Below are 57,671 nucleotides of genomic sequence, written 5' to 3' on the forward strand. Positions count from 1 at the left end.
TCATCATCTGATGGTGCCGCGGTCAGCAGCATGGGGGTCTACCTTGAAAATCCATCCATTTTCATCATCTGATGGTGTCGCGGTCAGCGGCATGGGGATCTAAATGGAAAATCCGTCTATTTATATTTTCTGCTGGTGCTGTACAAGCAGTCTCTCGCTGAATGGCGCGTCTAACTGGATTTCATACAGGCCTGTTGATTTAACAAAATGGATAGAAAAGGCCACCAACTGGTTAATCGATTGTATACGACTACTCTCGATCCAGGAGGCGACCTCATGAACAAGTTTACCATGTTCCTGAACCTGTTTCAAAGTGCAGTAACTGAAGAAGAAGTAAAAAAGATTGTCGCGCAAGTCGGTTACGAGGATACTGCCCGAAAATGTACTGTTTATCAGTTGGTTATCGTTCTTTGCCCAAGCTGCATTCGGCCAGTGGAGAAGTTATCGACATGGTGCACTTCAAACTTCACTATGTGGTTTGCCAAAGATGGATTATTCGTCCTTATCTAAAAAGGCCAAAGATGTTCCCTTTGAGATCTTTAAACGGCTTTTTCATCTTTTTGTTCAAAAATGTAATCGCCGAACCCAAAGAAAGCTTAAATTTCCTAAAGAGCTCCTCGTTACAGATTCGACCAAAATTACGGTGGGAGTAGGAAGACTACCTTGGGCTCCATTAAAAGGCAGTCGAGCCGGTGTTAAACTCAATGTGGCCTTTCGCCCATCGATTGGGCAACCGCATCAAGTGGTAGAGTCGACAGGGAATTACCATGATATTTGTAGCAGTGATGCGCTTTTCGATTCTGCTTTTATTAATGTTGCCGACCGGGCCTATGCGAAGTGCACGCGATTCGACAATTATGCGGAACAGAAACGTGATTTTGTGATTCGGTTGAAGGATGAGGTAGTTCTTCATGAACCACGCCCTTCTCGTCGCCAAAGATCAGTGGACTCGTTTATTGAACTGGACGCCGCAAGGGCAGGGAAAAAACTGTCTGCTCTGATTCAGAGTCAACTTCAGCAGTGGATTGCGGCTTTACCCAATTACATCAAGGCTTATTTACCAATTTCATGCTGCGAAAGTTGAGTTACTAATATTCAAACAAATTTTTTAAGAAAAAGCGTGATATATACATTTCTTTATTCGTCTATATCGTATAAGGGAGGTAATAAGGTATGAACAAGAAAATCAGTACAGCTTTGTCTGCTTTAATGCTAATTTTAGCTTTCACTGCCATTCTGGGATGTACAAATAAAGATGAAATTATGAAGGAATTACTTTCTGATGAACAAGGAAAGTATAATATCCATATCTTCGTAGGTGCTAGGGGGGAAGACGTATATGAGTTAGGAAATGAGTTTACCAAAGTTATCGATTCTGACCCTGAGATTATTAATAAAATAGACCAATACTCTATATTCTATAAAAATTCTCCCAATAAGAAAGAAAAAAATTATTTCAAATTGTTGCCTACGGATAAACTACCATGTTTTGTTGTGTTTGATACCAAGGGTATCATTTATTACACCAATGAGGTTGAAGATTTGTATAAATTTAATGACATTATAAAGGAATCTAAGTGAAAAAGCAGCCAAAAGGCTGCTTTTTTATTTTTATTTTACCGAACGTTTGCAGTAAAGTTAGACAACGGAACATCTTCTGCAAAATTGATTGCTTGGGCTGGAATATCGCCAAAGTAATAGACACATCCAAACCTGGCATGTGAGCCGGAACTGAACGTAACGGTTCCCGGTGCGACATTTCCTTTTATTCTGCCGTAAATATAGAAGGAGTCTATCGTCTCTCCACTATTCTCAAATGGAACCCAAATATTATTTAAGTCCCAACGAGCGGTATTACCATCCCCTGTTGTGTTAGAACCGCTTAATGCAATAGGAATGGATGCCCCCAAAGAAATGCCCCCGAAGAGCCGAATCGAAACGGATATATTAACTGTGGTTGGTTTGTCATTCGGGAATACTGGATAAATTAGCATTGAAGCACCTGATGTTCTCTCAAATCTGAAATTAAATCTCGACATACCTGATTGATTTTCAATGATGGTACCTCTTCTTCCATAAGGGTCAGTGTAGTTCCACAGCGAGCCGGAGGGTTTAACTTTAATCTGCATGTTGTTATCTCCGCCGTTCCCAACCAAGTAATTTTGGTCCCAGAGCTCACCAATATAATAATTGCTTCCGTATTTATAATTGACTACCGTATTATAGTCGATGCCATTACTAATCGTGGCATCCGACTGAACTTCAGCTCGAGACTTCTTAAGACTCATAGCGATATCTTGCTGCAGATCGATACTTTTTGCAAACCGGATCGTGGTATCTTCATAAGTAATTTCGGGGGTATCATTAACACCCAACGTCTCATTGTTTGATACTACTTTTTTTGTGATTACAATGTTACCGTTTGCATTTTCAGGTTTATCATAGACAAGCATAAACGATAAGAACTCATCCTCGTTGATTTCACTATGCCCTCGTAATGTAGTAGTCCCATAAGTAGAATTGTACTGCTTGATATACGGGACTTGTGATAAGGAGATCGTTTCTTTATCCGTTTTTAGGTTCAAATCCACTGCCTGATCATCCGTGATAGACAGTGACAAATTTTCAAACGCAATTTCTTTGTCATAAGTTTCTTCGTTATATTGATATACATTGGTGAAATTTAGTTCTTTTACAGCATCTGGTTCAATAAGATTTTCAGGTTTGTTAGTCACTGGTTCTGCAAATACGCTGCTTGATACCAAACCAATGGCTAAGAGCATGGTTAGGGATAAACTTCCAAATCGACGCAGTGTGCTGCGACGGATGACCACGGTTATTGATGTCGACCTGTCTCGTTACTTTGACACCATACGGCACTCGATATTGTTGGAAAAGATCGCAAAACGTGTCCAGGACCCGCAGGTGATGCACCTTGTGAAACAGGTCATAAAGGCAGCGGGCAAGATCGGCGTACCGCAAGGGGGCCCGTTTTCACCGTTAGCTTCCAACATCTACCTGAACGAGGTCGACTGGAAGTTCGATGCCATCCGACGGAAAACAGCGGAAGGAGACTTCGAAGCGGTCAACTACCATCGGTTTGCCGATGATATGCTGATCACCGTGAGCGGTCACTCCAGCAAACGCGGATGGGCGGAACTAGCCTTGCAGCGACTGCGGGAACAATTGGAGCCCCTGGGTGTGGAACTTAATCTGGAGAAAACACGTATGGTCAACGCCCTGAAAGGCGACGCTTTCCCTTTTCTGGGATTTGATCTGTGCAGAGTGAAGAACCGAAGCAAAACCGGCCAGAGACATCGTAAAGGAGATCAACGCGATACTGGCTGGGTGGGTGAACTATTTCCGCGTGGGGAACTCCAGTGGCGCATTCAGCGAAGTGCGCGACTACACGGAGATGAAAATCCGGACACTGCTGACCAGAAGGAAACGGAGGCGAAAAAGTAGCATCGGATGGCGGAGATGGAGTAACGAATACCTGTATGGCGTACTGGGGCTGTATTGGGGCTGGAAAGTCCGACCGCTCAAAAACGCAACAGGATACCGATGAAAGTGTTCGCCATACCGATAGGTCCCATAACCCTTTCGGCGAAGTTTGCTGGGTGAGCTGCTTGAGGGGAAACCTCACGAGCAGTTCTTATGGGGAGGGGCTGGAAACGGGTCTGACGACACCGCGCCAGTCCTTTACCCGACAAGTATTCTTCCGCTGGATTAAACAGCATTTAAATGTCCCTGCGTTATTCGGTACGACGCCCAATGCGGTATACAGCCAACTATATATCGCTTTATTGGTCTATGTGTTGTTAAAGAGTGTTTATGATGAGATTCATCCGAGAGTGCCTATCTTTAGCGATCTCTCTTTTGTCAACTTTACTCGCCGACTTAGTCTGCAACTTTTGCCCGCTGATTGAGTTGTTTTGCTCTATCAATATAGGGTTCCAAATTATGGATAATCAACAGGCCTGTATTTCATACAGTTAGTTTGTGCCCTCCGAAGCGAATGATGGAAACTAAATGGAAAAACTACAGCTAGTTTGTGCAAAAAAGGCGGTTTCAGCAAAAAGCCTTGATTCTAAATGTAGTTTTTCCATTTACTTTAATCATTTTCCGCCATTCGCTTAAATTTACCTGCATAAAATACAGTTAGACCGTGGAGGATCCACCACAAGTAATGGTTTTCTACTTGTGCAACCGCGCTGGGAGTCGCGCGCGGTTTTTAGTTAATTAGTCCTTTTCTTTTTTCCTGTTTTCTTTTCCTTTGTCGCTATTTTTGTTTTTCGACGGGTTCGGCTTGTTCTTTTCCTCTTTTTTCTCCTTTTCCTTATCCTTATCCTTGTTCCAGTTGGGGAACAGTTCCTGGCCTGTCCACAAGTTCCAATGATCACGGTAAGAAGCGGGGACCTCGAAAGGCCGGACCGGAACTCCCTGCAATGCCCGGGACATGATCTCCCGGAACAAGGAAGCGGCGGCTTCCGAGCCGGATGACTCCAGATAATGGTTGCGATCGGTTTTGTCATAACCCAGCCAGACGGCCGCTGTCAGCTCCGGTGTATACCCGACGAACCAGGCGTCTTTCGAAACCGGTCCGGTAATACCGGCGAATTCCTCGGTATCCGGGAGCTGGGTGGTTCCCGTTTTGCCGGCGGTCGGACGATCCAACCGGGCCTTGGTTCCGGTGCCGTAGCGGACGACATTTTCCAACAGGCGGGTCATCGTGTAGGCGTGCTCCGGCGACGTTATTCGCTTGGGCTCAGCATGGGCCTCTACCAGGACATACCCATCCTGGGTCGTAATTTTAGTGATCGCATGGGCCTCGTACATCATCCCCTGATTGGCGAAGGCACCGAAAGCTTGAGCCATCTGCAGCGGGGACACCCCTTCGGACAATCCGCCGAGCGCTATGCTGAGATGGCGGTCGTCATCGGACAGAGGGATGCCCAACGAACGGGCATAATCCATTCCGGCATCGATGCCGATTTCATTCAGCAGCCAGACCGCCGGAATATTCCATGAATTAGTCACCGCTTCGGCCAGGGTTACCTGTCCCCGATATCGGTGGTCCCAATTTCGCGGTTGGTACCCGTTGATATTCAGCTCACCGTCGTACAGCCGGGAGTAGGGAGTATATCCCCGCTCCAGAGCCGGACCGTAAACGACAATCGGCTTGAAGGCGGAGCCCGGCTGTCTCTTTAACTGGGTGGCCCGATTGAAGCCTCTGAATACTCCTTCGCCACGGTTGCCCACTAATGCCCGTACTCCTCCGCTGGAATGGTCCAGGAGGACGACACCGCTCTGAATCTGCTGGTCTTCCTTGCCGGCGGGGAAGAAGCGGTCGTCCATATAGACCTCCTCCGCCGCATTCTGTGCAGCCGGGTCCAGCTCGGTATAGATTTGCAAGCCGCCCGTCAAAATCTGCTCTTCCGTAAATCCATATAATGAAACAGCTTCCTGGATAACATAGTCACGGTAAGAGGGGTATTTCCCCTGCAGCCCTTCTTCCTGTGCGACGGATAGCACGATTGGCGCGGAGACGGCCATCTGATATTCTTCTTCAGAGATATATTGCTGTTCTCTCATCAAAGCAAGTACGGTATTTCTTCGCTCCAGCGCCTTCTCCCGGTCTTTCAAGGGGGAGTAGTGGGTTGGGGCTTTGGGCAGCCCGGCCAACAGTGCCGCTTCTTCCAGTGACAGCTCTCCGACCTCCTTGCCGAAGTAGCGCTTGGATGCCGATTGTACGCCCCAAGAGCCTTCCCCGAAATAAACATTATTCAAATAAAGCTCCAAAATATCGTTTTTATCATAGATCATATCTATTTTTAATGCATAGGCGGCTTCTCTCAGCTTCCTGGAAAGGGACTTGTCCGAGGAGAGAAACATGTTCTTGGCCAATTGTTGGGTTATGGTGCTGCCGCCTTCTGCCCAGCTTTGGGATTGCAGGTCCCGGATAAGCGCACGGCCAATCGACAGCACATCGATTCCCGGGTGTTCATAGAACCTCTTGTCCTCCACCGCTACTATGGCATTTTGCAGATGAACGGGAATTTGATCCAAAGAGACAGGGATGATTCTGGAAGAGGACAATTGCGAGGCCTTCTCCCCATAGCGGTCATAGATGAATGACGGGCGGGGTAGCGGGTTTTCCAAAGAAGAAACATCTACTTGGGCAATTCCTACGGCAGCCGTAACCGATAACGCGATGAACAGCATCAACGCGGCCAGGAACAGGCGCAGACCCCACCGGGGCCGGGAGGACTTCCGCTTGCGCTTCTTGCCTTGAGCCGATTTCTTGCCTTGGGTCGGCGCCGGCTGCTTGGCGGATCGAATATGTATTTTTACCATGGTGTTATGCTCCTTGCCGAAATACTGCAGTAAGTTCCCTATAACATACGTAAGGAAAGGCAGATTTCGGTCCGGGAGACTGGTGGCGGGCCCGGGAATAGGCTTATGGGGATCGCCTTGAGGCGGATTGTTCCACAAGCTTTCTATGTGCATCTATCGTTCCGAGCCAGTGCGGATCCGGGCGAATGCGGCCGGGGAATCCGTTAGTTCAAACGAATGGGTGGATCATTTGGTTTATCCTTCTTTTTCCTTTTCCAGGGGAAGGGCAGGAAGAAGAGCTTGTCGGGAGGATCGATTTTGCCTTCCCGCAGGAAAGTGAGAGCCGCATTAATTTCGCCGCCAATCACGATAATCGTACTGCTTATATAGAGCCAAATCAGAAAAACAATCATTCCTCCTATGCTTCCGTATGTTTTCGAATAAGAGGAAAAATGATTGACGTAGAAAGAGAACAGGAGCGAAACGGCCACCCAACTGGCGGTAGTAAACAAAGCTCCCGGCACCGTTTCTCTCCAAGTCGTCGTCCGATTCGGGCTTAACCGGTATAGGATCATAAAAATCGTGGTCATGATTCCAAGCGGAATGGCATACTTCGCCCCATTCCATACGGCGTTGGCGACTTCAGGCAGCGGCAGCAGAGCAAGCAGGTGTTCGCTGACCACTTTCCCGAAGATAAGGACGATGAGACAGAAGAGGATGATGAACGTGATCAATAAGGTGAAGAGGATGGAAATTCCCCGGACCTTCCAATAAGGGCGGGTCTCCTTCTCGCCATAAGCTTTGTTCAGTCCCTTCATGATAGCCATCGTTCCTTTGGAAGCGGACCAGACAGCGGCGATCATTCCGATGGACATCAGGGCTCCGCTGCTTTCCAGCTTAAGCTGGTGCATGTATGTAAGGATGGTTTGGGTAGATAACTGCGGAAGAAGGATGGCGGCCGACTCGATCATCTCTTCCGGGGTGACCGGCAGGAAGCCGATCAAGGAGGCAAGGAAGATCAGGAACGGGAAGAATGACAGGATTAAATAATAGGTCATCTGGGCTCCCAAAGCAGGCACTTCATCCTCTTGGAAACGGGTATACAGGTGGTATAGAAAAGAGACGGAACGTTTGATGGGTGCCCCTCCTTTCTTCGAATATGGCAAGCCAAGTCAGAGCTTATTACCCGGCCAAGGAATAATGAATCAGGCGGAGAAGTATGTGTCTTATATATAACTATAGAAAAATAGACGCAGCGAAACAACCGTCTTCCGAGAAGGATGGTTCAAGCGAAAAAAAAGACCCGCCGCAGAAAAATCTACGGATGGGTCACTTTCTTGGATTCAATGAGAATCGAGAGGCTGATTAAGGTGACGAGGATGGTTGCTCCCATATCGGATAATATGGCTATCCATAAGGTCAGCAAACCGGGCACGGCGAGAATCAGCGCGATCAGCTTAAGCCCGAGGGACAGGCCGATATTCCAGCGGATGATGCGGTTAACGCGGCGGGCCAGCGAGATGGCCTCGGGCAGCTTGCCCAGGTGGTTCTGCATCAGCACCACGTCGGCCGTTTCGATCGCGCTGGCGGTCCCTTTGCCCATGGCGATGCCAAGCCGGGCGGTCGCCAGGGCCGGCGCGTCATTAATTCCATCGCCCACCATGGCGACAGCACCTTCGGCAGACAGCTTGCGCACAAGGTCGACCTTCTCGCCGGGCATCAGGCCGCTGTAAGTGTCGGAGATTCCCGTCACTCTTGCCACTTTGGCGGCCGACTTCGGATGGTCTCCGGTCAGCATAACGGTCCGGCGGATACCCAGTCGATGCAGGGCGGAGATGACGGCAGAGCTCTCGGGCCGGATCTCGTCAGAAATCCCGAACATGCCGAGCACCCGGGCCTCATCGGAAACGATGACGATTGTGTGGCCATCGGCCTTCAGCTTCTCAATGTCTTCCTGCACCGATGCTTGCAGGCTTAAGTGAGCAAGGCTCTTCTCATTGCCGATCCAGTAGCGCTCTCCCTCCACTATGGCGGTGATGCCTTGTCCCGGAATGGTCTCCGATTGTTCGGCATCCGCCGGCAAAATTCCGTTCCGTTCCGCTTCCCTAAGAATGGCCAGGGCCAGCGGATGCGAAGACGATTTCTCCATAGCGGCGGCGGCTTTCAGAAAGCGTTCCTGATCATAGGCAATCATCTGTTCCACATAAGGCCTGCCCGTCGTGAGCGTCCCGGTCTTATCGAAGGCGATCGTGTCGATCTTGCCCAATTGCTCAAGATGCGCCCCGCCCTTGATCAGAATCCCATGCCGGGCATTTCTCGTAATTCCGGACAATATGGCGACCGGGGAGGACAGAATCAGGGCACAAGGGCAGCCGACGATGAGAACGGCCAAGCCTTGGTATAGCCAATCGACCCAATTCCCACCGAAGAAGAGCGGCGGAATCAGAATGACGAGAGCGGAGACGACCAGGATGAGCGGCGTATAGTATTTGGCAAAGCGATTAATAAACAGCTCCGTGGGCGTTTTCGTTTCCTGGGCTTCCCGGACCAGATGCAGAATTTGGGCCAGGGAGGAATCCTCGTAACGCTTCTCGATCCGTATCTTCAGGACACCTTCATTATTAAGGCTTCCTCCGAAGACTGCCTGATCCGGTCCCTTGTCGACGGGAAGAGATTCTCCGGTAATCGCCGCTTCGTTAACGGAACTGACTCCCTCAACAATTACGCCGTCGGAAGGAATCTGATCCCCCGGCCGCACCAGAACCAGATCGCCTGCTTGAAGGGAGGTTACGGGCACGACCTGCTCTGCTGTACCTTTAATCAAGATCGCCTCACGGGGAGCCGTCTTGAGAAGGGCATCCATAGACCGTCTGGCCTTCTCCATGCCCAATCCTTCCAGATGTTCATTCAGACCGAAGAGAATGGCGACAAGGGCGGCTTCCTTCCATTCGCCGATAGCGGCTGCTCCGACCAAAGCGATCGTCATTAGCGTATCGATCGTAAATTCAAGCCGGAACAGGCGTTTAGCCCCTTTAATAAAGGTAGTCCGACCGCTGAGCAGCGCGGAGACAATGAATAAGGCAATGATAAGGTATAAGGGCAGATAGCTTTCCAGAACAAGCGCCAATACATAAAGAACCGCCGATAAACCAAGCTCGGTCTTGCTGTTCCACCAAGATACCCGGGCGGATGAGGAATCGGTATGCTCATGAGCCGAATGGGCGCCGGTAGAATCGCCGGAGCGGTGCAAGGATTTCTCCTCGCCATCCTCGTGTTCGATATAAGCTCCTTCTTCCTTCAATATTTTCTGGATTTGCCCGTAAGGTATCTGCTCATCGACCAGAAGCCGGCCGCTGCTGTAGGAGAGGGCGGCCGTTTCTCCATGCTCCAATTTCTGAATCCGGGCCTCTAATTTGCTGGTGCAATGCGCACAGGAAAGTCCGCCGACTTTATAGGTTTTCATAGGACATCCCTCCAGACGGTATAGGAATCAATGCAGGAACGTTGTCGGTTTTCTATTGGCACAGCTAATCATGGCATGCGTGATCGATGGCCTCATTCAGCAAATCGATAACGTGCTGATCGTCTATTGAGTAGAACAAAGTGGTTCCTGCTCTGCGGAACTTGACCAGCCGCAAATTTTTAAGAAAACGAAGCTGATGGGATACAGTGGACTGCAGGAGGGACAGCTCTTCCGCAATTTCATTCACTGAACATTCCTTTTGCGAGATTAAATATAAAATGCGGATCCGGGTGGAATCGGATAACGCTTTGAAGGTCTGGGAAACGATAAACAGCGTTTCGTCGTCTAATTCCTTACAATGGATAGTGTTGTCGGTTTTCGAGGTTTCATCCATTTCGGCAGCCTCCTTGTTATCTATACTATATATGATAATATGAATATGTGTTCATATAATAAACCAAAATGGGCATTCTGTCAAATCCTGCCGATGAGGATACATCATAATACGAGAACAAACAAAGTAATGAAAGTACCAGAAAAAGTAATCGCTTTCAAATAGTCATTTGCTATTTCTAGAAGTATACTTTTGGTAAAGATGGGAGAGGAGGAATTTTTTGCAAGTGAAAGGAGGGAAATGGGGAAGGAAGAATACGATAAAGGCCCACCATTCATCGGTCTAACCCTTAAGGAGGGAAAAGCAATGAGGACAAAGGTATATTGGTTGCTATTGCTATCGTTAGTCTTTGGTCTGGCGGGAGCCGGACAGGCAGGGGCGTGGGACGCCATGGACGAGAACGGGAACAACGAGCCCGCATCACAATTGCTTAAGATTGAAATTGAGACCGCTTCCGGAATATCTAGAGAAATCCAGGTGGTGGACGCACCGGGTTCCGGCGATTACTTGGCGGTGCTGACGGACCGTTATGGAGAAAGAACAAACAACACGAGTAAATATAATGTAGCCGTGCAAGTAGACAGCAGCTTCACGGTCACCCAAGTAGCCAACAAGGCCCCTGCTCCGGGAGCAACCCCGATCTGGCAGGATTCGCCCAACCTGGAGATCCCCGCGGGAGGCTTCGTTCTTCTGGCTGTAGACGATTCTTATCAGCAGAAGGGCTTCAAAAAATTCGCCGCCGAAAATTTCGACGTCGGTGATAAGGTCAAGCTTAAACTGGATGGACAAGCCGTAACGATCGAGGAGTTTAAGAGCAGGACCGAAGAGCTGGCCCAGCCCTCTACGCTGATCTTGGATCAGGATAACATGTTTACGGTTCCCCAAGACCAAAACCGGGCGATATTGTCGGGAAAGCTCACCAACTATGATAAAGAAGGCTCTTATCAAATCTTCATTGCGAATCAGCCTGTATCGATCCGGGATGACGGCACCTTTACCCATGAAGTCGACTTGGAGCCGCAAACGAATTATATCGAGGTGAGGATGAAGCGGGGAGAGGTGATTCAGAACCGGTTCTCGGTCGTTGTCTATCGTTATATGCGGCTGCATGATGAACGGGAGGTGTACTTGTGGATTGAGCAATCGACCAATCTTAACAAGTACCCTTCCTCCGAGGCGGTGCGCAGAATGCTGGTCAAGGCCAAGGAGGCCGGGGTGACGGCGGTCGCTTTTCCGGTGAAAGGACACGAAGGATTCGCTTCCTATCTGCATAACGAAATTTCGGGAATTCCCCACATCAGCCGGATAACGGAACCTTCCAAGAGAGGAGTTCCGGCGGACATGGACGTTCTGCAGGTTTTTATCGATCATTCCCGGGAGCTTGGACTAAGAATTGATGCGGTCTTCAATCTGTATGGCTCCGGCACTGCAGTCGATACCGGTCTTACCCCGGAGCAATTCGCCGATTTCGAGGAATGGGTCTACCGTCCGGAGGACGGAGGAAGAATCGTTCCGATCCGGCAGAGCCGATATAAGCCTTCGGTATACTTTCTGAATCCGGCGAATGAACGCGCACAGCAATATCAGATGAAGGTTATAGAAGAAGTGATGCGCTATTATGATGTCGACGGGATTGTGCTGGACAGGGCCAGATATGATAACCTCTATGCCGATTTCAGCGACCTATCAAGGCTGCAGTTCGAAAGCTATTTGGCCGGCAAAGGAAAATCATTGCAGCGATGGCCTCAAGACGTTATGGAGCACCAGTATGATGAACAGGGAATTTATATGAAGACCGTTAACGGACCGTTGTTTTATGATTGGCTGACTTACCGTTCCACTGTTTCCAAGCAATTTTTCATTAATTTGCGGGAGAGGATCGATCAGATCAATGCGGAAACCGGGAAGCAAATTCCGTTCGCCATCTCCATGGGCTCCTGGTACTCATCTTATTACGAGGTAGGGCAGAACTGGGCCAATCCCAATATTCCGTATGATTCCAGGTTGGGTCTGCCGCTGGCGGAGCTATATACGGAGGAGTATACCCAAACCGGCTTCGGCACCAAGGACATCTTTGATTATATGATTCTCGGCACTTATTATAATACGCCTTCGGCCGTCAAGCGGGGCATTACCATGATCCATACGCTTCTGGAAGAAGAATTTCCGGTTTATGCCGGTTTTCAGCTTCAACAGCTTCCGGACCCCGAGGATCAACGCGAATCATTCCAGGCCGCGCTCAAATTTACCAACGGCATTAAGCTGTTTGATCTGTCCGTCATTAATTGGGATGTGCAAAAAGCGGCGCTGGAAGACCGGCCTTATGTCAAGCCGTACCAGCTTGGCCTCAGCATCCCGGACCAGTATGAGCTTCCCGAGCATTTGCGGCAGTATGTCGCTGACGGGTATATAGAAGCGGATTTCTATAACCAAAATCGGGGAATTGGCACGATCGCCGTCTATTCGGATGAATTCGGACCGACTACGGGAACGTCGGGAAGCTACGGGGTTGAAGTAGTTGTCGGCGCCGACGGCAAGGTGCTGGATGTCGTCAACAAACAGCAGGCGATCCGTTGGAATTGGAGCGGCAACCGGCCGAATAACAGCGTGATTCCGAATGGAGGCTTCGTCATCTCCGCCCTTGACAATGACGGTGTTCGGACCTTGCGCCAGCTTCTGGCTTACGTATACAGCGAAGGGGATCTCGCCAGGGCGGCCGCGCTGCGCGGACATCTGGACTATGACGGAATCACCACCTCTGATTCCGTGCTTGAAATGAAAGGGAATGTTCAGGTGCTGGGGCCGGGAAGGGCACAGGTGACACTGAACGGCATGCAGGCGGAAATGGACGAATACGGCGATTTCGTTGGCCGGGTGGATCTGCGGCCGGGATTGAATACCATCCGGATAGACGTGTGGGTCGATGGAAGAAAAACGAACAGCCAAACGGTTAGAGTAACGCGGAATGAGGCGGAGCTGACAGGCCTCGAATTCGAACGAGACGAATATGTGCTTCGTACCGGGGAATCCGTACACCCCCGCCTGACGGCGATCTATTCGGACGGCAGCCGCAGCGTTCCCGGCTCAGGTGTTGAATACCGCTCCAACCGGCCGGAGGTTGTCTCCGTAGCTGCGGACGGCACATTAACCGGCCTTAGACAGGGAGAATCGGTCATTACAGCCGTATACGGGAATCGGGCGGCGGAGACCTTGGTCCGGGTCTCTCCGGCGGCACAATTAGTAAGCATCGAAGTGGACGATAACGATTACAGCCTGATTGTCGGACAAACCCATCAAACGGAAGTGACAGCCGTCTATTCGGATGGAACCCGCGAACGGGTCACCGCAGATTCCTTCCTCTCCTCCCATGTACGGGTAGCCGATGTGTCCGAAACGGGGCTGGTGACCGCGCTCAAGCCGGGCCGCGCCGACATTACGGTCGAATACGGAGGGAAGAAGGCGGTCATCCGGGTCAAAGTCTTTAACAACGACAACGGCAAAGGGAAAAATAAATAAGCCTGCCGATGCAGGTGTCGACAAATCCCGAGCGAAGCTGTGCGGATGCCCGGGCGGAGAGCGTCCGGGATGGCGAAGAGCGGCACAAAGACTGCCGGGGTTTGTCGGAAAAACAAAACTTTTATTTAAATAAGCGGCAGGAACATGATATAATGATTCTGGCTCTGCAATATATTTCCTTTAGCAATTTAGGAAGGAGGAGCAGTCATTCATTATCTTGCCGCTTTTCTATTAGCACTTTTTATCGTTTATTTGTCTATTCCTCTTCTGAGACGTTTTGCAATTAAAATCGACTTCGTGGACAAGCCTAAAGAAAATAATGCCAGGAAGTTACATAAAGAGCCGGTTCCGTTAACGGCCGGCATCGCCATTTTTGTCGGATTTGTCGTTTCCTATCTGCTTTTTAACGAGGCGCCGTGGGAAGAGACCGTGGCTGTGCTGGCGGGCTCCCTGCTGATCCTCGCCATCGGTACGATCGATGATTGGTACAAGACCCAGGGCAAGGAATTTCCGGCTTGGCCCAAGTTTTTGGTGCAGATCTTTGCCGCCTATCTCATTTATCAGGCCGGTATCGTGTTTGTCGGATTCTACAACCCGTTTACCGAGCAAATGGTCGTTCTGCCGACCGTTCTCCAATTTCTGCTGACGGTTACGTGGATTTTCGGAGTGACGACCGTTATCAATTTCTCCGACGGGATGGATGGGTTGGCCGGCGGGCTGTCCGTAATTTCGGCAATGACCTTGTTTATTGTGGCCGTCACTATGGGCCAGAGCGATTCCGCAATTATGGCCATTACCCTCGTGGGAGTCGGCCTCGGGTATTTGAAATACAACAAGCCCCCGGCGAAGATCTATATGGGGGATGCAGGAGCCACTTTCCTCGGCTTCATCCTGAGCGTCATTGCTTTGGACGGAGCCTTCAAGCAAGCGACCGTGCTGTCGTTATTCATACCGATCCTGGCACTGGGTGTGCCGATATTCGACAATATTTTTGTCGTTCTCAAGAGGTTTAAGGACGGCAAGCCGATCTACAAAGCGGACGCCACCCAGATTCATTACCGGCTGCTGTCCGCCGGGCTGAACCCGAAGCAAATCGTTACCTTCTTATGTCTGGTCAGTGTATGCTTTAGTCTGACCTCGATTATTCTTCTGCTGCTTCAGGTATAAGTATAGAGGTCTTCTACGGCCGACCCAATAAGAATACATGGCAAAGGAACCCGCGCACCGGCGGGTTCTTTTTATTACCACATTAGAAAGTTTAAGTTCATTAAAGCATTAAAATGGAACAACTTTCTAATTGGCATAAAAAGCTACCTTTAAAACCGGGTTATTCATCTTCGAAGAGGCTCCGTTAGGAGCTTTTTTTACCATATAGAAATTGTTAAGTTCTTTAAAGAAAAGAATTCCTATTGGCATAAAAATCCACCTCTAATACCGGGTTAACCTGCATGGTTTGGTTTTTAACGGACCTCAGAGACCTTAATCGCTCCGGAAGGGCCTTTCGCTAACTTTTACGGACTCAGATGACGTTATTTCCAAGAACTGCCCGCGAAAGTAGGGGAATTCTATGCAATAAGCGCAATTGTGTCCGTTAGTCTAAAAAAACCGCCTAATTTGGCGAAATAGGGTCTCTCAGGTCCGTTCATTTTCCCAAGCACCTGCACACTTGCATGTCATTTCCCGATTATAATAAACCCTCTCAAGGCTATACGATAAAGCTCCCGTTCACCTGTTCAGCCGGCCTTTTTGACTCCACTTTCACGGGATCCTTCGCTGTAAACGCGCTGTCGTACCCAAGTAAACTTAAAAAGGCCGCACCCCGAAGCATATCATGGGGAGCAGCCTTTTTTGTTATGCCGTTTAGTCGGAACAACGTTCCGGCAGCGCCTAATCATACTTCAATCCAGTCATGTCTCAAGCGGAAAAGATCTTCCAGCTCCTCCGTGGAGAGCTCGGTAATCCAATTCTCGCCGCTGCCGACGATTTGCTGGCTGAGACTTTGCTTCCGCTCGATCATTTCATCGATCCTTTCCTCCAGCGTGCCCAAGGTGACGAACTTGTGCACTTGAACATCTCTCGTTTGTCCGATGCGGAAGGCCCGGTCCGTGGCCTGATTCTCAACGGCCGGATTCCACCAGCGGTCGAAGTGAAAGACATGGTTCGCCGCTGTCAGATTAAGCCCGGTCCCGCCTGCCTTCAGCGAGAGCAGGAAAATCCCGCATGGCTCGGGGTTCCCGGTGTCCGCCGGTTCATGCTCGGAGGCCGGATATCCTTGGAATCGCGCAATCATCTGCTCGCGAACCATTCTCGGGGTGCCGCCGTGCAGAAACATGACCGGTTCCTGCAGAGTGCTGCTTAGGATGGATTGAAGCATTTTCCCCGTCTCAATATATTGCGTAAAGATCAGGCAGCGGTCCCCTTCCTGCCGCAGCTCGCCGACCATCTCCAGCAGACGGTTGACTTTGTTGGAACGGTTCTCCCATTGGATGGGCGCGGGCTCCTTCAAGAGCAGGGCCGGATGGTTGCAGAGCTGCTTCAGCTTGGTTAGCGAAGAGAGAATCAGCCCTCTTCGTTCCATGGCGCTTAGCCGGTTAAGCCGCTCGAACATTTCCTGGATATGATTTTCGTATAAGGAAGCCTGCTCGGCTGTTAACGAGACGTATGTTTTGGACTCGTATTTATCGGGAAGATCAAGCTGAATAGCCGGATCTTTCTTGACTCTACGCAGCAGAAAGGGCCGGATCAAGCTTTGCACAGCCTGCAGGGCGGCCGGATCGCTGGAGCGCTCGATCGTATGGGCGAACTTGCCCGTGAACTCCCGCAGAGAGCCGAGGTACCCCGGATTCAAGAAGTCGAAGATGGACCATAGCTCCGTCAACCGGTTCTCGATGGGTGTTCCGGTCAGGGCCATCCGATGTCCGCCTTCAAGCCTGCGAATCGAGGACGACTGCTTCGTATGGGCGTTCTTGATATTCTGGGCTTCATCGAGACAGATGGAGTCCCAGGTGACAGAGCGGAGCTCTTCCTCGTCCAGATGAGCCAGGTTGTAAGAAGTCAGCACAAGATCCGTGTTCCCGGCCCAGGAGGCAAAGCGCTCTCCCTTATGGCGATTCGGTCCGTAATGCAGCCGAACGTTAAGGGAAGGCGCGAACCTTCTAAGCTCCTTCTGCCAATTGCCAAGGACGGAGGTAGGACAGATCAGCAGTGAAGGAGCGGTGCAGTGCAGCTGGTCTTTCACCGTCAGAAGGTAAGAGATCCACTGGATCGTCTTGCCCAGGCCCATGTCATCGGCGAGACAGCCGCCAAGTCCGAAGCGACGGAGAAAGAGCATCCATGAGACTCCTTCGCGCTGGTAGGGGCGAAGCGAGCCTTGGAAGCTGTCCGGCACCTCCGCAAGCGGGATAGCCTCCAACTGCTTGAACTGGGCCATTAAATGCTGCAGGTGCTCCGTCAGCTCCAGTTCCAGACGAATGTCACCGTCGCTCGCCCCGTCTTCTTCGGTCTTCTGCGCATAGGTTTCCTTGAGATGAAGCTCGAGGATGTCGCGGAAGGTCAAGCCTTCGCTTGGCTTCATTCGCTTCATGACCTCGCGGATTTGGGCGATCTGGGCCGGATCGAGCAGCACCCACTGGCCGCGAAAGCGGACCAGCCGCTGGTTGTGCCGGAGAAGCTCCTGAAACTCGTCCTCCGTCATTTCCAGGTCTCCAACGGCAAAGCGCCAGTCGAAGCGCATGAGCTGATTGAGGCCGAGCAGCGAATCGCCCTGCGGCCCGGCGCCGGAACGGAGCCGGGCCTTCATCCGCGGCTTCAGCTTCCTGACGCGCTGCCACCAGGCAGGCAGGAAGACCGCGAAGCCGGCCTCTGCGAGCCGCAGGCTGCCCTGGCTGAGGAACTCCCACGCTTCGTCGTGGGTCAGTTCCTCCCGCCGCAGCCGGTCGGGCTCGCGCTTGTCGCGCAGAGACGGGAGCATGCGCAGCCACTGCTGCACATCTCCCGCTGCGCGGTCCAGCTCCGCCTGCCAGCTCTCGGGCAGGGCGGAAGCTTCGTCGACCGGCACGGCACGGTCGTCGACGGGGAACAGGACCGCCGCGTCTTCGCGGTCCTGCAGCAGCACCTGCAAGCGCCAGCCGAGCCCGTTCTCGGGCTCGAGAAGCTGCAGGCAGGTGCGGAACGGGCGAGGATCGCTCTTCCAGCCGATCGCGATCAGCCAGTCTTCCTCGTCCCTCCAGACTGGGGCTTCGTGAGGCTCCTGCCCGAGCCGTCCATAGGTTCGCTCCAGCCGGCTGAGTGCTTCCCTCAGCTCCGGCTGGTCTTGGACCCGGCTCGCGATGAGCCGATCGGCCCACTCCTTGGCGGACGGCGACAGGAGCGGGAGCGCCTCAGGAGGAAGCTCCAGCTTCCATCCGGGCTCCCCCTTGCTCCACTTGGCGAAATCGGGCATGAAGCGCCCGTGCTTCAGAGCTTCCTGAATGTGAGGGGCCAGCCTCATTAATTCTTTGAGCTCAGGCTCCCACTCCATTAGCCCATGGACCGGGCAAGGAGGATCGGACAGGAAATCCAGCGCCAGCTCGGCCGGCAGCAGAATCCCTTCCTTGCCGTCAAATTCATCGGTATCTATAGTCATTCCGTAGAAGGAGGGGGAATGCCAGGCGAACAGACCCTGCTTCAATTCGAAGGCATCGACCATTCCCCCGATCTTGCGGCTTCCCCACAGGAAGAAAGAACCGGAAGGTATCCATCTGGAATGAACGGTATAGGAAGTGTTAGCGATCATGACAGCCACTGTCCTTTCTGCAGTTCTTGCTGGAAAGCGCGCAGACGGGAATATTTATCCGACAGCAATTCGATATACAGCTGCCAGCGGTCCAGCCGGTCCAGCTTCTCGTACAGAAGATGCAGAGTTCGGAGCAGACGGACGGCCGTTTTATAAGAAAGCCGGGTTTTCTCCTGGATCATCCGTTCCACGGATTGATGATAGATAGGCAGCAGCAGCTCCGGATCGGATGCCTCCACCGCTTTGATTTCATCAGGATAGAGGTTGGCCGGATCGACGGAATTTGCCAATTGAAGGTCTGCCCATTGCCGGAAGCGGCCGTGTTTCATCAAGTAATCGGTGTAATAAGTATAGCTTCTGGGCAGCATGGCGATCATGACGCGTATCCATTCCTCGTCTGAAGGCTGATGCTTCATCGCTTCTACCCAGTAACCGCACAGCGTATGGAATTCATCCTGCTTAAGCCTCGGCATCAACGGGAGCAGCCAGCGCAGCCAACGCAGCAGCCGATCCGGGGCTTCCGCCTGATGAAGCTGCTGCAGCACGAACAGAAAATCCCCGATTTGCCGGTTATGCAGCCGGTTCAGAGAATGAATGGCCGTCTCATCGTCTCCGCCGGAGATGTCGAAATGGGCCAGAGCCAGGCGCAAAATATCCTCTTGGCGGGACGGGAGGCCGGACGGGCCGAGCATGTGCTTCAGCCGGTGGCGTTCCTTGGTCGGCTCCTCCACTTGTTCAAACCATTGACCCCACAGTGTCCGATAGACGTCCAGCCAAGGCACCGGTCCCGGTTTACCGCGCAGTGACCATTCCCTCACAAGCCGGATGGTGTCCTGCCAATGCCCCTCATGCTGCCGTGAAATCGGATGAGGATCGGCCTGCTTCGCCCACTGGGTTATTTCTTGAAGGGCTCTCATGGCGGCGTTCCGGCTTCCGGCTACGTGATAGGTAGACAAATAAGTCGTTTGGTGAGTTTGGTGAAAATCGTCTATCTTTCTCAGAATGAACAGATAGATATGCAATCGGTACAGCGAACGGATCCCCTCGTTCCACGTTTGGGCAAACGGGAGCAGAGAATCGACAGCCGCCGAATAAAATGTATCTACAGAATGCTGATGGCTCAAAGTAAAACCGTAAAAACGCTGGTCAAAAACTTTATGCCACTGTGCAGGAAGGTCTCCCGGTCCTGGAATCATCGGACGTTCTTCCGATTTGGCCCTGCCGGCCGCACGTACGGCCTTGGTTCGTGTGAGCAGAGTGTGCTTCAGTTGAATCAGGAGCAGCTCGGGTCTGCCGTGTGCCGTATAAGCCATGAAGATAGCGGCGGCCATGTGGGCGCATTCGCCGGTACTCGGGCAGGTGCATTCGCTTCGTTCGAACTGCTCGAGATCGATCTTGACATCATAAGGCTCCACTCCATGAACGATGGCATGCAGAATGTAACCATGCTGCAGCGTCAGCTTGGCTACGAATCCCTTATGATAATGCTCCCATCCTTGTTCCAGCGTTTCCGGATCAAACCGGTTCTGCAATTTGTCAATCAACAGGTTCATCCGGTTTTTGGCAAGTTTGAACCTTGGCATCTGTTTTAAACCCTCCGTAAGCAAAAAAAGGCTTACCTTCTATAGTATCAGATTTTGCATTAATATGCTTAGGGTGAGTTGAATTTATAACCATATCTTCCTAAGGTTTTTGTTTCTATAGAAGTAATTAATAACCTGCCGGTTTTTTTGCTAAAATGCCTGATAACTCTTTTATAGGCTCTTCGCTATACTACATGGGAAAAACTACGTTTGAGAGGCATAATAGAGCGATTTGACATGGAGCCTCTGCGGGCATGAGTACTCGCGAAAGCCGCGAAGGGTAAGGAATTCGCGTTGCTAACCAGCTTATCATGCCCGCCTCTCCATATAAAATCGCTGTCTATTTACCCCACCCAGAGTAGCGAGGAAGCCTTTTATAATACTTAAGGTTATAACTTATTACTCAACCTTAACAGAGCAAAATCGGTTGATTTGATTGGCGTTGCACAAATAGAAAACCATTGCTTTTGCTTTCGAATGCCTTCGATTCCACGTCGGATCCTCGGAAATCAGCAGCGGCTATAAATCGGTGAGAGGCATTTGATTTAGCTGTATTTTATGTAGGTAGATTCAAGCCAATGGCAGAAAATGAATGAAGTAAATGGAAAAAGTAAGAAAAAGTACATTTAGAATCGCGGTTTTTTGTTGATACCGCCTTTTTCGCGCAAACTAGCTGCAGTTTCTCCATTTAGATCCCCATGCCGCTGACCGCGGCATCATCAGATGATGAAAATGGATGGATTTTCAAGGTAGAATAGAGTTGAATTGCTTCAATAGTGTGAAATTTGAAAACTAAATGGATTTCATACAGTTAGATTTCTATATTCGGAAGAAATATGGAAACTAACTGGAAAACCTACAGCTAGTTTGCGCCAAAACAGCCGTTTCGCCCAAAGTTGCCCATTTTAACTGTAGTTTATCCAGTTAGTTTGATCATTTTCGCCCATTCGCTTGAATCTACCTGTACAAAATACAGTTAGACGTGCCGCTCCGCTTGCAACGATGCTTGCAGACGGTAAAATAGACGGATTTTAAGGTGGTTTCCGTTTTTCGCTCCAGAGGAGCAAACTAGCTGCATGAAATCCAGTTAGACGTGCCGCTCCGCTTGCAACGATGCCTGCAGACGGTAAAATAGACGGATTTTCAAGGTAATTTGGACGGTTATCCCTTTGACTCAGTAAAAGCAGGATGCCCCGTCTCCATCGCCAGCTCCCATCATCTATAAAAATCTATTCAAGGTCGGAGTCCATCTCGGATGTTACTGAGTGAATGGGGTATCAGCCGGAAGAACGGAGAAATGGTGTCACTGGCGTGGAAAACAGGGTAACTGAGCAAACGGGATATCAGCCAAAGGGCGGGGAAAGGATCTACAGGCCTGGTAAATAGAGAAACTGAGTGAGCTGGATAACAGTCCAAAGAACGGAGAAATGGTGTCACTGGCCCGGTAAACAGAGTAACTGAGCGAACGGGATAACATCCACAGGGCGGAGAAAGGAGCTACTGGCCCGGTAAACAGAGTAACTGAGCGAACGGGATATCAGCCAAAGGGCGGAGAAAGGAGCTATTGGCCAGGTAAACAGGGGAACTGAGCAAACGGGATAACAATCAAAAGGCGAAAGGAGCTATTGGCCAGGTAAACAGGGTAACTGAGCAAACGGGATAACAGTCCAAAGGACGGAGAAAGGAGCTATTGGCCAGGTAAACAGGGTAACTGAGCGAACGGAATAACAGCCAAAGGGCGGGGAAAGGAGCTACTGGCCCGGTAAACAGAGTAACTGAGTGAACGGGATAACAGCCAAAAGGCGGAGAAAGGATCAACTGGCCCGGAAAACAGGCTAACTGAGTGAACGGGATAACAGTCCAAAGGACGGATAACAAGGGTAAGGCGCTGCGTAGTGGGTGGTCAGCACCCGGCAGTGGCCAAAACGGTTTTCTTCACGAGTTTAAGCAATATAGTAAGGGTCGCCCTAGCCTTCTGATGTTTGAGAAAGGAGTCAGTATCCCGCAACTAGGGTTAAGCCTGATCGTCTTCTGAGTAGACCATACAGTAAAACTCCGCCGGTCCGGTAGGGGTGTTTCGAGTATATCTATCTGTAATAACAAAGCCGGCTTTAGAATATACCTTAATCGCGCGCTCGTTCCATACGAGCACTTCCAGATCGATTTCCTGCGAGGGCCCCCTGGAGACTGCTTCCCGAACTATTGCTTTAACAAAAGGGACCCCGAGTCCTTGGCCGCGCAGGTCGGGCCTCATTCCCAATCCGAGGCGAATGACGCCGGTCAGGGGAAAGAACTGTGCGAATCCGCACAAAACGCCGGCTTCGTCCATGACAGCCGCATACTGCTCCTTACGAATAGAGGGGTCGGCAAATTCGTTCTGTTCCTCCAGCATTTCCGTCCACGGCTTCCAGTTATATAAATCGTAAGGCGGTTCGTAGATCCAACTGCAGATTTCCTCGCACTGCCGCAAGCTTAGCGGGGCGATATGGAATGTTGGTATTGTCTTCATAGGGATATCCTCCAGACCGATTTGAACCCTCCCCCATAAAAAATTACTTGTGCTGCCAGGGGGTCTTCTTTCCATTTTATCATCGACAAACTATGCCAGGAAGGTAAAAACCAAGCTTCCGAGTATCTTTTTGTTCTGGAAATAGGGATGGAAAAAGATGGGGTTGTATTCTACAATAACAGCATATAGCAGTTAAGTCCTATCGTCGTTGATCGATTGAACCGAAGCAGCAGCTTATCTTATAAATAAACTTCACTGTTACATTTATACTGAAGCGGATGCAAAGCGGTGGAACGTTTTGGCATTTCGTTCTTCTATCGGAGAGCGGAGGCAGGGAATAGGCTCCTTTATTTGTCATGCCCAGCTAACAAGGAGCCTTTCATGATTAATAGATATATTTTTTCATTGTTATGGATAATGCATTTCCTTGCAATCCGAGCCAAGTGCGTTCGGTTTGCCTAAACAGGCTGCCGGCCTGGAACCTCTGCGCGAGAATGACTCCCGGGAGTCTTCCAACATTTTAACCAAATGAATGGGTGAACTTATGCGTGTATTTATCGATTTGATGTGGTTTTTTCGCATGGAAAAAGCGAGGTACTTGGGCGGTATCTTCACGTTGATTGTGGTCAGCCTGCTGATTCTGCTTCCGCCCTATATTATCGGAGTGATGGTGGACGGAATCTCGGCCGGAACGTTGACAGGAAGCGAGATGCTCGGATGGCTCGCGCTTCTGGCCGTTATTGCCGGGTTGATGTATGTGCTGCGGTATGTCTGGAGGGTTATGATCTACGGTTCTGCTGCGAGACTCAGCCAAGTGCTGCGCAATCGGCTGTATCAGCATTTTACCGGCTTGTCTCCGCGGTTTTATCAGCAGAAAAGAACCGGTGATCTGATGGCGCATGCGACCAACGATATTCTGGCGATTGAACTGACGGCCGGGGAAGGGGTGCTGACCCTGGTCGATTCGCTTGTGATGGGCTTGATGGTCGTTGCAACGATGGCCGTGTTTATCGATTGGAAGCTGACGATAGTAGCTTTGCTCCCTATGCCGTTCATTGCCTGGTCCACCAGTTATTACGGCAATTTGCTCCATGAACGGTTTCATGCGGCACAGGCCGCCTTCTCGACCTTGAATGACAAGGTGCAGGAGAATATCTCCGGAATTCGCGTCGTCAAGGCTTTCGGTCAGGAGGAAGAGGAGAAGAAAGGGTTTAACCGCCTCTCGGAGCAAGCGGTGGAGAAAAATGTAGCGGTCGCCAAAGTGGACGCTCTCTTCGACCCGACGATTTCGCTCATTGTCGGCCTGTCGTTCTTTCTGTCCGTCGCTTATGGCGCCAAGCTGGTCGTTGGCGGCCAACTGACGCTCGGCGAGCTGACACAGTTCACCATTTATTTGGGTCACTTGATCTGGCCGATGCTGGCGATCGGATATTTATTCAATATTATGGAACGCGGGAGAGCCTCCTATGAACGGGTTCAGTCGCTGCTGAATACTAAATCCGAAGTGCAGGAGCGGGAAGGGGCATCTTCCGAATCTCCCTGCGGAGATTTGACGGTGGAGATCGACTCGTTCCGCTATCCCGGGTACTCGGAGCCGGCCCTCACCGGGATAAGCTTCCGGCTCGGGCGCGGCAAGACGCTCGGGATCGTCGGGCGCCTCGGCAGCGGCAAGTCGACGCTGCTGCGGTTGCTCCTGCGGGAATTCGACCTCTCCGATGGCGACATCGCCATAGGCGGGAAGTCGATCTACGACTTCCGGCTGGAGGCGCTTCGCCGTGCGATCGGTTATGTGCCGCAGGAGCACGTATTGTTCTCGGCCACGATTGCCGAGAACATCGCCTTCGGCCGGCCGGAAGCAACGGCCGAAGAGATCGAAGCGGCGGCCCGGATCGCCGCCGTGCACGATGACATCGTCCGCTTCCCCGACGGCTACGACACGGTGGTCGGGGAACGCGGCGTGACGCTGTCGGGCGGCCAGAAGCAGCGGCTGTCCATCGCCCGGGCGCTTCTGCTGCGGCCGGAGCTACTGCTGCTGGATGATGCGCTGTCCGCTGTGGATGCGCGCACCGAGAAGGCGATCATCGATTCGCTCCGCGAGGATCGCCATAACGGCACGACCCTGATCGCTGCGCATCGGCTGAGCGCCGTAGAGCGCGCGGATCTCATTCTCGTGCTGGAAGAAGGACGACTCATCGAGCAAGGAACGCATGATGAGCTGATGGCGGCTGACGGATGGTATGCACAGATGTACCGCCGCCAGCAGTTGGAATCGCTAGTGCTGCAAGGAGGTGCCGAGCATGGTCGTCCGCCGCTTGATTAAATATGCCAAGCCCCACCGCAAATCGCTTGCGGTCGCTTTTATCCTGCTGCTGTTCGGAACTCTCGCCGATCTCGCCGGCCCATATCTGGTGAAGATTTTCATAGATGACTATTTAGAGCCCAGATGGTTTCCGCTCGGGGCTTTGATCGGGCTGGCTGCCGGATACCTGCTCCTGCACTTGAGTTCCGTTATTTTGCAATATTTTCAGCTATTTTCCTTCCAAAAGATAGCGCTCAAGATCGTTCATCAATTGCGGTCGGATGTGTTTGGCAAAACCCAGCACCTGGGCTTGTCATTCTTCGACCGGACGGCGGCCGGAGGTTTGGTGTCCCGGATTACGAACGATACGGAAGCGGTCAAGGATTTGTATGTCAGCGTTCTGTCTACCTTCGTGCAGAATATTGTGTTTTTGCTCGGGATCTTTGCCGCCATGTTTGTGCTGGATGTCCGCCTGGCCACGATTTGTCTGCTTCTGCTTCCGGTGTTGCTGGTGCTGATGAATGTTTTCCGCCGGCTCAGCTCCAAGGTGTTTCGCGTCTCCAGGGAAAAGCTGGGACAATTGAATGCAATCCTTAACGAGTCCTTGCAGGGGATGAACATTATCCAGGCCTTGAGGCAGGAGAAAAGACTGCAGAACCGCTTCGCCAAAATTAACGGAGAATATTATTCGGCCTCTCTTAAAAATATTCGCCTGAACGGGCTGCTGCTGCGTCCGGCGGTCGATTTGCTCCGCATCTTTGCCCTGATGCTGGTCGTTTACTTTTTCGGCAGGGAATCGTTCGACGGAGTGATTGAAATCGGGGTTTTGTACGCTTTTATTAACTATTTGGACCGTTTTTTCGAGCCGGTCAACATGATGATGATGCGGCTTGCCCAATTGCAGCAGGCTTTGATTGCCGGTGAGCGGGTGTTCGAGCTGCTGGACTCCGAGGAGTGGTCTCCGGGAGATCGGCCGGATCATGAAAAAAGCAAGGGTACCGAAAGCGACCGGCCGGTCATTCGGGAGGGGCGGATTGAATTCGATTCCGTCACTTTCTCTTACGACGGCAAGACGGATGTACTCAAGAACATCTCGTTTACGGCGATGCCCGGTCAGACGGTCGCTTTGGTCGGCCATACGGGAAGCGGCAAAAGCTCGATTATCAATTTGCTGCTCAACTTTTATGCGATAAAGGGAGGAGAAATCCGCATTGACTCCGTCCCCTTGTCCCGGTATTCGAACGAAGAGCTGCGCCGGAAGATGGGGCTTGTGCTGCAGGATCCGTTCCTGTTCACCGGGACGGTCCGGGAGAATATCAGTCTGCTGGATGGCACCGTCAGTGATGAGGCCATCTATGAGGCGGCCGAGCTCGTGCAGCTCGATTCGTTCATCCGCAGGCTTCCCAATGGCTATGAGGAGCAGGTCGTCGAGCGGGGGGCTACTTTGTCCAGCGGCCAGCGGCAGCTGCTTTCCTTCGCCCGGACGATGGCAAGGCAGCCGGCGATTCTGCTTCTGGACGAAGCGACTGCCCATGTCGATACGGAAACAGAGGAAGCGATCCAGGCAGCCCTGGCAAGAATGAGGGAAGGCCGCACGACGATCGCGGTAGCCCACCGGTTATCGACGATCCAGGATGCCGATTTGATCCTTGTTCTGCATCAAGGAGAGATTGTCGAGAGGGGTACGCATCAGGAGCTCATTCAGAAGAAAGGGCTATACTATACAATGTATCGGCTTCAGCAGGGAGCGACCGAGTCAGTGGAGGAACCTACGCTGTCCGGAAGCGGCCTGAACGACTGAAGCCGGGATGGATTGTGGCGAGGCAGGAAAGACCGTTATAATAAAAAGAAAAGGGATGTGAGCCGATGTCCAATCTGGTTTCTAAAGAATGGTTGCGCGAACACTTGCAGGATGACCATGTCGTTGTGGTAGATTGCCGGTTCGTGCTGGGCAATCCGGAGGCAGGAAGACGGGCTTATGAGGAAGGTCATATTCCAGGGGCTGTTTATTTCGATCTGGAGGAGGATTTGTCCGGTCCGATCAAGGAGCATGGGGGAAGGCATCCTCTGCCTGATCTGGGAACACTCGCCCTTAAGCTCGGCGCAGCGGGGATAGACGATACGGTCCAGGTCGTCGCTTATGATGACCAGGGCGGGGCGATGGCCTCCCGATTCTGGTGGCTGCTGAAATTTATGGGACATTCGCAGGTCCGTATTCTGGATGAAAGCTTCTCTCAATGGAAAGAAGCGGGATATCCGGTCAGCCAGGAAGCAACTGCACGGTCTGCCCGTTCTTTCGTCCCCCAAGTGCAGACTCCTATGCTTGTCAGCATGGAGGATGTGCGGGATCGTCTGGGACGGAAGGATACGGTGCTGATCGATTCCCGTGACGCACGGCGCTATCTGGGCCTGGAGGAACCATTGGACCGGGTAGCCGGACACATTCCTGGAGCACGGAATTATTTCTGGAAGGATGCTTTGGACGAAACGGGGCGTTGGAAAGCGGGAGAAGACCAGCGTGAAAGGTTCGCGGCCCTGTCTTCGGCGGAGGAAATTATCGTTTACTGCGGATCGGGAGTGACCGCTTGTCCTAATATATTGGCGTTGACGGAAGCGGGATTTAATCAGGTGAAGCTGTATTCCGGAAGCTGGAGCGATTGGGTCAGCTATGAAGATAACCCGGTTGCTACGGGGGAAGAGGCTTAAAAAAGAGGAAACTTGAGATAAGTCTCGGGGCTGTGACAGAATACCGATAGGCGAACTGTTGCGGCTCTCTTTGGGTTCTTCTGTAAACAGCTTGCAAACAAGAGGCGTGCGACAGTGATTTATGATCATCTTTAACGGTAGATGGTCACTTGTTCAAACCGCATTGCATATGCTAAAAATATCGTTAGAAAGACCGAGTGCTGGTAACACTAGGCCTATACAACTGGCTTGGATGGGGTATCCCTTCAAGTTGCAAAGGATCAAAAACCCACCTTCGGCGGAACAACCTTGGGGTGGGTTTTTTGCATCCTTAAACTAAATCTTTCATAAGGTCCTCTAAATCGTTCAGCAAATCAGCTATCCAGGCATCCGAATCCGGTATGGTCACTGTGCCTCCGTAAACCAGCCATCTTAGAGTTTTAATCATCCAGCACAAACCGCCGATTTTGACTTGCCAGTTCAGCTGTTCCATGGATAACTCCGTGCCAGCTTCTTGCAAAAAGGCGGAAAGAACATCATCCTGCGAAACGCAGCACCAAGCTTTTGCCTCATTTACCAAACAATGCAGATCACCCAGATGGGGGCTTAAATAAGCAAGGGACCAGTCAATCGGCAGTATGCCATTGCCTTGGATCATGAGATTTTTAGCATGAAAATCATGATGGACGAGTGTAAGAGGAAGGGTTCGGTACAGCTTCTCCAGATGGGAGGGCAACGTTTTCCGCAGTCTTGATAGAACGCAGGATTTGGAAAGCCGGGGCGACTCCAGCAGATCGTCCAGTAGGGTTATAAAATTTGCAGCGGATACTGTATACGAGCTAATCGTTTCACTTGGGATTTGCGCCTCCAAATTAGCCGATGCCACTTTTCGCAGTCTGGCCAATTCCCTTGCCGCTTCGAGAAAATAATAGGGGAGGGGCTGCTGCTCCAAATTTTGCCGGCCAACGTCCTCCATAATCATAACGGCATCGGTTTCCAATTCGAGAAGGTTGAAAATGCAAGGCGCTTTTATTTGCATTGGAATGACCAATTGTCGATAGACAGCGGATTCTCTCGCCATTTCTTGCGCGGCCCATTTAATAATACTGGTTTGGCCCGATTTCCATGTCGCCATATACACTTCGGAAAGCGCCCATTTCCTTAATAAAGTCCATTCCGCTACTTCTTCCAAGCATGGCATTATCCGGCGATAAGCTGCAAAGCATTCTGGAACCATCTATTTCTTCCTCCCGCTGCATAGTCATATTTATAGAGAAAATTTTTACATAATTAACCAAGAAATTATAGACTGATATTTTTCCTTTTGCTATGATGTTGTATAGGGTCTTGAAAAAAATCGGGACTCCTATTTATGTCATGAGATAGAATCAATGCTGCAAAACCCACCTTCGGTTCCAAGCCTTAGGGTGGGTTTCTAGTTTCTTCTATAAGGTTACAACTTAACGCTGAAGATTAATGTTTGGGAGAGGAGGAGAGGGCCGTGGTCGTACAGAGTGCAGTAGAAGAAGATATAACTCCTTGGTTGAATCTGGCTTCGGAGGTGGAATATCTCTTCGGTCCAATGGTGGATGATCCGAAGTTCTTGCTGGCACTGCAGAAAAATATTAGCAGGGGGAGCGCCTTCTGCATTCGTGAAAATGACGGCCTGCCGGGGTCCCGCCTTATGGGAGGACTTCTTTTCTCTTCGTCATCTGCTCCTGTCTATAAGATCGGTTGGCTGGCCGTTGCGTCCAGATTGAGGCAACAAGGTGTTGCTACGGCATTAATCAAGCATGTTCTGTCCCTTGTGCAGCGTCCGGCGGAAGTGACGGTTACCACCTTTGGCAATGATATAGCAGACGGGCTTCCAGCCAGAAATCTTTATATCCAGCATGGATTTATTCCGGAGGAGATGGTTTCCAACGGGCCGGAAGGCGGATCGCGTCAAAGGTTCAGGTTAGTCCTAAGATAATGCGGGACTTGCAGAGTGATCCGTTAACGACTATAATAATTAAGGTATCTAAATTATGAAGGGTGCGAATATATTCGAATGAAGAAAGCAAGTCCGGATCTTATCCGCGTAGTCAAAGATATGAACGAAGCGGATTACGCGATTAACATAATGCTGGTTCAGGCCTATGAGTCGCTGTTCAATAGCGATATTACGGCCAAGCAAACCATCCTGCTGGAGTTCGTTCACAAGCACGGGCAATTGACGGTCAGCGAACTGGCGGAACGGATGAAGGTAACCTCCAGTGCGGTCAGTCAAATCATCAGCAAGCTGGAGAGGGCGAAGTATGTGCGCCGGGAGATCAATCCGCTTAATCGCAGAGAGATTCTGGTCCGGCTGGATGAAATGGGGATCGAGCATTTTGCCAAGGAGGAACAGATGGAGCTTTCCATCATTGAGCGCTTTTATTCTCAATTGGACTATGAAGAAGTCGTCACGATGAAAAATATCGTTCTCAAGCTCAAAGCGATCGTGGAGAAGGAGCTTAACGAAGCCGGGACCCTGAGGGACAAATAATGGCCGGCTACGGAGAAAAGGTTATGCAGGGAGAAGCAAGATTCCCTGTGCCAAATTATTAAGGATTCTTAATAATTAAGCATATATAATATAAGAAAGGGAGAGAAGCTATGAGTATGAAACGACAAAGATTGGAGCAATTATTCGGAGGTTTGGCGGAAAAAGGTGAGGTGAACGGAGTTATTCTGGCTGCCGAGCATGGAGAAATCATTTATCAAGCTGCTTTCGGACAGGCTGATCTATCCACGAGCCGCCGGTTGCAGACAAACACCGTATTCGAGCTGGCTTCACTGTCGAAGCCTTTCACAGCTTTGGGTATCGTTGTGCTTGAGGAGAAGGGCATGCTCGCCTATGACGAGCCGATTGAGCGGTGGCTGCCGGAGCTTCCTTACCAAGGGATCACCGTTCGCCATCTGCTCTGCCATACGTCCGGACTGCCGGATTATATGGACTTGTTTTTCGAGCATTGGGACCGTTCGAACATCGCGACCAATGCGGATGTCCTGAATCTGCTGGTGCGGCATCGCCCACCGGTTTATTTCGAGCCGAATGAAAACTGGCTATACAGTAATACGGGCTATGTGCTGCTTGCTATTCTTATCGAGCGGATAACAGGGCAGCGGTTTGCCGATTTTATGAGCGAGCATGTATTCAGTCCGTTAGGCATGAAGAATACGAGTATTTATAATCGAAGATATAGCGGCGAGGTCATTCCCGATTACGCTTTCGGCTACATTTATGATCTGCATTCCGACCGCTATGAGCTGCCGGACCTTGTGCCGAAAACGAATTACGTAGTGTTTCTGGATGGCATCCAGGGGGACGGAACCGTGAATTCAAATTTGCATGATTTGTATAAATTCGATCAGGCACTTCATGCCGGACAATTTGTGAGCCGGAAATCGCTGGAACAGATATTTGCGCCGGCGAGTTTGAATAACGGCGAGACATGCGGCTACGGGTTCGGCTGGATATTGGAAGAGAAAGAGGGGAAGGGCAGGGCGGTGAGCCATAGCGGAGGGTGGCCGGGATATGCCACCAACCTGATTCGATATATCGATGCCGATATGACGCTGATTTATTTAAGCAATATGGAGCAGGATGTGGAATTCGACCAGGCTCTTCTTATCGCTGCCGAGCAAATTTTGTTCGATCTGTCTTACGATGCTCCACAGCGTCCGGCCCAAAGGAAGCTTGCCGTCATAGACCCTGGTCTATATGAAAGCTATATCGGCACGTACCGGCTGGACGAAGGTGAAGGAGTCCATGAGGAAACCGTCGCAGTCGTTCTGACCGAAGGGGACAGACTGTACCTGCAGATCACCGGCAAAGTGCGGCTCGAGCTTTACCCGGCTACCGAAACAAGGTTCTTCGTACGCTCAGTTCCGGTAGAAGTAAAATTTAGCATACAGAACGGGATGGGTAAGGCGGAGAAGCTGGTTATTCTGCAGGAGGGAACGGAGACGTCAGCGGTTCGGGTGGATTAGTAAGCGATAAGCATTTCGTCTGTCGGATTGAGGAGGTAGGTGAAATGGGTAGAATATTGGGTGTCCTAATGGCGGGAAATTTACAAAAGCCGAACTATTCTTACCGACATAGGCGGCATATAGTTCGGCTTTATCTATTCATGTGACTTCGTTCACGGATCAAATAAACGTAAAATCGTCAAATAGGCTTGCTGACGCGTGTAGGAGCCCTTGGGATCAAATTCGTTATTACCGACACCGTTCATAATGCCCCGGGAGACCACATAAGCAACGGAATCGTAAGCCCAACCGGCGATGAGTTCGTTATCCGCGAAGCTTGCAGGAGGGGCTGCCGTATCCAAATCCAAAACGTTGGCGGTATTTCTTAGCATAACGGCTGCTTCCTCCCGAGTCAGGCTGCCTTCGGGATCGAAGCGGCCCGCTCCTTTGCCGGACACAATTCCAAGAGTATAGGCGGCGAGAACATCCTTATCCACGGTGTCGGTAAAGGGAGGTTCGGGCATTGAAACGTTTTTTTCTAATAGGAAGTGATCTATGCCGGTACCGGTCTGAGCCTCAATGAAATGGATGACTAGCGTGCTAAATTCCTGTCGCGTGATCTTGTTCCTATAGTCCTCCTGCAGCGCAGGGGGAATAAGCCCGGCCTCAATAGCTACCGATATCCCGTCCGCCGCCCAGTCATCGGGAGAGTCCGAGCCGGAAGGCAAACGGGATTCTGGGGCCGGATGGGCGATATAGCCCCATTTGTACCTTTTTTGAACAGGTGCCAACCCATCGTTGAAATCCCCAGCAAATTCATATTGAAGCGGGATCACTTCATTCCCCGTTTTATCAATAAAGCCGTACTTCATATTTTTGCTGACTCGCGCCAACCCTTCGCTAAAATCACTTGCATTATGATACTGGGGCTTGACGATTTCCTTGCCGGTTTTATCAATAAAGCCCCAGACTCCGTTCTGTTGAACTCTGGCTATTCCTTCTTTAAAGCCAAGTACCCGTTCATATTGCGGCTCTACGACTACATTGCCGGATTTATCAATGAATCCGTATTTCAAGTCGAAATTTTCTTCCTTGATGACGACTCCCATTCCTTCGTCGAAACCGATGACATAGTCGAACGACTTGCCCAAATGGACCTCCGTTCCAGTAAGATCAATGAGAAAGCTCTGCCCATTTTTCGTTACGGATGCAAGGCCATCGCTAAAGTGGCTCACCGACTCATATTGGATGGGAATGACTTCTTTGCCTGTCGTGTCAATGAACCCCATTTTTCCATTCTTCCGAACCCAGGCCCGACCTTCATAAAAAGATCCTGCCTCGTCATACTGCAGCTTGACGACTTCTTGTCCGTTCTTATCAATAAAGCCCCATTTGCCGCCTTTGCTGACCGCAGCCAGTCCTTCTTTAAAGAAATCCGCACTGTCGTCGTATTGAGGAGGAATCCTATCTTCGCCTGTATTATCGATAAATCCATACTTTCCCGCCCTTAAAATTTTTGCCATGCCCTCACTGAAATTCCATGTATAGTCATTGTAGTTTTCGGTGTACTCGTGGGGCAGAGGGAAGGCCAATTGACCGGTCGTGTCAATATACCCATGCTGACCATCCTGTTCAATCTGCGCCAGCCCCTCACTGAAGGGCCAAGCCGCATCGTATTGGGGAGGGATGACAAATACGGGGGATTGGGCGAACCCAGTATTTGCGATGCCCAGCAGGATAACCGCACAACCCATGATGCTGCACATAAGCTTAAAACAAACATGTCTGCGCATAGCGGCAAAAAACTCCTTCCAATTGGATTTGTTCAGGCAGTTCATTGCTGTTAATAGCTGGATTATTATGTTCGATACTTATCATGAAATCCCTGCCGTTATGTACGATGGGTGGGGTCACCTCGTTATTGATTATTATTTCATAATTGGATAGTATTTGTGTCAGTATAGACTTTGGTAATAGGGAAAACTTCTTTTTTTTATTTTCGCAGTATGACAATCATAAGGGTCCATGAAAGGCGGAGATCGATATGTCCGTTCAACGAAAGAGATGGCCGATCACTTGCGGGGTCGTCTGGTCTTTGCTGTTCGCCTTGATGAGCTTTTATTGGGCGAGTGGCGGCATGCTGGGGGTTAATACGCTAGGGCCGGAAATTTCGCGGCAAGCCGTCTTGCGCGACGATAGCTTCATTTTCGTCGTATGGTTGACGGGGGTGGCCAAGGTTGCCGGGGCACTTTTATTACTCGCATTGAAGATTAACTGGAGCAACGGGCTTGTCCAAGCAGCGTTTCGAATTACAGCCATGGTTGGCGGAATACTTCTTTTCCTTTATGGGCTATTTAACTTAGTAGCAGTGCTGCTCATGATGGCTCAAGTTCTGAATTTGCCGACAATCGACTCTTACTCGGCGTGGTGGCGCCTCTTCTTCTGGGAGCCGTTCTGGATGATAGGCGGGCTGTTTTATTTCGTTGCCGGCCGGACGGCAAGAGCGGGGTGAAGCATCCGGCCGAAACTGCTTATTAAGTAAGCTTCAATCGCCGGATGATTTCAGTTCCGCTCCGGTCTATCTCCACAAAACCTAGCGATTCGTACAGGCCCGAAGCGCGATCATTCCCCGGCCTGTGACCTAGAATAATATATTCGCATGCATGCTTCTCCTTCATATAGCGAATCAGCTCCGTTAAGCCTGCCCTTCCCAAACCTTTGCCCTGGAATTGGCGGTCGATTACAAAGGCCATTATCCAGTATTGCCCGTCCTCCGGATCGATAGCGTAAATCGCAAGACCGACCAGATCGGTTCCTGAATAAATGGCGAGAGGACTATATCCGCAGTAGGCGGACTCGGCCAGCCAATAGACGGCGGGGACGGGGAATAACGTCTGCTGCTCGTCCGTAACTTGAATTTGTGTGCAGTCGTACCAGTTGTCGTGATCTACAGGGCGGAGCTCCACCCCGGAATAAAATCGTTCATCATTTTTCGGTTTCATTAACCGTTGTCCTCCTTCGCTATGGCTATCCTCTGCTTTTCTTCAGAGATTCTCTTTCGTTCCCCTCCATTTATTTATATTGCCAGGGAGCCAAGATTCACAAGAGATTAAATGGAATATAACCGTTTTATCCCATTGCAGTAATAAAATAAAGCTAATAATTCCTAGTTGAAAAATTGGAATAATTGCAGTATATTCTGAGTATATAAAAAAGCATCCAACGATACCACTTTAGAAATGAATAACAAATCGGGAAAGGGTGAACGGAATGCTGGCGAAAATTGGGTTGGGCGTTCTTTGCGGACTGCTGCTCGGCTTTGTCTTACAAAGAGGACGGTTTTGCGTGGTTGGTGCGTATAGAGATATGTATTTGACTAAAGATAACCGGATGTTTATTGCCGTGCTGATTGCCATTGCGGTGCAAGCGATCGGGATCTTCGCCTTGTCAGGGCTGGGCGTGATTCAGCTCAGTAATGTATCCTTTACATGGCTTGGGGCTATTATCGGAGGACTTTTGTTCGGATTCGGCATTGTGCTCGCCGGAGGCTGCGCCACCGGTACTTGGTACCGTGCGGGAGAAGGGCTGATCGGCAGTTGGGTAGCTTTATTCACTTATATGCTTGGTACGGTAATTACTAAGGCAGGAATTTTGAAGCCCGTCAACGATCAAATTACTCAGTATAAAACAACCGAGGGGACGATTTACGGCACGTTCGGCATTTCACCCTGGGTCCTTATTGTTTTGTTTACTCTTCTTGTCGGCTTTATAGTTTGGAGACATTTAAGCAGGCCTTCCGTGAAAATCCCTTCGCTTAAGCCCAAGAAGACGGGACTAGCGCATATATTGTTTGAGAAGCGCTGGCATCCGTTCGTAACGGCGATTATTGTCGGAATCATTGCCATTTTGGCTTGGCCGATGAGTGAAGCGACGGGGCGGATGTTCGGGCTCGGCATTACGACTCCTAGCGGCAATATTTTGCGCTACTTAACGACCGGCGATTCCAAGCTGCTGGATTGGGGAGTTTTCCTGGTACTCGGCATCGGTATAGGCTCTTTCATCGCGGCCAAAGGCAGCGGAGAATTTCGTTGGCGGCTTCCCGACCGCAAGACGATTCGCAACAACTTTTTCGGCGGATTATTGATGGGGTTTGGAGCCAGCTTGGCGGGAGGCTGCACCATCGGCAACGGTTTGGTGAATACTTCCTTGTTCTCCTGGCAGGGTTGGGTGGCCACGTTATTCATTATTCTGGGAACATGGGCAGCCACCTATATCGTTATTGTGCGCGGCCAACGCAAAGCTAATTCAACCGGCAAGGGATATCAACAATCCGTCCCGGCATAACCGGATAATATAATAGGAAAGGATGATTCATAATGAGACAGCATCATTTGCAAGTCGTAGGGATGGTATGCCCGTTTCCATTGGTGGAAGCGAAGAAAGTCATGCAGGATCTCCCCGCAGGGTCCGAGTTGGTCATCGACTTCGACTGTACGCAAGCGACTGAATCACTGCCTCGATGGGCGGCAACGGACGGTCATGAAGTGACTTCTTTCGAGCAAACGGACGATGCCCAGTGGAGAATTGTGATTCGAAAGAAGAAGTAAATAAAGAAGGCGGTTGTTTACAAATAAATACAGAAAAAAAGCTTGCCCTTGACCTTACGTCAAGGGCTATACTTTTTGGTGAAGGGAGTGGTAAAGATGACAGAACAGAAATGGTATACCATCGGCGAATTTGCGAGGCTAACCCATGTAACGGAGCGTGCCTTGCGCTTTTATGACAAAAAAACGCTGCTTAAACCGTCCGGGCGCAATGCGCAGGGCCATCGCCTGTATTCAGATAAAGACATCGTTCGTTTGCAAAAGATCGTCACCTTAAAATATCTCGATTATACCCTGGAAGAAATTGCGGAATATTTGAATAAGCCGGAGCTCGATTTGAAACGGTCTTTGGCTTTTCAGAAGCAATTGCTGCTTAAGAAGCGCGAGCATCTGGATAAGGTTATCGAAACCTTGAACAGCGTCCAGGAGATGATGGAAGAGTCGGAATATTTTCAGAGAGACGATATCCTGATGTTGATTTATGCCTTTCAAATGGAGGATAGGCATAAGGATTGGCTCGAGCAGCGTCTTTCCCATACGACGGTAGATGCGCTATTTTTTGAAGGCCGGCCGGATGAGCGGAAGAAGTTTGAGCGCAGGCTAATGGCTATTTATGCGGAGCTTAAACAATTTGGCAAGGAAGGCAAACAGCCTGACGATCCGGTCGTTCAGGACAAGGCGCAGGAATTGATAACCGTCATGTTTTCTTATATCGGAGAAGAGCCGATGGAAGAGTTTTTAACGAATATAGGCACAGAGTCGGTAGACCCGATTTTATTTCCCGATTTTACTCAAGAGGAGGACATTTTCCTTCAGCAAGTATTTGAAAATATGAATGATCCGCGAATAAGGAATATGTTCGAAGACACTGAAAGCCATACGAGGGAGGAGGGAGACAAGGAATGATGAACTCAACCGCTCATCCGAAGGACGCCGGGAAAGAGACCGTCGATATGCCTAAATGGGGAGACTTCTTATCCTTGTTGAGCAAGTACAGGCCGGCGCTCTGGATCATCATTATTACGATTCTGCTGGGCTTGGGGGAGACGATTCTGAATCTGCTCATTCCGCTGTTCACTATGGATATGGTGAATCAGTTGTCGGCGGGAAATCTGCAGGGGATGACCATCGCTTTATTGGTAGGAGTATTTATCGCGCAGGCTGCATTATCGGGATTTTCCATCTTTTCCATGTCTTATATCGGTCAGTATGTCATTGCCAAGCTGCGAGACGACTTATGGCAGAGAGTGCTGGGTTTGCCCGTTCCCTTCTTCGACCGCAACACTTCGGGGGAGACAATGAGCCGGATGACGAACGACACCAATGTGATTAAAGATTTTATAACGGCACATGTCATTTCCTTCTTGTCCGGACTCGTCTCCATTATCGGGGCTGTCATATTGCTGCTGACGATCGATTGGAAAGTCACCGTGCTGATGCTGCTGGCGGTGCCGGCTGCACTGCTCATTCTATGGCCGATAGGAGCGAAAATGTTCGGGGTATCCCAAGGAATGCAGAACGAAACGGCGCTGTTCCAAGGGGATCTCGGCCGTGTATTGTCGGAAATCCGTCTCGTCAAATCGTCATTGGCCGAACCGCTAGAGCTGGAGCGGGGGCAGAAGCGTATAGGCCATCTGTTTCGTTATGGTTTGAAGGAAGCGAGAATCATGGCTTTGGTATCGCCCTTGATGATGAGCATCATGATGCTGCTGCTTGTTCTGTTGATCGGCTACGGAGGTGTGCGGGTAGCTGCCGGAACATTGAACGGCGGCCAACTGGTAGCCATCATTCTATACATGTTCCAGATTGTCATTCCTTTTACCCAAATGGCATCGTTCTTCACCCAATTCCAGAAAGCCATGGGCGCATCGGAACGGATTCTGGCTATTATGCGGGAGGAGCCCGAAGAGAACAACGGGGTGGAGGAGCATGATCCGCCTGCCACTCATGCAGCACCACTTCAAGTGTCGGATAGGTCGAAGCCGGTTTGGTTCGATTCGGTCAGCTTCGGTTATTCCCCGGATAGGCTCATTCTGCGCAATGTGTCCATAACCGTGGAAGCAGGGCAGACGACGGCTTTCGTAGGGCCCAGCGGAACCGGGAAGACGACCTTGTTTTCGCTGCTGGAGAGATTTTACGAGCCGTCTGGGGGAACAATTTATTATGGCACGAGGCCGCTTTCCTCCTATACCCTGAAGGATTGGCGAAACCGGCTAGCCTATGTATCACAGGAAAGTCCGATGATGGGCGGAACCATTCGTGACAATTTGACTTATGGCTTGGAGGAAGTGGACGAAGGGAAAATGAATGAGGCGATCGAACAGGCCAATCTGAAGGAGTTCATCCATTCCCTGGAGAAAGGGCTGGACACGGAGGTTGGCGAAAGAGGGGTTAAGCTGTCGGGCGGTCAACGCCAGCGCCTGGCCATTGCCCGGGCGATTCTGCGCGACCCGGAAATTTTGCTGCTGGATGAGGCTACGGCTCATCTGGACAGTGCCTCCGAACGGCTGGTTCAGGATGCGCTGCAAATACTGATGAAAGGCCGGACCACATTAGTGATCGCTCACCGTCTGTCAACCGTATACAATGCGGATAAGATCGTGGTGCTGGAACAAGGCGAGGTCACCGGACAAGGCACTCATGAAGAGCTGCTGGCGACTCATCCATTTTATCGGAAGCTGGTGCACCAGCAATGGGAACAAACCGGATAGCATCCGGTTTGTTTTTTTTAGAGCGAAATCGATTTGAAGGAGATCATCAGGCGGATTGTTCTAATTGCCATGGGATGGTATGTTAAAATCAAATAGAAAAGGGGGCGGGAAGGTGTCACTGCAAGGGGAAGAACGGAAGGCAAAGATACTCCAATTGCTGGAATCGAAGGGCAAGGTGGAAACCGGCTATTTGGCCAAGACGCTTAAAGTATCTACGGAGACCATCCGCAGGGATCTTGACGAATTGGAAGGCTCCGGCAAGCTGAAGAAGGTGTACGGCGGTGCGGTCAAGATCGCCCAGAAAGGAGAAGAGGCTCCGCATCTAATCCGGGAAGCCGTTAATGTGGAGGCCAAAAAACGAATAGGCCAAAAAGCGGCGGCAATGGTTGATCCCGCCGATGCCATCTTTCTGGACGAAGGCACAACCACTCTGAAGATGATTCCTTATCTGCAGCATATTCGCGGACTGACGGTGTTTACCAATTCCTTCCCGGCAGCCGTGAAACTGATGGAATATACGAATAAACAGTTATTTCACGGTAAAATAATCTTCATCGGGGGAGAGGTTAACTCCGGGCACGCCAGAACAGCCGGCTCCCTCACCGAGCATATGCTTGAGCCTTTTTATTTTACGAAAGCATTCATTTCCATAGACGGAATGGATCCTGAAGCCGGATTTACCGGTTATGACAGCAGCAAGTCGTTACTGGCTGCCAAGGTTATTCGGCGAACGAAAGAAGCGGTCGTTGTGGCAGATTTCTCTAAAGTGGGAACTCGGGCAAGCTACAGAATTGCCGGCTTGCCCGAGGTGCATACGATGATATGTGACAGCCCCCCGCCTTCGGAGTGGGAGAAGGCCATAACGGGGGCGGGGCTTCGTTGGCTGGATGCCTCCGATTTAAAATCAGGGAATACCGGCGATTAAATAACTCTAACCTTGTGCGTATCTTCTTGCGGAGCGGGTCCGCTATTCCGAAGGGGCAAACAGTCCGGCGGGAACCTGTCCTTCCCATTCCTTGGAGGGCGGGAACCCGAGTGCCCGGGCTGCGACAGGAGCCGTATCCATGAGCGAAACGGCACCCGTCAGGCGTGTGCCCGGCTGAATGCCGGGGCCATGGCAGCCCCAGAACACGGTCATATCCATCGGATGATCGCTGCCGTGTCCTCGCGGATGATCGCCGCCACCGCCGTGATCCGAGGTGAGGATGATGAGGCTGTCCTCGAGCCATCCGGCATCGCGAATGGCGTCGAGCACCTGCCCGACGTAGCGGTCCGTTTCCGTTATTTTGGCCAAATATTCGGGAACATGCGCGCCATAGCCGAATTCATGTCCGGTGTAGTCGGGCTCGCCGAAATGGATGAACATCATTTTAAGGTCCGGGTTCTCTCGGATATATTCGACGGCTGCGGAGGCCAGCTCCGGGTCGGGCAGAGATAAGGTGTCAAAGCCGCACGAATCTTCAATAATTCCGTGAATGATGGGCCGCCACTCGCAATAAGCGGCCAGCTTGCCTTCCGGCCACCGGCTCTTGATCAGCTTCATAATAGACGGATAGGGAGAATCGTCCGGATATTTTTCCTCCATGGCCTTCGTATTGTCGATCCCGTGTTTGGACGGGTCCACGCCATACATCATCGATCCCCAGCATTGCGCACTGATAGAGGGGAAGACCGTCCGAGCCTCATAAGTGAAGGCTCCGTTCTCCAGCAAACGGTGGATGTTGGGAGTGGGCGTATCTTTAATAAAATTGCCGGCCCCATCAAGCCGATGATAAACACCCGGTTACAGATCGCTTGCTCTTCGTTCCCGCGTTCCCTATTCCTCATAATTTTCTCCTCTTTTCCCTATAAAATGAATGGCCTTAACTTATCCCCACAAAGCAATGGATATGATCCCGAATGTAATTACCGAGGCCATGGCGATCCTGCGCAGTCCCTGCTGTTCCTTCAATAGAAAGATGCCGAGCAGAGTGCCGAACACGGTACCGACCTCGCGAATGGGGGCAATGGCCGCCAGCGGCGCCAATTGCAAGGCAAACAGAAAGAGCAGATAAGAGCCCGGTGAGAGAACGGAACCCAGCACAATGGTGCGCCAATTCCGGCTCCATTCCTGGCGGATTTGCCCGGATTTCAATACATAGCGTGTACCCATCAGCACATAACCAATGTTCGAAATTTCGATTAGCGCAAGCGGAGACATCTGTGCCACGATCAGTTTGTCGGTCAGAGTGTAGCCGGTAATGCACAGTCCGACTGACAGAGCCAATCCAACGGCCACCGGGGTCAAAGCTTTGTTCTGGCTCGCCTGTCGGCCGGTCAGGCCGCTGATGGCAAATAAACCGACAATAATCAGGCCGAGACCTATCCATCCTATAATCGAGAGGGACTCGTGATAGAGAAGGGTACTCATGACCGGCACCAGCAACGCTCCCGTTCCCCTCATGATCGGATATACCTGCGACATGTCGCCATGTGAATAGGCTTTGGAAAGAAGAACAAAGTAAGCGCCTTGAAAGCCCATGGATAAGGCAATGAACAGCAGCAGCTTCCACGTAAGTTGAACATGTATAAGCTCATAAATAAAATACGGGAGGAACAGCACCGCCGCTACGATATGGATGCACCATAGGAATACCGCTTTGTCCAGGCTCTTCTTTGTGAAAAGATTCCAAACGGCATGAGCCATTCCGGAGCATAAAACTAAAAGAATGGCAAGCGAGGTCATGAACGGATCATCTCATTTCATTGGATCAAATAGGTTTCCACTTCATCATAAGGGATGATGCAACAAGAAATCAACAATAAAATGTGGTTTTCGTTGTTTTTTATTGTTTTATTGTAAAAATCCTGTTTCAAAGTCCATGCTCCCGATTGCGGCCCCCTGGGGCAGACGTTCGTCGACGGATGATCAGCATTCCCAACCATACGGATACTCCATAGATTGCGGCAATGGCTCCGAACAATAGGGGCACATTCCCTCCAAGATAAAGGGGCACTCCAATAATGGGGCCTGCGGCCATTCCGATATAACGGACCAAGTTATACACGCCGACGGCGGTTGCTCTGTCTTTGGGGAAGTATTCTGTCAGCAGTGTGGCGGGGACGGGCATCGTCAATCCCATCGTAAAGCCGAATAAACAAAGCCCCGCAATGAGCAGCGGAAGAGAGAGATTCGCCGTAAAGGCGAACAAGAAAATGGAGAGCACATTAAGCATATTTGTGAATAGCAGGCTCCGTTCATTTCCCATCCTGGATTGGAGCCTAACTCCCAGCCTAACACTGACAGCAGGCAGCAGAGACAGCAGAAGAAACAAACCTCCGGTCTGTTCCGGCCCCAAGCCGTAACGATGTGCCGCTATTTGCGGCAAGAAGACCGTGAACACGTACACAGCCAAATATTGGGTGAAACCGATAAGAACCGTGGCTGAGCTTCTGTGCTTAACGGCTATAAATACAAGAGAAGACAGACGGAAGGGAGAGGCGGTCCCTGCTGCAGGCTTGGTCTCCGGAAGCCAAAACAGATTGGCCAGCAGCATGGCGATCCCCATGACAGTTACAAGAAGGAAGATACCGGAATAGCCGCTCCACCCTCCGACCATACCTCCAACGAGAGGTCCCATAGACAGCGCCAGAGTAAGAAAAAGCTGGTAGGTAGCCATCCCCCTTGCCCGTTCTCTTCCCTCATACAAATCTCCGATGACAGCGGCCGCTACTACCGGAATGGCTGCCGCCCCGATTCCTTGAAAGAAACGGCAGAGCAGCAGCATCTCAATGGAACCGGCATAGGCGCAGCCGAATGACGCACCGGTATAAACGACAATGGCCGGCAAAATGACAGTTCTTCTTCCTTTCGCATCGGCGAGCGGACCATATACGATCTGCATGACGGCAAGAGCGACCGTATACAGGGAAACCGATAAATTAACCAGATAATGAGAGGTCTGAAGCTGCTGCTGGATTTGCGGCAAGATGGGCGTATATAGATTCTGGGCAAATACCGCGATAAAAGCGCTTATCGATGCGAGCATCAAGATTCTGCGGGACATCATGGAGAAACCACTCCTTTCGGTAATAATTGACTGACGTCAGTCAATTATTGAGCATTATATTTTATTTGACTGAAGTCAGTCAAGGGGTATAATAAAACTATTACATCTCAAGGAGAGAGGTCCAATGGCTCGAATCTCGAAAGATCCGGAAGTGCGGCGCAAAGAAATTGTGGAAGCGGCCATGCAGTTGTTTCGTGAGAAGGGCTTCGCACAGACAGCCGTCAGCGATATTGTCCGTAAAGTCGGGGTTGCGCAAGGCACCTTTTATTATTATTTTAAATCGAAAGAGGAGATCGTCTTTGCCATCATTCAGTTATCCGTGTCCGCACAGGCTGAAAAGATAGAAAGCATTGCAGATAACAACCGAATGACGGCCCGGGATAAACTGACGAAAGTGCTCGGGGAAGAGATTTATAGCCCATCGCAATACAAAATGTATCTCGACTTCCTCCACCAGGAAAACAATGCCCTGCATCACCAAAAGCTGATCGTGGCTAAAATTCATGCCTTCGCCCCTATGATCGCCCAAATATTGCAGCAAGGAACGGAGGAAGGGCAGTTTCAAGTCGAGGATCCGCTAGAGGCGGCGGAGTTTATATTAACCGGTATGCTATTTTTATTTGATCAAGGTATTTTTCAATGGACGGATTCGGAGCTAAGGAGCAAGGCCAAAGCGGTGGAAAAAATGATAGCTAAACTATTGGGCGTCCAGTTAAAATTTACTAAAGAACCATAATGGGAACTGGCTAAGGAGGAAGCTTGATGGAATGGAACTATTACAATACGTTCATTACGGTTTCGGCGGATTGTCCGGCCGATAAGGGGACGGTCCCTCCAGACCGGAAAGAGAAGAAGACGAAAGCCGGGATCGAGTATGCTTTGCTTTCGGAAAATCCCTACACCTATACCCAGGAAGAACTTCTTTACGAGGTTCATATTCGGCATAAAGAGATTCCCCAAGAGGAGTTGGCTGCACGGGGAGTTGAGATCAGGGAAGAATTTTACCGGAAGCCGAAGCCCTGTTTCCGAGCCTCTATGCTGCCCAAGAAATTCGGATGGGGCATTCACTTCGATCAAGAGGGGAAAATGGCTCTAGTTCCAATGGAGTCTGAGTTGTACCGGGATTTTGCCAATGGGGAGAAGGGCGAGGTGAAGCTGCTCGCGGCCATGAGAAACAGCCGGGCCCGATAATTCGGACCAGGCCGTTATGCTGCCCGCTTTAAACGTTACAGTCTTCGTTCGGCTTGGCGATTTCTTTCATAGTTAAAATAACCGGGCAATGATCGCTGCCGGTCACCTCGGAATCAATTTGTGCGTCCAGCAAGCAAGGACTAAGTCTGGCAGAAGCGAGAAAATAATCAATTCTCCACCCTATATTCCGCTCCCTTACCTTGGGTATGTAGGACCACCAGGAATAAGCGTCCGTCCGATCGGGATAGAAGTGTCTGAAGGTATCGATAAATCCCGATTCCAGAAGCTGCGTCATTTTGTCCCGCTCCTCCTGAGTGAAGCCGGAATTGTTGCGGTTCGACTTGGCATTCTTCAGGTCGATCTCTTGATGGGCCACATTCAAATCTCCACAAACAATAACTGGCTTGTCCGCATCTAACTTCTGCAGATAACTTCGAAACCGGTCTTCCCACTCCAGTCTATACGAAAGTCGGGACAAATCGCGCTTGGCATTAGGCGTATAAACATTCACCAGGAAGAAGGCATCGTACTCGAGTGTAATGATTCGCCCTTCCGGCTCCTCATCTTCCGCCAGTCCGTAGCGAACGGACAGCGGTTTGATTTTTGTGAAGACGGCCGTGCCGGAATACCCCTTTTTTTGTGCATAGTTCCAGTAAGAAGTATATTCCTCACCATGCTCCACCTGAATTTGTCCTTCCTGCAGCTTTGTTTCTTGAACACAGAATATGTCGGCATTCACCGCTTTGAAGTAGTCGTAGAACCCTTTATTTATGCAGGCTCTGAGGCCGTTAACATTCCAGGATATCAGTTTTAACATTTTCTTACTCCTTACATATCTCTATGATTTCAGCTACTAGTGTAACATAGAAGCGTAGAACCCGTCGTCTATTTTGGAGCGGAGCAGCCGGGAGTATTCTTTGAACGAATCGAGGGGCAGACCTTAAAATCGACGACAACATCGATAATATTATCATTAGTGATATCAAAAAAGCCATAGATTGGATGAATCTTCGTTAGGAAACCCTGAGTCAGATTTGGTCGAATATGTTGTCATGATAGTCTCTGGCGGAGGTGGAATTGTGGGAATTATATTGGGAAAGCGGATATTCTTTCATTCGGTAGTTCGCGATTAATCCCTTACGTTTAAGGTGTCTATGAAGAAGCGGTATCCCTATAAATAATTCATATTAGTTAAACAGCCGGAGACAGCCATTGTGCGCGGACCCGGTTGTTTTTTGTTGTGCGGTTCACCCACTAACGCTTCTAAACATCGCTCAACCAACATACTGTATCGGTGGCTGAAGTTAGCATTCTTCAATCATTATCCTCGAAGCCGTGCTGTTTTGATGCATATTCATATTTCAATAAAGAAGGGTATAGTCTTTCTGTTCCGGGCAAAAATGGTTTTATTAGCTCGGAAGGTAAGCCGAGGCAGAATTTATCTGGAAAGGGATAGGAAGAGAATGACGGAAAAAGAAAAAATGTTAAGAGGGGAACTGTATTTCGCTTCAGATGCGCTATTAACAAGGGAGCGTGAGAGTGCCAGAAAATTAATCCGATTATATAATGAGACGCTAGAGACGGAACAGGAAAAGCGGATGGATATATTAATGAAGCTTTTCGGTTCCACGGGTAACAAGCCCTACGTTGAGCCGCCATTCCGTTGTGATTATGGTTATAACATTCATGTCGGCGATCATTTTTATGCTAATTTTGACTGTATTTTTTTGGACGTGTGTGAAATTCGAATAGGGGACCATTGTTTTATGGCACCCGGCGTCCATATTTATACGGCTGCTCATCCTTTAGAACCTGAGAAACGAAGCACGGGAATTGAATACGGCAAGCCTGTTACAATTGGAAATAACGTATGGATAGGAGGAAGGGCCGTTATTAACCCGGGGGTGACTATCGGCAATAATGTGGTGGTAGCTTCTGGAGCCGTAGTGACTAAAGATGTTCCCGATTATGCGGTTGTAGGCGGCGTTCCGGCCAAAATTATTAAAATGTTGATGTGATTGGAGGTCCCGGCATCGATCTGGTCAAATTCCTTATCGATTTGCCTAACTTCTACTACTGCGAATACTTATTCTCAATATATAATGGTAGGGCGATGTCCGGAAATATTCGTTTTAACGTTATCGATATAAATAATATATTCAATAATGATAATAATTATTGCTCTATTTCCCGCTGTCTCGTTTCTCTAGAGCTCGCGGGTAAACTATTATCCCGTCCAGAGCTTGAGGAACGGCAGCAGCAGCGGGGCCGTAACAATCGTGACCATCGCAGTGATAATCATGGCCAGGCTGGCCAAAGCGCCCTCAACCGGTCCGAATTCGAAGGCTTTGGACGTTCCGGAACCATGCGCCCCTACGCCAAGAAGCAAGCCTTTGGATATGCCACTGCGAATGGGCAGGTAACGAATAACGAGCGGGCCGATGATCATTCCGGCAATTCCGGTCAGGATGACAAATACGGCAGTGATCGGAGGGATTCCTCCAAGCCTCTGCGAGATGGTCATCGCAATCGGGGTCGTGACGGAGCGGGGCAGCAAGCTGTTCACCCATTTCGGCTCGAGATGCATCCATCCGGCCAGCAGAGCCGAGGTGAATATGGCGACCAAGGAACCGAATAGTACGCTGCCGATTATTTCTGCAGCGTACTTTTTTAATAACGATGAATATTTATACAAGGGGATGGCCAGGGCAACGGTAGCCGGCTCGAGCATCCTTGACAGCCATTTTCCTCCGGATTCGAATTGATCGTAACCGACGGGAGTGAGTGCAAGAAAAGCAATGATCACAACGGGCACAATGATGATTGGCGCGAGCCAAATTTTATTGTGGCGGGCGTAGAGACGGACGGCGCCTTGGTAGATTAGAAGGGTTAGCAGCAGCATGGCCGCTGATGTCACTATCATGTTGATGTCTCCTTTTCCGATAAATGTAATCCGCCATCAAGCCGGTACAAGTCATTACGGCGGCCGTGCCGAACAGAATGACAAGCAGGAAGCGGGATCCGTCGCGGGCCATAACATCCGTATATTGAACAATTCCTACCGCAGCCGGAATAAAAAACAGCAGCAGATGACGGATGAGCCAGTTAGCGCCCGACTCCACCCAATCGAGTCGAATCACCTTGATGCGCAGGAGGATAAAAACAAGGGCGATACCGATGATACTCCCCGAAACCGGCAGGTGAAGAAAGGCCGCAATCCAGTTTCCTGCCGAAGCAAACAGCAGCAGAAGCCCAATTTGAGCAATAATCTTAAATAATATCTTCATCCCGTTCTCTCCTTTAATTTCAGTGTACATGGGGAAAATGTATAGGTAAAATACATATATGGAATGTTATTTATTCATAATATCTATATATAGAAAGGAAGCCTGGCCAATGGATATTCGACAGCTTGGTTATTTTGTCGAAGTCGCGGAGCAATTAAGCTTCACCAAAGCATCGGAGACATTGCATATTACACAGCCAACGCTGAGCAAGATGGTGAAGCTGATGGAAGAGGAGCTGGGGGTTACGCTGCTCGACCGCTCCACCAAGCAGATGGAGCTGACGGATGCGGGACAGGTCGTGCTATCACAGGCCAAACGGGTGCTGGAGGCCTTCCATAACCTCTCCACTGAATTGAATGATGTTATGGAAATTCGTAAGGGACTGCTTCGAATCGGTTTGCCGCCGATGATCGGCTCGCATTTCTTCCCCGAGGTCATGGGTCAATTTCGCGTAACCTACCCGGGGATAGCGATCAAGATTATCGAAGTGGGGGCCAAGAAAGTGGAAAATGCCGTAGAAAACGGGGAGCTGGATATCGGAGTCATTTTGCTTCCCGCGAGAGAGGAGGAGTTCGAGTATTTCGAAATTGTTCGGGAGGAGTTAATGGTCCTTCTGCCGGCAGATCATCCTTTAGCGACAATGCCCTTCATCCGGTTAGCGGAGTTGAAGGAGGAGTCGTTCATCCTGCTAAGCGAAGATTTCGCCCTGCACTATAGAATCCCAGATGAATGTATCCGTGCGGGCTATCGGCCTAATGTTCTTTATGAAAGCTCACAATGGGATTTCATTAGCGAGATGGTTGCGGCGAAACTGGGTATTTCGCTGCTTCCGCGAACGATCTGCCAAGGTCTGGATCCGAAGCGGATAGCGGTCGTCCCGCTGGTTGAGCCTGCGATTCCATGGAATTTGGGATTGATTTGGAGGAAAAACAAATATTTATCTTTTGCGGCGAGAGAATGGATCCGGTTCACCCGGGAATTGCTGCCTAAACGAGGATGATTGACCGAAATGATTTATTGAAACAATGATGGGCAGCTTGCGGACGTCAGAGGAAGTGCGGCATTTCGGATAGCCATGTAATCGCGGACATGTTAGACTATAGAAAATGAAATTGGAAAATGAAATCGCTGCGGACGGGGTGGATCCATTGCTGCTCAAATATACTATTTGTTATATACGTCATAACGACAGTCTGCTGCTGTTGAACCGTAAATCCCCTCCGGTCATGGGACTGTGGCATGGAGTGGGCGGCAAGATCGAGGCCGGGGAAAGTCCTGCGGATAGTGTGCTTAGGGAAGTGTTGGAGGAAACGGGAATTCATCTGGACCACGTCAGGGACAGGGGCAAGGTCACTTGGACGACACTGGGAGGGACCAGCGGAGGAATGTATGCTTTCCTGGCGGACTTTCCCGGACATTTGGATCCCCAAGCATACATAACTCCCCGCGAGACGGACGAAGGCATCCTGGATTGGAAGCCGATCGGGTGGGTGCTGGATCCGCAAAATAACGGCATTCCGCAGCATGCGCGGTATTATTTGCCCCAACTGTTAGAGGATGGCCCTTCTGCTTATGAGTATTGCTGTACCTTCAAGGACGGAAATTTAATTGATTATTCCGCAGTGCCGTTAATTGCTCAATGGACTGCCTCATCAAGAGAGTAGCCCAAATACTTGACCGAAGGAATGCCCAGTTCTTAGAGCAGTATCTTCATGAGCGGATCAATGATTAGGCGGTGCTTCCGCTGAAGAGCTATCGTTTAGGAGAGAATACAGGATGAGAAGAACAATAGATAAAGTCAATATTATGGGTGTTCCCTTTGCTAAAATTACAATGGAGCAAACCGTACAATTGCTGTCGGAACGGTTGGAAGCCGACGGGGGAGATTTGTTCCAGGTCATAACAGCCAATCCGGAGATGGTGATGCAGCAGCAGCAGGATCATGAGCTGCAGACGATTATTCACGAGGCCGGACTGGTTACCCCCGATGGCATCGGGATTGTTATGGCGGCCAAGTGGAGGGGAAATCCCGTCCCGGAGAGAGTGACGGGTTACGACTTGCTGCTGCGGCTTTTGGAGGCCGGTGACCGGAAGGGTTGGTCCTTCTATTTTCTGGGGACGGATGAGGACACTAACCGGACGGCTGTGGAGACGATCCGGCAGCGGTATCCGGGTGTCAGAATCGCCGGGCGCCATAACGGATTTTTTTCCGAAGAGGAGGAAGGGCAGCTTGTCTCCGAAATTAAGGAGCGGAAGCCGGATCTTCTTATAGTCGCTCTAGGGGTGCCGCGTGCGGAGAAATGGATTTACCGCTACAAGGACCGGCTGGGGGCCAAGCTGGCCATCGGAGTAGGCGGGAGCCTGGATGTCATTGCCGGCAAAGTGAAGGGCGCGCCGGAAATTTGGAAACGTCTCAATCTGGAATGGCTGTATCGGTTAATACGCCAGCCCTCCCGTTGGAGAAGACAGCTTGTGCTGCCGAAATTTGCGATCAAGGCCTATCTTACCCGGAATCGATAAACAAAATTAAAGAATAAAGCCCAGTGCTCCGGAGCTTGTCCGGCCGCGCTGGGCTTTATATTGCTGCTCTCCCCTTCGGAGGGGATGATCCATTGTAATGGACCGTTATTGCTCGGCAGTCAATTTCTTATAATCGTCATCCCCGAGAATTCTGCGGGCAGTGACGTACCGTTTGGCATAATACTTCTCATCCATACGGCTGATCATCACTCCGTCATCGGTCGCGGAATGAGCAAATTCTCCATCTCCCATATAAACGCCGACATGGGAGATTCCTTTGCCGTCGGTGTTGAAGAATACTAAATCACCAACTTTTAGGTCCGCCTTGTCTACCTCGGTACCCTCTTTAGCCTGACTCTTAGAGCTGCGGGACAGCTTGATGTCGAATTTGGCGAACAGATACTGGGTAAACCCGGAGCAATCGAAGCCTTCTTCCGTGGTACCGGCCCATTTGTAAGGGGTTCCGATAAGGGCGTCAACCTCTGCGCTTAGCGGAGTCTCGGCGGAAGCGCTTCCCAACATGAAGCTGAACAATAGTACGAAGCTGAATAAACCGACGACAACTTTCCTCAAAACCTGATGTCTCCTTCCACTTATGCCCGATTTCCGACCGGCTTCCGCTCGGGAAGCCGACTGGCCTGGAAGAAAGTCGGACATTTTGTAGCATTTGTTACAATTTTGCAATAGTAATACACATTCTCCATCGATATAGAAAATCCTTCTGCAAAAAATGAGAAAAAATGTGCCTTCCTCCGGAACTCAGACAATGAACCGTTTTATTCAACAAAAAAAGCAGGCCGGAAGCGAACGGCCTGATCGTATTCAGCCTGCCTTTCCACGATGTTCTCGGTGCAGTACATTGCCAATGAAATTTCGTTTTGACGGGGTAGGGCGTTTATTTAACAAGATGCCAAAAGAGCCCTGCCGCAGCAACCTGCGGAAAGGCTCTAATAGATGGTCGGCATAAACGCTGAGGAATGACGCTTCTGTTCAGCGCGCCCTCAGCGTTTTTCTTCAAATATAAGAAAGTATATTTCATCGGTAAACGCGCCATCCCAAGGACGGCGATAGCCGTTTATCCTTGGCTGTATGCCTACGGATCGTTACGGTGCCGCCAAGCAGCTATAGACGAATCCGGGAAATAGCCGTCAAGCGCTTTGGCTTGTATACCATTGATGCTGGCTCGTAATCCCCCATACCGAAATGAAAGTCTCCGCGAAACGGTAGAGCTGATAAAGAAGCACGGCCCAGAAGCCGGCCCAGACGAAGACAACGGTAAGAACCGTCAGCGAGAGCAGGAAGGAGAGCAGCAGCAGGATCACGGCCATTCCGATAACAGGAAGCAGACCCTTGATCAGACAGGTCATGGACTGAAGCAGCGGGCGGTTGGCCGTTCTTCCGAACTGCAGGTACATAACGGCGAGCCGGACAAGAAATCCGTAGACGAGACAACCGGCGATCCAAGGGAGCAGATTCATCAGAAGGCTTTCGTACGATACGGCTTGTAGAAAGATGCTCTTGACCTTCGGGATAAGAAAATACAGCGGTCCCAGAGTGACGACGGTTTGCAGCAGGTAGTACAGCAAGAAGGACTTGTACAGTTCTTTGATTCCTTTAAAAAATCGATAGCCGTTATTCAAGCGGGTATACTCCACGGAGTAATATAACGCCGCATTGATAAAGGGGGTGAGCAGCATTCTCGCGCCGAGAAGACCGACGAGCAGCCACAGGTAGGGGGAAATCAGGTCCGTCTTCGTCAGTTGGAACTGAATTTCGGCCAGGAAGAGATGGACCCGGTCCGGAGAGACATTCCCCGGATAACGATGCAATAACGGAATGATGACGGATTTCACCAGCTCATACAGAGCGAACCCCCAGGCAAAGCGGTACAGGAACAGAACCAGAACGGCGAATGGCTGTCTTAGGGCTGCCCTCCAGCCCAACTTAATATGCTGCAGCATTACGGGACACCTCACCAGGAGACCCAGCCGAAGACGGTCTCGATAATTTTAACGATACCTGTATTCCAACGAACCTTCCATTTGTCATCAACGCTCGCATTCATGAAATTGTTCATCTTCCGGTTCTCCAGGATCAGGGTATATTCCGGATCAATGACGACCCAGGAGAGCGGGGATGAGTGACTGAGATTATACAAGATCTGGCTTCCCTGGCTGTCCCACAGCTTATCGACTTTGGTGCCGTCCGTGAAATGAAATTGAATGGGCACAGTGTGATGCTGGGCGCCTTTACGCGTAATCAGAACCTCATTATCATACAGATCCGGGCCTGCCGGACGAATGCGGATTTTGTCCACGGAATAATCGATCATTTGGCTGCCGTAGACAAATTGCTGGAAGAAATCTTCCCAGCTCCTTTTGGTAACATCCTCCACCACGCTTTGAAAATCCTTCGTTGTCGGATGACGGAACTTCCAGCGTTGAAAATAAGTTTTCATGATTTTCTTCATCGTATCGGAACCGACTTCCTGCTCGATGGCCATCAGAATCAATTTGCCGCGAATGTAGACATTATCCGCATAATGACTGTGATCATCGTAATCCCAAGCGTTAATGGTCAACGAGGCGGGAGCGGTAATATAGGTGGCTTCCAGGGCCTGTCTCGGTTTAATGCCATATTCCTGTTCCATGACCAGATCTTCCGCATAGGAGGTGAAGCCTTCGTCCAGCCAAGCTTCTTCAAATTCGTTCGAGGCGACCATTCCGTAGAAAAATTGATGCCCGATTTCATGGACGACCACCCTTTCCAGGTTGAGGTCGGCATTATCCTCGGCCGCTCCCCAGGCGGTGATAAGCGTCGGGTATTCCATCCCGCCGGCTCCGTTGGCATTGCCCGGAGGAACTACGATGGATAAGGTCGAGTAAGGATAAGCTCCGTACCATTCGCTGAAGCGGGCCAGAGATTTCTTGGCCGCCTGCAAATAGCGTCCCTTTAATGCTTCATGCTTAGGGTCTAGATACAGCTTGATCTTGACGCCGGGGACGTTCGAGGTGGAGAACGGTTCCTCATAATACTGAAAATTCGGGGAAGCGGCCCAAGCGAAATCATGCACGTCATCTGCGTAGAAGTGATAGGTTTTGATATCGTTCTGAATGACGGGAGCCTGGGTTGGAAAACCGGTCGCTGCTACGGTAAACGTCGAAGGCACCTTAATGATGACATCATAAATTCCGAAATCCGCATAGAACTCGGAATTTCCATGATACTGATGCAGATTCCAGCCTTCGGCCGTTCTCCCGCGCATTCCCTCCGGCTCGTAGACGGCGATTTTGGGAAACCACTGCCCGGCCATATAGAAATCGTCCGCATATCCCATTCGTGCGAATACTTCCGGCAACTGCACCTCAAAATCCATGCTCAGAGTTACCTTCTGTCCGGGAAGTACAGGTGCGGGCAGGGACAGCTTGACCAAAGTCCGGTCATTCTTGTTCCCGTCATCCGGCTGAACATACTCCATCCGGTCGAGCAGATTGGTGCCTTCGGCCGTGGTCACCTTATGTAGAGTCATGCTGCCGTAGCTTCCGGGCTTCTGTTCGTCTTGTCTGAGCTTTCCCGCCGACTCCTGCAAGAAGGTAGTTTTCTTCGACTCGAAGGCATTGGGATACATGTGAAAATAAAGCTCTTCAACCGGAAGCTTCCCCGGGTTCTCCCATGTTAATGATTGGCTCCCCGACAGAGACTTGCTGTCCGGCTGGAGAGCAGCGGAAATATGGTATTCCACAATCCGTCTGCTCATGGGTGGAGGAGCCGAAGGGTCCGGAGCTTTGAGCTGTTGGGGAACCGCATCGTTAAGGATGGGGCCGTGGTTCAGGGTAGTGGTCATGGTATCCCTGTTCCATGTCAGGAGGCGCAGGCCGGCCGTTACCGCGCAGCTTGCAACGACTACAAGCAACCAAATCATAAATGGTTTAGTTAATCTTAGTTTCATTGTTCTCCCCCCGTTGACAAGCATCTACAGCATGTATATGTTTGCAAATGCGGGAATATTAGCTAAAATAAAGAAAGGTATTTCGATTTATAGGAAAAGCGAGTGATGACAATGGAAGAGCAACAGAAGGGCAAGAAGCTTAATGCTTTGAATATAGTCAGCACCAAATATAATCACAGGGGATTCGGAGCCGGCTCCATCGATCTTAGCAACGTGTCCGGCATCATTATTGATGGCGATGAGGCTTACGTGGATGAAGGCACCTTGCATGCGAAGAGTAAAGTGGAGCGCCGCATCCGCTTCTCGGCCAATAAGGAAGATGTGCCTAACGGCCGCAAATGCTGGATCGTATGGGTGGCGGTAGACCGTACGGAAGAAGGCCCGTTTTATGGTGGGCTGGCCGCTTGTGAAATGCTGATTGATTCGGAGGCGAGAAGAGGCTGGAAGATTCTTGCCGATCATGTCAACCGGATGGATAAGGCGATGAAACGGCATGTGCTGGTGGAGAATCTGAATGAGGCGGAGAAGAAGCTGTTGAGGGACTGCCTGATCAACCACAATCCGGAGTGGTGGGAGCGCTCGGGCAGCGAAATCAAGGATGCATTGGCCATCTAATAAGGTATAGACTTCCTCCAACTTTTATTTCGAAATTATGGCGATTGTGTGTCATCCGTTGAGAAGGTTCCACAATCGGGGTATACTATGGAAAGTATATTTGCATCAATATACTAGGACAGCAAAAAAGCAGACGCTTTCGTCTGCTTTTTTGCGTTTATTCATTCCACCATCGCTTCAAATAATCCCACCAGGAATTGTTGCCTGCCGGCTTCTCCGGCTGGGCCGGGGACTTGGATTCTGCGCAGTATTCCTTCGGCTCCGTTCCCTGGACGAATACTTCCAGCCGCGAAGGAGAGCAGGCCTCATTCGCCAACTTCCCGGTAACGGGATCAATATATACGCTGGCCACTCCGTCCGGGATCGGAAACAGCTTCGGCGGCACCGGATCCAGCGTCCTCTCCATGAAATCGGCGAAGATGGGGGCGGCCTTATAGGAGTCGGCGGTTGTTATCGCCTTATTGCGGTCATATCCGACCCAGACGGCCGTGGACAGCTCCGGCGTATAGCCGACCATCCATGCATCGTTGTTCGTCGTTCCGGTTTTTCCCGCTACCGGGCGTTTAAGCACGCTGGATACCCGATTGGCGGTTCCTCCCTGCTCGAATACGCTTTGCATCAGATTGGTCATGACATAAGCATAAGGGGCATCGATAATCCGTTCTTTCTTCGGCTTCGCTTCATACAGAATCCTGCCCCTTGAATTAACGACCTTGAGAACGGCAACCGGCTCCACCCGTATCCCATCATTGGCCATAATACCGAAGGCGGACGCCATCTCGTACGGGCTGACCGGGAAGGTGCCTAGGGCCAGGGAAGGCAGCGGCTCCAAGGGGCTCGTAATCCCCATTCTGCGGGCCAGATCTATAACCTGCTCAGCTCCCACATCCATAATGGTATGAACCGCGTAGATATTGTCCGATTTGGCAATGGCTTTACGCATATCAATATATTCATTCTCGTAATGATTGTTGAAGTTGTTGGGGCGGTAGGTTTTCTTGCCGTCATCGTACACAAATTCCGTCGGCTCGCTTTTATATTGACTGACAGGGGTGAATCCGTTCATTAAAGCAGCCAGGTAGACAAAAGGCTTGAAGGAGGAACCTGGCTGCCGAGTCGTCGTGAACACACGGTTGTATTGGTTCGCATTATAATCCTTGCCTCCGACCATCGCCTTGATATAGCCGTTCCGAGGGTCAATAGAGATAAGCGCCCCCTGCAGCTCCTCATTCGACTTTAGGTGCTTGTTGACGGCTTCCTCGGCGATTTTCTGCGCTCTCAAATCCAAGGTCGTATAGATCCGGATGCCGCCTGTCTCGAATAGAGACTCCTCCAGGTTCAGCTTCTCGCTGACTATCTGTCTGACGTAGTCCTGGAAATAAGGAGCTTCGGATTCCCGGCTCTTGTTGTTCTCCGCGAAAACCAGCTTTTCGGCGGCAGCTTGATCCGCTTCCTGCTGTGTAATGAGATTCTGGGCCACCATCGTATTCAGGATGATTTTCTGCCTCTTAAGAGCATTCTCCATGTTATAGAACGGGGAGAAATATCTGGGTCCTTTAGGCACGCCTGCAAGCAGCGCGCTCTCGGCCAAGGTGAGATCGCTGGCATCCTTGTCGAAGAACAGCCGCGAAGCTGCCTGGACTCCATACGTAGAGTGCCCGTAATAAATTTGGTTCAAATATTGCTCGAGGATCTGATCCTTGCTTAACTGCATTTCCAATTGGAGAGCATAGACGGCTTCCTTAATTTTCCGCGACCAGGTCCGGTCATGGTTCAGGTACAGGTTTCTGGCCAGCTGCTGGGTGATCGTGCTCGCCCCCTGCTGCATGGACATCGTTTTAACATTGGTGACGACGGCGCGGGCGACTCCCCTCGGGTCCACCCCGAAATGTTCGTAGAAGCGCTGATCTTCAATGGCCAGAACCGCTTGGACAAGGTATGGGGAGATATCGTTTAAAGAAACGGCTTGCCGGTTCTGCCCGGCGTGGTAAGAATCGATAAGCTCTCCGTTAATATCATAGATTTCGGATGATTGCAGTACATGAGTGACGGGCAGGGCCTGGGAACGTAAATAAAGCAGCAGCAGAACGGTTCCGGCCGCAAACAGAATCAGGAAGGAAAACAGCAAAGAAAACCATTTGCGGATTCTCCTTATCCAGCGCAAATGGGGCTCCGCTTCTTTGTCCTGCATCGCCATTACCTCCTCTTCTGCCGTAGCATCTATACTTCTAGTATGGAAAAGGTTGGGACTTGATATTCAATCTCATCCGGATTTTCTGCAGGACATACTATTTGGCTGAAAATAACATTTTGTAAACACGGCCGTTTATCCTTAAAATGGAGTTTTTCTCATTGCAATTTCAGCGCGATTTACTATAATACAATTGTTGCTTTGTTCGTCTGACGTTAAAATTTCGCTGAAGAGGAAAAGTAATAGAAGGTTATGCGGACATGAGTCTGTTCAATACAGGAAAAGAGGGATAGGACAATGGAGCTGTGGTATACCGAGAAGCAAACGGAATATTTCGGCATTACGGCAAAAATTAAAGAAACGCTGGTTGCGGAGAAGACGGAATTTCAGGATCTGGCCATTATCGATACGGTCGAATTTGGACGGATGCTTGTTCTGGATGGAATGGTGATGACTACCGTTAAGGATGAATTTGTTTATCATGAAATGGTAGCCCATCCCGCGCTTTACACACACCCGAATCCCAAGAAGGTGCTTGTGGTTGGCGGTGGTGACGGGGGGGTTATTAGGGAGATAATGAAGCATCCCGAAGTGGAGAAGGCTGTGCTGGTCGATATCGACGGCAAGGTCATCGAATATTCCAAGAAGTTCCTCCCGGAAATTGCCTGCGAATTGGATAACCCCCGGGTCGAAGTGATAGTCAATGACGGGTACATGCACATTCATGACCACAAGAACGAGTATGATGTCATTATGGTTGATTCCACGGAGCCGGTTGGCCCGGCCGTAGAGCTGTTCACCAAAGGCTTCTATCAAGGGATTTATGACGCGCTTAAGGACGACGGAATTTTCGTGGCGCAAACCGACAATCCGTGGTTCAAGGCGGACCTTATCCGCAACGTTAACCGCGATGTGCGTGAAATTTTCCCGGTGGTGCGCGTTTATTGGGCGAACATTCCTACTTATCCGAGCGGTCTGTGGACCTTTACCATTGGCAGCAAA

General features: G+C 50.4%; 45 protein-coding genes and 2 pseudogenes (1 of these 47 running past the window's edge). 26 read left to right on the top strand and 21 right to left on the bottom strand.

The features are described from left to right. The first annotated feature begins 276 nt into the window (after window positions 1-276). From ACTHRH_RS20110 to ACTHRH_RS20120, 3 genes and pseudogenes are all read left to right on the top strand, one after another. Complete coding sequence (locus ACTHRH_RS20110) at window positions 277-510, top strand: hypothetical protein (RefSeq protein ID WP_440417349.1); 234 nt, start codon at window positions 277-279, stop codon at window positions 508-510. Next, window positions 488-928: pseudogene (locus ACTHRH_RS20115) on the top strand (transposase); the annotation flags it as partial. The gene ACTHRH_RS20110 and the pseudogene ACTHRH_RS20115, both read left to right, overlap by 23 nt. Window positions 929-1,173: 245 nt before the next feature. Further along, entirely contained in the window at window positions 1,174-1,581 is a 408-nt protein-coding gene (locus ACTHRH_RS20120; protein WP_440417351.1) for a hypothetical protein, read from the top strand. A gap of 35 nt (window positions 1,582-1,616) precedes the next feature. On the opposite strand, the gene ACTHRH_RS20125 is transcribed toward ACTHRH_RS20120, so the two are convergent. Beyond that, complete coding sequence (locus tag ACTHRH_RS20125; protein ID WP_440417353.1) at window positions 1,617-2,783, bottom strand: hypothetical protein; 1,167 nt, start codon at window positions 2,781-2,783, stop codon at window positions 1,617-1,619. 22 nt (window positions 2,784-2,805) lie between these two features. On the opposite strand from ACTHRH_RS20125, the pseudogene ACTHRH_RS20130 reads away from it, so the two are divergent. After that, window positions 2,806-3,568, top strand: a pseudogene (locus ACTHRH_RS20130) (reverse transcriptase domain-containing protein); the annotation flags it as partial. 674 nt (window positions 3,569-4,242) lie between these two features. Here the strand turns inward: ACTHRH_RS20130 and ACTHRH_RS20135 are convergent. The 4 genes from ACTHRH_RS20135 to ACTHRH_RS20150 form a co-directional block, all read right to left on the bottom strand. Continuing rightward, complete coding sequence (locus ACTHRH_RS20135; protein ID WP_440417355.1) at window positions 4,243-6,357, bottom strand: transglycosylase domain-containing protein; 2,115 nt, start codon at window positions 6,355-6,357, stop codon at window positions 4,243-4,245. Window positions 6,358-6,560: 203 nt separating this feature from the next. Then, window positions 6,561-7,502, bottom strand: a complete 942-nt coding sequence (locus ACTHRH_RS20140; RefSeq protein WP_260982223.1) for a YihY/virulence factor BrkB family protein — start codon at window positions 7,500-7,502, stop codon at window positions 6,561-6,563. Between the two features lie 152 nt (window positions 7,503-7,654). Next, window positions 7,655-9,799 (bottom strand): heavy metal translocating P-type ATPase, encoded by a 2,145-nt coding sequence (locus ACTHRH_RS20145; protein WP_440417358.1) that lies wholly within the window; start codon window positions 9,797-9,799, stop codon window positions 7,655-7,657. Between the two features lie 64 nt (window positions 9,800-9,863). Beyond that, entirely contained in the window at window positions 9,864-10,193 is a 330-nt protein-coding gene (locus ACTHRH_RS20150) for an ArsR/SmtB family transcription factor (protein ID WP_144941212.1), read from the bottom strand. Window positions 10,194-10,499: 306 nt separating this feature from the next. On the opposite strand from ACTHRH_RS20150, the gene ACTHRH_RS20155 reads away from it, so the two are divergent. Both ACTHRH_RS20155 and ACTHRH_RS20160 read left to right on the top strand, forming a co-directional pair. Continuing rightward, window positions 10,500-13,709 (top strand): Ig-like domain-containing protein, encoded by a 3,210-nt coding sequence (locus ACTHRH_RS20155; RefSeq protein ID WP_440417360.1) that lies wholly within the window; start codon window positions 10,500-10,502, stop codon window positions 13,707-13,709. A 207-nt stretch (window positions 13,710-13,916) separates the two neighbouring features. Next, on the top strand, window positions 13,917-14,876 hold the full coding sequence (locus ACTHRH_RS20160; RefSeq protein ID WP_144942044.1) for an MraY family glycosyltransferase: 960 nt from the start codon (window positions 13,917-13,919) through the stop codon (window positions 14,874-14,876). 724 nt (window positions 14,877-15,600) lie between these two features. Here ACTHRH_RS20160 and ACTHRH_RS20165 read toward each other — a convergent pair. The 3 genes from ACTHRH_RS20165 to ACTHRH_RS20175 all read right to left on the bottom strand — a co-directional run bounded on the left by ACTHRH_RS20165 (window position 15,601) and on the right by ACTHRH_RS20175 (window position 22,575). Further along, window positions 15,601-18,483, bottom strand: coding sequence for a DEAD/DEAH box helicase (locus ACTHRH_RS20165; RefSeq protein WP_440417362.1), 2,883 nt, complete (start codon window positions 18,481-18,483; stop codon window positions 15,601-15,603). Then, complete coding sequence (locus tag ACTHRH_RS20170) at window positions 18,480-20,066, bottom strand: SWIM zinc finger family protein (RefSeq protein ID WP_440417364.1); 1,587 nt, start codon at window positions 20,064-20,066, stop codon at window positions 18,480-18,482. Before ACTHRH_RS20170 ends, ACTHRH_RS20165 begins: the two co-directional genes overlap by 4 nt. 2,014 nt (window positions 20,067-22,080) lie before the next feature. After that, complete coding sequence (locus ACTHRH_RS20175) at window positions 22,081-22,575, bottom strand: GNAT family N-acetyltransferase (RefSeq protein ID WP_144939644.1); 495 nt, start codon at window positions 22,573-22,575, stop codon at window positions 22,081-22,083. A gap of 544 nt (window positions 22,576-23,119) precedes the next feature. Between ACTHRH_RS20175 and ACTHRH_RS20180 the strand changes: the two genes are divergently transcribed. The 3 genes from ACTHRH_RS20180 to ACTHRH_RS20190 all read left to right on the top strand — a co-directional run bounded on the left by ACTHRH_RS20180 (window position 23,120) and on the right by ACTHRH_RS20190 (window position 27,580). Next, a complete protein-coding gene (locus tag ACTHRH_RS20180) occupies window positions 23,120-24,895 on the top strand; it encodes an ABC transporter transmembrane domain-containing protein (protein WP_440417367.1) in 1,776 nt (591 codons plus the stop codon). After that, window positions 24,873-26,675, top strand: coding sequence for an ABC transporter ATP-binding protein (locus tag ACTHRH_RS20185; protein WP_440417369.1), 1,803 nt, complete (start codon window positions 24,873-24,875; stop codon window positions 26,673-26,675). The genes ACTHRH_RS20180 and ACTHRH_RS20185 overlap by 23 nt, the downstream gene beginning before the upstream one ends. Before the next feature lie 65 nt (window positions 26,676-26,740). Next, the gene (locus ACTHRH_RS20190) at window positions 26,741-27,580 is read left to right on the top strand and encodes a sulfurtransferase (RefSeq protein WP_144939650.1); all 840 of its coding nucleotides are present in this window, start codon (window positions 26,741-26,743) and stop codon (window positions 27,578-27,580) included. A gap of 310 nt (window positions 27,581-27,890) precedes the next feature. Here ACTHRH_RS20190 and ACTHRH_RS20195 read toward each other — a convergent pair whose 3' ends face one another. After that, window positions 27,891-28,796, bottom strand: coding sequence for a phosphotransferase (locus ACTHRH_RS20195; protein WP_440417372.1), 906 nt, complete (start codon window positions 28,794-28,796; stop codon window positions 27,891-27,893). Window positions 28,797-29,060: 264 nt separating this feature from the next. Here ACTHRH_RS20195 and ACTHRH_RS20200 point away from each other — a divergent pair, with 264 nt between their 5' ends. The 3 genes from ACTHRH_RS20200 (at window position 29,061) to ACTHRH_RS20210 (ending at window position 31,573) form a co-directional block, all read left to right on the top strand. After that, a complete protein-coding gene (locus ACTHRH_RS20200; protein ID WP_440417374.1) occupies window positions 29,061-29,531 on the top strand; it encodes a GNAT family N-acetyltransferase in 471 nt (156 codons plus the stop codon). A 78-nt stretch (window positions 29,532-29,609) separates the two neighbouring features. Next, entirely contained in the window at window positions 29,610-30,086 is a 477-nt protein-coding gene (locus ACTHRH_RS20205) for a MarR family winged helix-turn-helix transcriptional regulator (RefSeq protein WP_440417376.1), read from the top strand. A gap of 110 nt (window positions 30,087-30,196) precedes the next feature. After that, the gene (locus ACTHRH_RS20210) at window positions 30,197-31,573 is read left to right on the top strand and encodes a serine hydrolase (protein WP_440417378.1); all 1,377 of its coding nucleotides are present in this window, start codon (window positions 30,197-30,199) and stop codon (window positions 31,571-31,573) included. Window positions 31,574-31,725: 152 nt separating this feature from the next. On the opposite strand, the gene ACTHRH_RS20215 is transcribed toward ACTHRH_RS20210, so the two are convergent. Then, the gene (locus ACTHRH_RS20215) at window positions 31,726-33,345 is read right to left on the bottom strand and encodes a WG repeat-containing protein (RefSeq protein WP_440417380.1); all 1,620 of its coding nucleotides are present in this window, start codon (window positions 33,343-33,345) and stop codon (window positions 31,726-31,728) included. A gap of 251 nt (window positions 33,346-33,596) precedes the next feature. Between ACTHRH_RS20215 and ACTHRH_RS20220 the strand changes: the two genes are divergently transcribed. Next, entirely contained in the window at window positions 33,597-34,064 is a 468-nt protein-coding gene (locus tag ACTHRH_RS20220; protein WP_144939662.1) for a DUF3995 domain-containing protein, read from the top strand. A 22-nt stretch (window positions 34,065-34,086) separates the two neighbouring features. On the opposite strand, the gene ACTHRH_RS20225 is transcribed toward ACTHRH_RS20220, so the two are convergent. Further along, the gene (locus ACTHRH_RS20225) at window positions 34,087-34,554 is read right to left on the bottom strand and encodes a GNAT family N-acetyltransferase (RefSeq protein ID WP_144939664.1); all 468 of its coding nucleotides are present in this window, start codon (window positions 34,552-34,554) and stop codon (window positions 34,087-34,089) included. A 268-nt stretch (window positions 34,555-34,822) separates the two neighbouring features. Between ACTHRH_RS20225 and ACTHRH_RS20230 the strand changes: the two genes are divergently transcribed. From ACTHRH_RS20230 to ACTHRH_RS20250, 5 genes are all read left to right on the top strand, one after another. After that, on the top strand, window positions 34,823-35,896 hold the full coding sequence (locus ACTHRH_RS20230) for a YeeE/YedE family protein (RefSeq protein ID WP_144939666.1): 1,074 nt from the start codon (window positions 34,823-34,825) through the stop codon (window positions 35,894-35,896). Between the two features lie 32 nt (window positions 35,897-35,928). Then, on the top strand, window positions 35,929-36,159 hold the full coding sequence (locus tag ACTHRH_RS20235) for a sulfurtransferase TusA family protein (protein WP_440417383.1): 231 nt from the start codon (window positions 35,929-35,931) through the stop codon (window positions 36,157-36,159). Between the two features lie 96 nt (window positions 36,160-36,255). Further along, window positions 36,256-37,062, top strand: a complete 807-nt coding sequence (locus ACTHRH_RS20240) for a MerR family transcriptional regulator (protein WP_440417385.1) — start codon at window positions 36,256-36,258, stop codon at window positions 37,060-37,062. After that, the gene (locus tag ACTHRH_RS20245; protein WP_440417406.1) at window positions 37,062-38,867 is read left to right on the top strand and encodes an ABC transporter ATP-binding protein; all 1,806 of its coding nucleotides are present in this window, start codon (window positions 37,062-37,064) and stop codon (window positions 38,865-38,867) included. The genes ACTHRH_RS20240 and ACTHRH_RS20245 overlap by 1 nt, the downstream gene beginning before the upstream one ends. Before the next feature lie 112 nt (window positions 38,868-38,979). Next, a complete protein-coding gene (locus ACTHRH_RS20250) occupies window positions 38,980-39,792 on the top strand; it encodes a DeoR/GlpR family DNA-binding transcription regulator (protein ID WP_440417387.1) in 813 nt (270 codons plus the stop codon). 42 nt (window positions 39,793-39,834) lie between these two features. Here the strand turns inward: ACTHRH_RS20250 and ACTHRH_RS20255 are convergent, their stop codons facing one another. The 3 genes from ACTHRH_RS20255 to ACTHRH_RS20265 all read right to left on the bottom strand — a co-directional run bounded on the left by ACTHRH_RS20255 (window position 39,835) and on the right by ACTHRH_RS20265 (window position 42,916). Beyond that, window positions 39,835-40,611 carry an alkaline phosphatase family protein gene (locus ACTHRH_RS20255; protein ID WP_440417408.1) on the bottom strand — a complete coding sequence of 259 codons (777 nt, stop codon included), beginning with the start codon at window positions 40,609-40,611 and terminating at the stop codon, window positions 39,835-39,837. A gap of 123 nt (window positions 40,612-40,734) precedes the next feature. After that, window positions 40,735-41,592 (bottom strand): SMR family transporter, encoded by an 858-nt coding sequence (locus ACTHRH_RS20260; protein ID WP_144939674.1) that lies wholly within the window; start codon window positions 41,590-41,592, stop codon window positions 40,735-40,737. A gap of 127 nt (window positions 41,593-41,719) precedes the next feature. Next, a complete protein-coding gene (locus ACTHRH_RS20265) occupies window positions 41,720-42,916 on the bottom strand; it encodes an MFS transporter (RefSeq protein WP_440417389.1) in 1,197 nt (398 codons plus the stop codon). Between the two features lie 124 nt (window positions 42,917-43,040). On the opposite strand from ACTHRH_RS20265, the gene ACTHRH_RS20270 reads away from it, so the two are divergent. Then, complete coding sequence (locus ACTHRH_RS20270) at window positions 43,041-43,652, top strand: TetR/AcrR family transcriptional regulator (RefSeq protein ID WP_144939677.1); 612 nt, start codon at window positions 43,041-43,043, stop codon at window positions 43,650-43,652. Between the two features lie 26 nt (window positions 43,653-43,678). Then, window positions 43,679-44,107: a DUF6157 family protein gene (locus ACTHRH_RS20275; RefSeq protein WP_144939679.1), complete on the top strand. Its 429-nt coding sequence runs from the start codon at window positions 43,679-43,681 to the stop codon at window positions 44,105-44,107. A 28-nt stretch (window positions 44,108-44,135) separates the two neighbouring features. Here the strand turns inward: ACTHRH_RS20275 and ACTHRH_RS20280 are convergent, their stop codons facing one another. After that, window positions 44,136-44,924 (bottom strand): exodeoxyribonuclease III, encoded by a 789-nt coding sequence (locus ACTHRH_RS20280; protein WP_144939681.1) that lies wholly within the window; start codon window positions 44,922-44,924, stop codon window positions 44,136-44,138. Window positions 44,925-45,570: 646 nt separating this feature from the next. On the opposite strand from ACTHRH_RS20280, the gene ACTHRH_RS20285 reads away from it, so the two are divergent. Continuing rightward, window positions 45,571-46,125 carry a sugar O-acetyltransferase gene (locus ACTHRH_RS20285; RefSeq protein ID WP_144939683.1) on the top strand — a complete coding sequence of 185 codons (555 nt, stop codon included), beginning with the start codon at window positions 45,571-45,573 and terminating at the stop codon, window positions 46,123-46,125. Between the two features lie 209 nt (window positions 46,126-46,334). Here the strand turns inward: ACTHRH_RS20285 and ACTHRH_RS20290 are convergent, their stop codons facing one another. Further along, a complete protein-coding gene (locus ACTHRH_RS20290) occupies window positions 46,335-47,030 on the bottom strand; it encodes an LrgB family protein (RefSeq protein ID WP_379286061.1) in 696 nt (231 codons plus the stop codon). Continuing rightward, a complete protein-coding gene (locus tag ACTHRH_RS20295) occupies window positions 46,948-47,394 on the bottom strand; it encodes a CidA/LrgA family protein (protein ID WP_440417393.1) in 447 nt (148 codons plus the stop codon). The genes ACTHRH_RS20290 and ACTHRH_RS20295 overlap by 83 nt, the downstream gene beginning before the upstream one ends. A gap of 109 nt (window positions 47,395-47,503) precedes the next feature. Here ACTHRH_RS20295 and ACTHRH_RS20300 point away from each other — a divergent pair, with 109 nt between their 5' ends. The 3 genes from ACTHRH_RS20300 (at window position 47,504) to ACTHRH_RS20310 (ending at window position 49,914) form a co-directional block, all read left to right on the top strand. Continuing rightward, on the top strand, window positions 47,504-48,394 hold the full coding sequence (locus ACTHRH_RS20300; protein WP_440417395.1) for a LysR family transcriptional regulator: 891 nt from the start codon (window positions 47,504-47,506) through the stop codon (window positions 48,392-48,394). A gap of 106 nt (window positions 48,395-48,500) precedes the next feature. Further along, the gene (locus tag ACTHRH_RS20305; RefSeq protein WP_260982163.1) at window positions 48,501-49,058 is read left to right on the top strand and encodes an NUDIX hydrolase; all 558 of its coding nucleotides are present in this window, start codon (window positions 48,501-48,503) and stop codon (window positions 49,056-49,058) included. Window positions 49,059-49,170: 112 nt separating this feature from the next. Beyond that, a complete protein-coding gene (locus tag ACTHRH_RS20310) occupies window positions 49,171-49,914 on the top strand; it encodes a WecB/TagA/CpsF family glycosyltransferase (protein WP_379286056.1) in 744 nt (247 codons plus the stop codon). 105 nt (window positions 49,915-50,019) lie between these two features. Here ACTHRH_RS20310 and ACTHRH_RS20315 read toward each other — a convergent pair whose 3' ends face one another. From ACTHRH_RS20315 to ACTHRH_RS20325, 3 genes are all read right to left on the bottom strand, one after another. Then, on the bottom strand, window positions 50,020-50,487 hold the full coding sequence (locus tag ACTHRH_RS20315) for a C40 family peptidase (protein ID WP_144939693.1): 468 nt from the start codon (window positions 50,485-50,487) through the stop codon (window positions 50,020-50,022). Window positions 50,488-51,062: 575 nt separating this feature from the next. Further along, window positions 51,063-51,875 carry a hypothetical protein gene (locus ACTHRH_RS20320; RefSeq protein WP_144939695.1) on the bottom strand — a complete coding sequence of 271 codons (813 nt, stop codon included), beginning with the start codon at window positions 51,873-51,875 and terminating at the stop codon, window positions 51,063-51,065. 11 nt (window positions 51,876-51,886) lie between these two features. Next, a complete protein-coding gene (locus ACTHRH_RS20325) occupies window positions 51,887-53,863 on the bottom strand; it encodes a M1 family metallopeptidase (protein WP_144939697.1) in 1,977 nt (658 codons plus the stop codon). Between the two features lie 111 nt (window positions 53,864-53,974). Here ACTHRH_RS20325 and ACTHRH_RS20330 point away from each other — a divergent pair, with 111 nt between their 5' ends. Next, a complete protein-coding gene (locus ACTHRH_RS20330) occupies window positions 53,975-54,478 on the top strand; it encodes a YwhD family protein (RefSeq protein ID WP_144939715.1) in 504 nt (167 codons plus the stop codon). A 157-nt stretch (window positions 54,479-54,635) separates the two neighbouring features. Here the strand turns inward: ACTHRH_RS20330 and ACTHRH_RS20335 are convergent, their stop codons facing one another. Beyond that, window positions 54,636-56,669: a transglycosylase domain-containing protein gene (locus ACTHRH_RS20335; RefSeq protein ID WP_440417396.1), complete on the bottom strand. Its 2,034-nt coding sequence runs from the start codon at window positions 56,667-56,669 to the stop codon at window positions 54,636-54,638. Between the two features lie 297 nt (window positions 56,670-56,966). On the opposite strand from ACTHRH_RS20335, the gene speE reads away from it, so the two are divergent. Beyond that, on the top strand, window positions 56,967-57,671 hold the 5' portion of the coding sequence (speE, locus tag ACTHRH_RS20340) for a polyamine aminopropyltransferase (RefSeq protein ID WP_144939701.1). Its footprint extends 123 nt past the window's final position; the window shows 705 of its 828 coding nt (coding positions 1-705); it begins with the start codon at window positions 56,967-56,969; its stop codon lies off the right edge, out of view.

The organism is Paenibacillus sp. SAFN-117 (genome assembly GCF_051966115.1).
In the GTDB taxonomy this organism is placed as follows: Bacteria; Bacillota; Bacilli; order Paenibacillales; family NBRC-103111; genus Paenibacillus_L; species Paenibacillus_L residui.

What these genes read in the sequence shown, in the direction of transcription:
- ACTHRH_RS20110 (WP_440417349.1), top strand. Translation starts at nt 277, where the DNA reads ATGAACAAGTTTACCATGTTCCTGAACCTGTTTCAAAGTGCAGTAACT.
- ACTHRH_RS20120 (WP_440417351.1), top strand. Translation starts at nt 1,174, where the DNA reads ATGAACAAGAAAATCAGTACAGCTTTGTCTGCTTTAATGCTAATTTTA.
- ACTHRH_RS20125 (WP_440417353.1), bottom strand. Translation starts at nt 2,783, where the DNA reads ATGCTCTTAGCCATTGGTTTGGTATCAAGCAGCGTATTTGCAGAACCA.
- ACTHRH_RS20135 (WP_440417355.1), bottom strand. Translation starts at nt 6,357, where the DNA reads ATGGTAAAAATACATATTCGATCCGCCAAGCAGCCGGCGCCGACCCAA.
- ACTHRH_RS20145 (WP_440417358.1), bottom strand. Translation starts at nt 9,799, where the DNA reads ATGAAAACCTATAAAGTCGGCGGACTTTCCTGTGCGCATTGCACCAGC.
- ACTHRH_RS20150 (WP_144941212.1), bottom strand. Translation starts at nt 10,193, where the DNA reads ATGGATGAAACCTCGAAAACCGACAACACTATCCATTGTAAGGAATTA.
- ACTHRH_RS20155 (WP_440417360.1), top strand. Translation starts at nt 10,500, where the DNA reads ATGAGGACAAAGGTATATTGGTTGCTATTGCTATCGTTAGTCTTTGGT.
- ACTHRH_RS20165 (WP_440417362.1), bottom strand. Translation starts at nt 18,483, where the DNA reads ATGATCGCTAACACTTCCTATACCGTTCATTCCAGATGGATACCTTCC.
- ACTHRH_RS20170 (WP_440417364.1), bottom strand. Translation starts at nt 20,066, where the DNA reads ATGCCAAGGTTCAAACTTGCCAAAAACCGGATGAACCTGTTGATTGAC.
- ACTHRH_RS20175 (WP_144939644.1), bottom strand. Translation starts at nt 22,575, where the DNA reads ATGAAGACAATACCAACATTCCATATCGCCCCGCTAAGCTTGCGGCAG.
- ACTHRH_RS20180 (WP_440417367.1), top strand. Translation starts at nt 23,120, where the DNA reads ATGCGTGTATTTATCGATTTGATGTGGTTTTTTCGCATGGAAAAAGCG.
- ACTHRH_RS20185 (WP_440417369.1), top strand. Translation starts at nt 24,873, where the DNA reads ATGGTCGTCCGCCGCTTGATTAAATATGCCAAGCCCCACCGCAAATCG.
- ACTHRH_RS20190 (WP_144939650.1), top strand. Translation starts at nt 26,741, where the DNA reads ATGTCCAATCTGGTTTCTAAAGAATGGTTGCGCGAACACTTGCAGGAT.
- ACTHRH_RS20195 (WP_440417372.1), bottom strand. Translation starts at nt 28,796, where the DNA reads ATGGTTCCAGAATGCTTTGCAGCTTATCGCCGGATAATGCCATGCTTG.
- ACTHRH_RS20205 (WP_440417376.1), top strand. Translation starts at nt 29,610, where the DNA reads ATGAAGAAAGCAAGTCCGGATCTTATCCGCGTAGTCAAAGATATGAAC.
- ACTHRH_RS20210 (WP_440417378.1), top strand. Translation starts at nt 30,197, where the DNA reads ATGAGTATGAAACGACAAAGATTGGAGCAATTATTCGGAGGTTTGGCG.
- ACTHRH_RS20215 (WP_440417380.1), bottom strand. Translation starts at nt 33,345, where the DNA reads ATGCGCAGACATGTTTGTTTTAAGCTTATGTGCAGCATCATGGGTTGT.
- ACTHRH_RS20220 (WP_144939662.1), top strand. Translation starts at nt 33,597, where the DNA reads ATGTCCGTTCAACGAAAGAGATGGCCGATCACTTGCGGGGTCGTCTGG.
- ACTHRH_RS20225 (WP_144939664.1), bottom strand. Translation starts at nt 34,554, where the DNA reads ATGAAACCGAAAAATGATGAACGATTTTATTCCGGGGTGGAGCTCCGC.
- ACTHRH_RS20230 (WP_144939666.1), top strand. Translation starts at nt 34,823, where the DNA reads ATGCTGGCGAAAATTGGGTTGGGCGTTCTTTGCGGACTGCTGCTCGGC.
- ACTHRH_RS20235 (WP_440417383.1), top strand. Translation starts at nt 35,929, where the DNA reads ATGAGACAGCATCATTTGCAAGTCGTAGGGATGGTATGCCCGTTTCCA.
- ACTHRH_RS20240 (WP_440417385.1), top strand. Translation starts at nt 36,256, where the DNA reads ATGACAGAACAGAAATGGTATACCATCGGCGAATTTGCGAGGCTAACC.
- ACTHRH_RS20245 (WP_440417406.1), top strand. Translation starts at nt 37,062, where the DNA reads ATGAACTCAACCGCTCATCCGAAGGACGCCGGGAAAGAGACCGTCGAT.
- ACTHRH_RS20260 (WP_144939674.1), bottom strand. Translation starts at nt 41,592, where the DNA reads ATGACCTCGCTTGCCATTCTTTTAGTTTTATGCTCCGGAATGGCTCAT.
- ACTHRH_RS20265 (WP_440417389.1), bottom strand. Translation starts at nt 42,916, where the DNA reads ATGATGTCCCGCAGAATCTTGATGCTCGCATCGATAAGCGCTTTTATC.
- ACTHRH_RS20270 (WP_144939677.1), top strand. Translation starts at nt 43,041, where the DNA reads ATGGCTCGAATCTCGAAAGATCCGGAAGTGCGGCGCAAAGAAATTGTG.
- ACTHRH_RS20275 (WP_144939679.1), top strand. Translation starts at nt 43,679, where the DNA reads ATGGAATGGAACTATTACAATACGTTCATTACGGTTTCGGCGGATTGT.
- ACTHRH_RS20280 (WP_144939681.1), bottom strand. Translation starts at nt 44,924, where the DNA reads ATGTTAAAACTGATATCCTGGAATGTTAACGGCCTCAGAGCCTGCATA.
- ACTHRH_RS20285 (WP_144939683.1), top strand. Translation starts at nt 45,571, where the DNA reads ATGACGGAAAAAGAAAAAATGTTAAGAGGGGAACTGTATTTCGCTTCA.
- ACTHRH_RS20290 (WP_379286061.1), bottom strand. Translation starts at nt 47,030, where the DNA reads ATGATAGTGACATCAGCGGCCATGCTGCTGCTAACCCTTCTAATCTAC.
- ACTHRH_RS20295 (WP_440417393.1), bottom strand. Translation starts at nt 47,394, where the DNA reads ATGAAGATATTATTTAAGATTATTGCTCAAATTGGGCTTCTGCTGCTG.
- ACTHRH_RS20300 (WP_440417395.1), top strand. Translation starts at nt 47,504, where the DNA reads ATGGATATTCGACAGCTTGGTTATTTTGTCGAAGTCGCGGAGCAATTA.
- ACTHRH_RS20305 (WP_260982163.1), top strand. Translation starts at nt 48,501, where the DNA reads ATGAAATTGGAAAATGAAATCGCTGCGGACGGGGTGGATCCATTGCTG.
- ACTHRH_RS20310 (WP_379286056.1), top strand. Translation starts at nt 49,171, where the DNA reads ATGAGAAGAACAATAGATAAAGTCAATATTATGGGTGTTCCCTTTGCT.
- ACTHRH_RS20320 (WP_144939695.1), bottom strand. Translation starts at nt 51,875, where the DNA reads ATGCTGCAGCATATTAAGTTGGGCTGGAGGGCAGCCCTAAGACAGCCA.
- ACTHRH_RS20325 (WP_144939697.1), bottom strand. Translation starts at nt 53,863, where the DNA reads ATGAAACTAAGATTAACTAAACCATTTATGATTTGGTTGCTTGTAGTC.
- ACTHRH_RS20330 (WP_144939715.1), top strand. Translation starts at nt 53,975, where the DNA reads ATGGAAGAGCAACAGAAGGGCAAGAAGCTTAATGCTTTGAATATAGTC.
- ACTHRH_RS20335 (WP_440417396.1), bottom strand. Translation starts at nt 56,669, where the DNA reads ATGCAGGACAAAGAAGCGGAGCCCCATTTGCGCTGGATAAGGAGAATC.